Genomic DNA, 56508 nt, shown 5'->3' with positions numbered 1-56508 from the left:
TCGGCGGGGCCCGCCGGTTCGCCGGCCGCCACCGCGGCGGCCCGGACGGGCGCCGCGGCGGGCTCGGTGCCGCGCCCGAACGCCTTCTGCACGTACCCCAGCGCATGGTCGACCGCCGCGCCCGCGTCACCCAGGCCGTCCGAACGCAGCCAGGAGCGCAGCGCGTTGTTGTGCGCGGCGACCACCGCGGCCGCGACGACGTCGGCCCTCAGCGTGCCCTCGGGCCGCCCCGCGAACCGCCCGCGCAGGTACTCGGCGAGCGCGCGCTCGTAGCGCCACACCACCGACAGTTCGTAGGCGCGCAGGCCCGGCACCTGCTTGGTGAGGCGGTAGCGCTGCACGGAGAAGGTGGGGTTCTCCGCGTACATCCCGAGCACCAGGCGGGCCGCGTCGCACACCCGCCGCACCGGTTCGTGCTCCTCGCCGCCCGCGGCCAGGAAGGCGGTCATGTCGGCCAGACAGCGCTCGTGGTCGGGGAAGACCACGTCCTCCTTGGAGGGGAAGTAGCGGAAGAACGAACGCCGGCCGACCCCGGCGAGGGCCACGATGTCGTCCACGGTGGTCTGCTCGTACCCGCGTTCCAGGAAGAGCTGGAAGGCCGCCGCGACGAGGGCCTCCCGCATCGGCGGCTTCGCGGCCGGCGCCGCGCTGCTGGAGCTCATGGAGGGGAACGTAGCACCCGGACGAGCTGGGTGACACTGAGTGCAGCCTGAGTGGGCTTATGGGGGAACTGAGTGCTTTGGTGGCCGCCCCGGGGCGACCCGTCGGTGGGGGCCTCGCCCGCCTTCGCGCCGGGGAACGGTGGGCGGCGGGTCTCTGACACGGCAGCGGGGACCCCGCCCGATATCGCCGCGCGCTCTGAGACGTAACCTTTCTTCACCGTGCCGGGACCGGTCCGCGCCGGCAGGCGGCCCCGCCTCCCGGCCCCGGACGGCCGGCCGCCCCGACACCGGCGCACCGCCCGAGGAGACGCCCCATGCCCGCCGCCCGCCCCCGCCTGCTCTACGTCACCGACCTGGCGTACGAGGCCCGCGGGCGCCGCTACTGCGACGAGGACATCTTCCTCACCTCCCGGCTGCGCGACCGCTTCGACCTCGCCCTGTGCCATCCGCGGGACGCCGTGGCGCTGCTGGACGGGTTCGACGCCGTGGTCGTCCGCAACAGCGGCCCCGTCCTCGGCCACCAGAGCGCGTACGACGCCTTCCGCACGCGGGCGCTCGGCACCGGCACGCGCGTGTACAACCCGCTCACCGGCAAGGCGGACATGGCCGGCAAGCAGTACCTGCTCGATCTGAGCGCCGCCGGCTTCCCCGTCATCCCGACGGTCGGCCGCGCCGAGGACCTGCACCTGCTGCCGGCCGCCGAGCGGTACGTCGTCAAGCCGATGCTCGGCGCGGACTCCCTCGGCCTCCGGATCGTCCCCGCCGACCGGGTCGCCGCGCTCGCCACCGGGCAGGTGCTGATCCAGCCCTGCGTCGACTTCGTCCACGAGGTGTCCTTCTACTTCGTCGACGACGACTTCCAGTACGCCCTGTACGCCCCGGACCCGGAGCGCCGCTGGGAGCTCGAACCCTATGCGGCCACCGCCGCCGACCTGGAGTTCGCGCGCCGTTTCATCGACTGGAACGACCTCGGCACCGGCATCCAGCGCGTCGACGCCTGCCGCACCCGCGACGGCGGCCTCCTGCTGGTCGAACTGGAGGACCTGAACCCCTACTTGTCCCTCCAGGCCCTGCCGGAGGAGGCCAGGGAAGCCTTCGTCACCGCGTTCACGGCGTCTTTGAGCCGGTTCGTGCAGGGGGCGCTCAGCCCAGCCTGACGGTGACCCGCCGGTGGCCCGGCCGTACCCGTCGGGTCGCCGAAGGCCGACGAGCCGGCTCCTGAACGGGGCCGCCGTGCGGGCCGTATCTGAGCACGGGGAGCTCGTCAGTCCCGTCCGCACGGGACGGAAGGAGAGCCAGGTGCCGACACCGCCCGATCCTCGACGGCCGCACCCCGGACCGGTCCTGGAACCCGTCCGGGTCCTGCGGACCCGCCGCTTCGACGGCCTCGCGGAGCTGATGCGCGAGATGGAGACAGCCCCGGCGCGGACAGCGCACACCGAGGAGGCGGAGACCCAGGAGCTGCCGCCCGTACCGCCCGCCACCGCCCCTCCTCGCGCCGTCGGCCCGCGCCGCGGGGTGCGCCCACCGGTCGTCGCCGGTGCCGTGGCCGCCGCCGCCCTCCTCGGCTTCGGCTGCGCCCTGCTGCTCCCCGCCGCCCAGGAGGCCGCCGCGACCGCGCGGCCGTCCCGGCCGGCGACCACCGCGGCACCGCCCGCCACCACGCCGGCGACGGCCCCCACCCCGTCCCTCGCGCCCACCGCCGCCGCCACCGCCGATCCGGACGGCCCCGGCACCCTACGCCAGGGCGACACCGGCCCCGAGGTCACCGACCTGCAGCAGCGCCTGCTGCGCGTCCCGGACGTCTACCGCGACGGCTCCACGAGCGGCACCTATGACGCCACCCTCACCGCGGCCGTGGCCCGCTTCCAGCTCTGGTACGGCATCAGCGGTGACGAGACCGGGGTCTATGGCGACGACACGCGCCGCGCGCTTGAGTCGCGCACCGGCTCCGGCGACGATGCGTGAGCGGCACGCGGGGAACACCGGGGAGGCGCGGGCCTCACCCGGGCCTCCCCGGGTGAGCCCAGCGGCGGGCAGGAGCGGCGGACGGGAGCGCGGTCGATGACGGACGTGGGCGGTACGGCGAGCGGCGGCAGGGCGGACGGCAGGGCGGACGCGGACGATGGCGCCGGCACGGTGAGCGGCGGTCCGAAGGACGGCGGGGCCGGTACGGCCGGCATGGACGGCTTCTTCAGCCGGCTGGACCCCGACATGTGCGTGGTCACCGCCATGGCCGACGGCGAGCGGGCGGGGTGCCTGGTCGGCTTCGCCTCGCAGTGCTCCATCCGGCCGCCCCGGTTCACCGTCTGGCTGTCCAAGGCCAACCACACCTACCGGGTCGCCCGGGCCGCACAGCACCTCGCCGTCCACCTGCTCACCCGTGACCAGCGGGACCTCGCGGAACTCTTCGGCGGCAGGACCGGCGACGAGACCGACAAGTTCGCGCACCTGGCCTGGGCCGAGGGGCACGGCGGCGCGGTGGTCCTGCGGGACGCGGCGGCCTGGTTCGTGGGCACCATCCTGCACCGCACCGACGGCGGCGACCATGTCGGCTTCGTCCTGGACCCGGTGGAATGGGGCCGGGGGCGGGAGGGGCCGCTGTTGCGGCTGTCCGACGCGGCCGGTATCGCCGCCGGTCACCCCGTGGACTGAGCGGATTCGAACGCCGGGCAACACTTCAGGAAAGTCACCTGCGGGCGCGGCGGGCCGGCCCCAGGCTGGTCAGCCCGCGGCCGACGGTCGCGTGCTCCGCCGCACCACGACCGAAGGCCAGCCCCATGACCGGCTCCCGCATCCCGGGCCTGCTCGTGCCCGCTGTCTTCCTGCTGGCCCTGGTCGTCGGCGTGTGCTGGTACTGGCGACACCGGGGCGAGGACGAGGACGACGACTGACGCCGGCTCCGCCGCCCCGGCACGGGCACCGGACCGCCGCGCCGGCAGGCCCCGCGCCTACGCGTCCGTCGCGTCCGCCACGCCCTCCAACGGCATCCTGATGTCCACCACGCACACGTCGTCCCGCCGCTCGTCCGCGAGCATCGTGGCGAGCAGCGTCTCCAGGGAGTCCGATGCGCCGCAGCCATGGGTGCGCACCGCCTCGGCCAGCCGGCCCAGGCCCGCATCGAGACTCTCGCCGGGGCGTTCGACCAGGCCGTCGGTGTACAGCAGCAGCCGGTCCCCGGGTTCCAGACGGAGTTCCGCCGACTCGTAGGCGGGGGCCGCGGTCGCGCCGAGCAGGATGCCGGCGGGCCGGTCGAGGTAGCGCACCTCGCCCCGGCGCACGAGCAGCGGCGGCAGATGGCCGGCCTGCGCCCAGGCGAGGACGTGCCGGCCGGGGTCGTAGCGGGCGAGCACCAGGGTGGCGGTGTTCTGGTTGTCGCGGGAGTGCAGCAGCAGGTAGTTGAGCCGTGCCAGCGCCCCGGTCAGTGAGGAGCCGGTGGTGACCATGCCCTTGGCGGTGAACCGGAGCTGGGCCATCGTGGCCACGGCGTCGATGCCATGGCCCGCCACGTCCCCGACCACGAACAACGCGTCGTCGTCGGGCAGTTCGATGGCGCTGAACCAGTCGCCGCCGACGTGTATGCCGGACTGCGCCGGCAGGTAGGCGACCTCGACGCGCAGCCCGGCCAGCCGTACCGGCTTGACCGGCAGCGGCAGCAGGGCGTGCTGCAGCCGGGCGGCCAGAGCCCGCTCGGCCTGCAGGATTCCGCGTTGCAGCAGCATCGCCCGCTCGCTCTCGACGAGCGCCAGTTCCGCGCTGCGCTGCGGGGTGAGGTCCTGGACGAAGCCGTGCACCTCGACGGCGGTGCCGTCCGGCGCGGTGACGGCCTCCGCGACGAGCCGCAGGTGCCGGACACCCGCGGGCGTGTCGATACGGAACGGCACGTCGAACGGCCGGGCGTGGCGGACCAGTTCGGCGATCGCGTGGGCGAGCGGCCCCGCGTCCTCGGGCAGGGCCAGCTCCGGCAGCCGTTCGAGGCCGAGCGGCTGCTGCCCGCCGGACCGGCCGAGCACGGAGTACGCCTGCTCGGACCAGGAGATCTCCTGGGTGAGCAGGTTCCAGTTGGCCCAGCCGAGGTTGCCGAGCCGCTGTACGTCGGACAGGCACTGCTCCTGCCGGTCCGCGATGTCGTGCCGCAGCCAGGTCACCAGCAGTCCGTCGCCCAGCGGCGCGGCCCGCACCGAGTAGGTGGCGGCCAGGGGCACCTCGCCGACGGCGTCCTGGTGGACGAACGGCTCGCTCTCGAACGGCACGCCCGTGTGCAGGGCCTGGAGATAGCCGTGCCACACCGGCTCGCCGGCGACGGACGGATAGCTCTCCAGGACCTGTCTGCCGACCATCTCCCGGCCGGTGCGGCCGAACACGTCGACCGCCTCCGAGGTGGCGGCCTCGATCCGGTAGTCCTCCACCTCGCCCGAGGCGGCGCGCAGCGGAGTCAGCAGGATCGCCGCGCCCGGCAGCGCGTCGAACACAGCCTGCACGGTCTGGGCGACGCCGTCACCAGCGTGTTCCTGGGAGGTGTCGAAGGCGCGCAGCCGGCCCGTGCACAGCCGGGCCACGGCCCGCAGCAGCTCGCGTTGCCGCGGTGCGAACGGCCCGCCGCGCCGGCGCAGCACACCGAGGGCGACACGTGCCTCGTCCCCGGCAGGCACGGGCAGCCAGGCCCGGCTGGGCCAGCGTTCCGGGGCCTGCCCGAGCAGCAGGAACCGGTCGCTCCCCGCTTCGAGGTCCTCCAGCCACCGTGGCTCGCCGGACCGCAGGGCGTCGAGCGGGACCAATCCGCTCACGGGGGGCACGAACCGCCACTGTGCGGCGAGGGTCGCGTCGATGCCCGCGTGCCCGATCAGTTTCAGCCCGTCCTCGGGCAGCCGCTCGTACAGCATCACGGCGTCGGCGTCCGTCTCGGGCGCGAGGTGGTCGAGCAGGCACTGGGCCAGCTCGTGCGGTGTGCCGACCCGGACCAGGTCCCGGCCGATGTGCGCGAGTATCTTCGCCAGTTCCACCGTGCCGGTGGGCGCGACGTCCCAGGATCCGGCGGAGCGCGCTCCGGTGGGGGCCGTCGGTGTGGCGGGGGGCTGTCCTTTCGGCGGCAGCAGGGCGCCGAGGGTGAGCCAGCACTGTTCGAGGAGCGTGCGGTTGCCGTCCTGGGCGCGCTGCAGCAGCTCGTCGTGCGCGGCTTCCGGGGTGCACCCGGCGACGGCCATCAGCACGCCCTTGGCCCGCTCCAGGACCGCCGAGGTGGCGGCAAGGTCCCGAAGCCGTTCCATCTCCGCACGCTGCCGGGCGACGACCTTGGCCAACGCCGCAAGATCTGCGCCGGCCGGGTCCAGCGGGTGCACGGGCTCGCTCGTCACGCGACGAGCATGGCACATTCGGAGCCGTTCGATCACTCGTCTGCCGGGTCGGGATTCATATGAGCTCTGCACGAACTCCTTGCAAGGGGTTCACACCGGCCCGTGCCCGGGGCGCCGGGCGGCACCGCGGACCGTTCGCGCCCGAGGGGAGTGCCGGCCGAGCCGTCGACCGGCGGGATCGCCGGGAGCCGGGCCGGCGGATCAGCGGCCCGCGCCCCGTGCGGCCAGGGCCTCGCTGACCGCGCGGACGCTGCGCGCGATGTGCTGGAGCTGCAGGACCTCGGCGGCGTACAGCTTGATCGTGTGCTCGATGACCGACTCGGGCAGTCCGAGCATCGGCAGCTCGGCCCGTGCGGTCTGCAGCGCGGTCCGGGCCACCCGGATCTCCTGCTGGACCTGCAGCTGCGCGTGCCGGGCGAGCAGGACGGGGTGGCGGATGAGCGCCGGATAGCTGGCGTAGCGCGCGGGGATCAGCTCGCGCAGCCACTTGGCCGCCGAGCGCTCCCAGTCGTACGAGCCCGGCGTCTTGACCTGGCAGGGCCAGTCGGAGCTGATACGGATGCTGGTCAGAGTCATGATCATCGCTTCCGGTGGGCGGCGTCGTGAGGGTGGTCCGACGGGTGCGGGGCGGCCCCGGTCTAGGGGATGACCGGGGCCGCCACGGGCGCGTCGTGCAGACGAAGCGCCCCGGCGCACCCCCGGCGCCGACGTGGGTAGGGGACGGCGGCTGGGGGTGTCCGTGCGGGGGCCCCGGGCGTCGGGATCCCGCGCTGCGTGGGGACGTGCGTACGCATGGGCGGTCCGTCGGCTTTCTCGGGGCGGTGTGCGAGCGGTGAGTCCGCGGGTGCGGACCGTCCCCGGAGCGGGCCGGGCGCGATCCGTGAGCAGTATTTATATATGCCGACTGCTTTGCAAGACGTATGAAAACATTCATGCGTGATTTGTCGTGGATGATCCCTGTCCTGGGCAGCGAAGACCGCAGGATTTTCACGAACGCGGTGTGTGGACGCGCGAACCTGCCGGAATCAGTCCTTCATGAAGAACTGATGCTGCTCGGACAGCTGCTCGTACTTCTCCAGACGGGCCTGGGTGCGCTCCGGATCGGCGTCGGTCATGGCCTGCAGCAGTGCGGCGGCCAACACGCCCGGCGCGGCGTAGGAGTCGAACACCAGCCGTGAGCCGGTACCAGTGGCGAAGGTGACGTCGGCCTCGTCGGCCAGCGGCCCCAGCGCCAGGTCCGTCACCAGGGCGACCTTCAGCCCGGCCCCGCGCGCCACCCGGACCGCCTGCAGCGTCTCCCCGGAGTGCCGGGGCATGGCGAACGCGAGCACCCAGGTGCCGCCGGCCTCGCGGCACTGCAGCAGCGCGTCGTAGGCCACGCTGCCGCCCCGGGTGACCAGGCGGACGTCGGGGTGGATCCGGCGGGCGGCGTAGCCGAAGTACTCGGCCAGCGACTCCGAGATGCGCAGGCCCAGTACGGTCAGCGGAGTGGACCGGGACAGCGCCCGGCCGACCTGGATCACCCGGTCGGGGTCGGCGAAGTCGCGCCGCAGGTTCTCCAGGTTCTCGATCTCGGCGTCGACGGCCGCCTGCAGTTCGTTGGCCCGGTTCTCCTCGCCCGGGCCGCCGGCCAGGGTGCTCAGCGCGATCGACTGGAGCCTCTCGCGCAGCGCGGGATAGCCGCTGAAGCCGACGGCGGCGGCGAAGCGGGTGACGGAGGGCTGGCTGACCCCGACCCGGTCGGCCAGTTCGGTGATGGACAGGAACGCGGCCTCGGTGATGTGCTCGATCAGGTACTGGGCGATGCGCCGCTGTCCCGGCGACAGGCGCGGGCCGTCGAAGAGTTCCCTGAGCCGGGAGGTCGGTGCGGCCTCGGTCTCGGGCACGGCCTTGCCCGAGGTGATCGCTGACGCCTGCGCGCGGGCCTGCTGCGGCGAGGGCACCGGTCCGTCTCCTTTGTCTGCCACAAGCACTCAACATAGCTCACAGACCGTGCTGAACAGGGGCTGAGCAGGAGGTTTCAGCGCCGGAAGAGGCTGATCGAACGGCCCACCGCACCGGCCGGGCGGCTGCTCGCGACCAACTCGGCGAGCCGTCCGCGCGCCTTGGCGAGCGCGGAGTCCGACACCACCAGCAGCCCGTGCACCCGCTCCGGCGGCACCGTACGCGGATCGGCCGCCTGGATGCCGTAGTACGACGGCACACCGCTGCCCTTGTACACCAGCCACACCCGCTCGCCCGGATACCGCTGCCGGAGCCGGTCGGCGAGCCGGCCCAGGTCCTGGCCCCAGTCCACGTTGGAGTCGTGCAGCAGCCGATGGGTGTTCGCCGGGCCGCCGAACGCCTCGTTGGAGTACGGCAGGTAGTACGGGAACGTCCGCGCCGAGCTCACGGCCGTGAACAGCACCAGCACGGCCGCGGCCGCCGCCGTCCACCGCCGGCCGGGCCGTGGCGCACAGGCCGCCGCCACCGCGAGGAACATCGGCACGAACAGCGCGTACCTCGTCCCGAAGTCCCGCGACCCGGTCATGGCCGCCGCGAGCAGTACCCCGGGCGGCAGCAGCAGGTGGGGCGCGGCGGGCCGCAGCCGCCGCAGCGCCACGACCGTCACGGCACCGGCCGCGCCCAGCGCCAGCAGCCCGAGGGGTGTCTTCACCAGCAGGGCGGCCGGCAGGTAGTACCAGAGCGCGCCGGTGTACAGATGCCCGAACAGAAAGCCCTGCCACGGCTGGTCCTCCAGTCCGAACTGCACGCGCATTCCGGCCCGGTACGCGTCCGGCACCGGCAGCAGGTCCACCAGGCGCCCGCGCAGCCCGTGCAGGGCCGGCACCGGCTCGGCGGGGGTGAACCGCAGACGCGGATCGACGGCCAGGTACACGGCCCACACGACACCGACGGCCACCAGCGCCACGACGCCCGCCCCGGCGATCGCCGACAGCGGTTTCCGGTACCGGTCGCCGACGAGCGCGGACAACGCTTTCCGACGCCGCCCGCCGACCGGCCCGGCGAGCAGACGCAGGACGCCGTGCGGGCGAGCGCCCATCGCCCCCGCGAGGAAGGGCAGGGGGGTGCGGCGGCGCGGGGCGGCCGGGGCCGCGAGGGCGATGGGTGCGTCCGGTGTGCCCGGCCGGACCTCTCGCTCCCGGCCCGTGCCGGCGTCCGGCGCGTCCGCCGGTGAGACCGGCCGTCGCCCGCCCGTGCTCGCGGCGGGCCCGCCCCTCGCCGAGCCCTTCGGGCCCCGGTCCCCGGCGAGGACGGACAGGGCGGCGAGGCCCATCAGCACCGGTACCGCCGGCAGGGCGCTCATCTTGGTGGCCACGGCTGCGCCGAGACAGGCGCCCGCGAGGGGCAGATACCGCAGGGGCCGGCGCCGGGCCCGCCACACCAGCCAGGCCGACGTCAGCACGAACCCGGCCATCGGCACGTCCAGCGTCGCCAGCGAACCGTGCGCGATCAGGTCGGGCGAGAAGGCGTACAGCGCCAGCGCCACCAGACCGCCCGCCGTGCCCGCGAGATCACGGGCGAACGCGAACGCGACCAGCCCGAACAGCAGCGTCAGCGCGATCACCGGCAGCCGCGCCCACAGCATCACACGCCAGGGGTCGTTGCCCGACGCGTACAGCAGATGCCGGCCCACGTCCCCCTGGGTGCCGGTGTACGACGGGTCGTAGTGCGGGCGGGCCACCGCCACACCGGCCGCGATCAGCAGCTTGCCGAGCGGCGGGTGCTCGGGGTTGTAGCGGATCCGGTGCTCGTGCAGATAGTCCGTGGCCGTCGCCACGTACACCGGCTCGTCGATGGTCGGGGTCTGCTCGACGGCCGTGGTGACCATCGCCGCGGCCATCTGCGCGAGCAGCAGCGCGGCCAGCAGGGGCACCAGCCACCGCCGGTGGCGGCGCAGCCGGACGTACCGGCGGCCGGGGGCCGGCCGTGGCGGCCCCTCGGCGGGGGTCGTCCGGGTGAGCACCGGGTACTGTGCGCGCGCCATCATCCGCCCCGCGGTGGCACCGGCCGAGAGGCGGCGGGAACGTGCGCGGGCCGGATCATGGCCCTACTGTCGCACCGCTCCCGCCACCGGAGGCGTCACCGCTTCACGAGTCGTACCGACAGACCTTCTGCCGTGTACACGGGTACGGCCCGCAGCCGGTCGGGGTTCACCTCGATCCGGCTGAACCGCCCGCGCAGCCGGGGCACGCCGGCACCGGCAGGACGCCGCCCTCCGCCGGCGGCCGCTCGGCGTCGAGCCGCAGCGACAGCACCGCCGAGGCGCCCGGCACGGCCAGGTGCCGGCAGTGGCGCCTTGCCGCCCGCGCGCAGGCCGAGCCGGAGCGGGGCCGCGTCCTGGGCGTACGCGCCGCGCACCCGCAGCCGCTCGGCCACCCGCAGCGTGCCGCCGCAGACCCGCACGTCCCCGTGCCCGAGGGCGTCCTCGCCGCCCGCGACCGACGTGCCCTCGGCCGGCACCGTCCCGCCCGTGTACCGGTTGCGGCCGGTCAGCGTCAGGGCGCCGGACCGCCGCGCCCGCCGATGTCATCGCGCCAGGCGTCGGCGGCCGAGAAGCCGCCCGCCGCCGCGTCCAGCGTGACGCCGACGCCGGAGCCGAAGGCGCCGTAGCCGTCCGCCGCGGCGAACAGGTCCAGCCGCCCCCACGGCTCGAAGCCGTCCAGGAGCACGTACCCGCAGGGCAGCCCGGTGGTGCGCAGCACCTCGCGGCGCTGCTCCGCGCACAGATACGGCAGCCGGGCCTCCAAGGTCGCGGGGCCACCTCGGCAGGCGGTCTGCGCCTCACCCACCCCGCGGGCGGCGGGCCCGACCACTTCGACGCCCGCGCGGAACTCACCCAGGAACAGGCCGCGTTCGCGCTCGCCGCCGACGCGCGCGGCTACGGCGACCCCGACGAGGGCTGGGGGCACCTGGTCTCCTCCACCGCCCTGGAGGCCGGCCCGGCCCCGGGTGCACCGGAGGGGTTGCACGTGTTCGCCGTGCGCCACGGACCCGGCGGTGCCTTCACACCCGCCTTCGATCACGACCGACAGGGCCTGACGGTGCGCACCGAGGCGTTCGTCGCGGTGGGGGGAGACCCGGGAGGCGAGGCGAGGCCCGACTGCGGCTGCACGGCTGAGGCCCCTGGGTGCCGCGACGGGAGGTGCCGCGCGGTGCCGTCCGCGGGTCCGGCGCGGCGGGTCGCGCCCGCGCGGCACAGCCGCGTGCCGCCACCGCCCCGCGCGCCTAGAGGGGCGCCCAGGGGGCGGACACCACCAGGTCCGCCCGGCCCCTGGTCGTCGCGACCAGGTCGGCGTTGCGCTGGTCCGTGCCCAGCACCCAGGCCACGGCCGCCGCGTGGTCCTTGCCGAACTCCTCGTGCCGGGCGACCAGCCGGCGGACCCGCTCGTCCTCGTCCGACTCGCAGAACCACACCTCGTCCAGACAGGTCCGCACCCGCGCCCACGAACCCTCCGCCAGCAGCAGGTAGTTGCCCTCGGTCACCACCAGCCGGGCCGCCGGCGGCACCGGGATCGCGCCCGCGACCGGCTGCTCCAGCACCCGCTCGAACCCGGGCGCGTACACCACCTCGTCGGGGTCCTCGCGCAACCGCCGCAACAGCGCGGCGTACCCCGCCGCGTCGAACGTGTCCGGCGCCCCCTTGCGGTCCCGGCGGCCGAGCCGGTCGAGTTCGGCGTCGGCGAGGTGGAAGCCGTCCATCGGGACGTGCGCCGCCCAGGGCGGCCCGTCGGCGTTCAGGGCACGCACCAGATGTTCGGCGAGGGTCGTCTTGCCGGCCCCGGGGCTGCCCGCGATGCCGAGCACGGCGCGCCGGCCGTCCCGGGGGAGTGCGCGGGCGCGGTCGAGGAGGTCGTCGAAGGTCAGCGGCACACAGCAGAGTGTGTCACCAGGAGTTCGCGCGATGTGTGGCGTGCGCCACTCACTGGACGGTGCCCCACGGGGAACAGTGCAGGGTATGACTCAGCTCGGTCTTCCCGACGGAATCCAGGCCTGTCTGTTCGACCTCGACGGTGTCGTCACCAGGACGGCCGTCGTGCACGCGGCCGCCTGGAAGGAGACGTTCGACGCGTTCCTGCGGAACTACGCGGGGGAGCAGGGCCGGCCCTTCGATCCGGTCGCCGACTACGACGAGTACGTCGACGGCCGTCCCCGCGCCGACGGCGTACGCGCCTTCCTCGACTCGCGCGGCATCCGGCTGCCCGAGGGCGGTCCCGACGACCCACCGGACGCCCGCACCGTGCACGGCCTCGGCAACCGCAAGAACACCCTGCTGCTGGAGAAGATCCGCACCGGTGGCGTCGAGGCCTACGAGGGCACCCTGCGTTATCTGGAGGCGGTCCGCGCCGAGGGGCTGCGCACGGCGATCGTCTCCTCCAGCGCCAACTGCCAGGACGTGCTGCGCTCCGTCGGCGCCGAGCACTTCTTCGACGTACGGATCGACGGCGTGGTCGCCGCGGAACGCCGGCTGCCGGGCAAGCCGCACCCCGACACCTTCCTCGCCGCCGCCCGTGACCTCGGCGTCGAGCCGCCGCGGGCCGCCGTCTTCGAGGACGCGCTGGCCGGCATGGACGCGGGCCGCGCGGGCGGCTTCGGGTACGTCGTCGGGGTGGACCGGGTGGGGCAGACCGACGCGCTGTACGCCCACGGCGCGAGCGTCGTGGTGAAGGATCTCGCCGAGCTGGGAGGCAAGCAGTGATCACCGACCGGTCGTACGCCGTCGAGCCGTGGGCCGTCCGGGAGACCGCCCTCGACCTCGACGTCCTCGCCCAGAGCGAGTCGGTGTTCGCGCTGTCCAACGGCCATGTCGGCTGGCGCGGCAACCTGGACGAGGGCGAACCGCACGGCCTGCCCGGCAGCTACCTCAACGGCGTGCACGAGGTGCATCCGCTGCCGTACGCGGAGGCCGGCTACGGCTACCCGGAGTCGGGTCAGACGGTCATCAACGTCACCAACGGCAAGATCGTCCGGCTGCTCGTGGACGACGAGCCGTTCGACCTGCGCTACGGCCGGCTCGTCGCCCACGAGCGGGTCCTGGACCTGCGCCGCGGGGTGCTGGAGCGGAACTGCGAGTGGACCTCCCCGGCGGGCTCCACCATCCGGGTGCGCTCGACCCGGCTGGTGTCGCTGACCCAGCGCGCGGTGGCCGCGATCGCCTACGAGGTGGAGGCCGTCGACGGCCGCAGCCGGGTGGTGATCCAGTCCGAACTGGTCGCGGGCGAGAGCCTGCCGGAGTCGAACGGCGACCCGCGCGCGGCCATGGCACTGCAGTCGCCGCTGGAACCGGAGGACCACTTCGCCTCCGGCAGCCGGCTGCGGCTGGTGCACCGCACCCGGCGCAGCGGCCTGAGGGTGGCCGTGGCCGCCGACCACGTCGTCAGCGGCCCGGAGCGCACCACCACCCGCAGCGAGAGCGGCGCCGACGTGGCCCGGCTGACGGTCACCTCCGTACTGGAGCCCGGACAGACGCTGCGGGTGGAGAAGCTGGTCGCCCACGGCTGGTCCGGCACCCGCTCGCTGCCCGCGATGGCCGACCAGGTGGACGCCGCGCTCGCCGCCGCCGCACACGACGGCTGGCAGGGCCTTTTGGCGGACCAGCAAGCCTGCCTGGACGACTTCTGGGCCCGAGCCGACGTCGAGGTGGGGGGTGACGAGGAGGTCCAGCAGGCGGTCCGCTTCGCCCTGTTCCACGTTCTGCAGGCGGGCAGCCGCGCCGAGCAGCGCGCCATCCCGGCCAAGGGCCTGACCGGTTCCGGCTACGACGGGCACGCCTTCTGGGACACCGAGATGTTCGTGCTGCCCGTCCTCACCCACACCGCTCCGGTGGCCGTCGCCGAGGCCCTGCGCTGGCGGTACAACACCTTGGACGAGGCCCGCGAGCGCGCCGCCCAGCTCGGGCTCGGCGGGGCGGCCTTCCCCTGGCGGACCATCGCCGGACCGGAGGGCTCGGCGTACTGGCCGGCCGGCACCGCCGCCTTCCATGTGAACGCCGGCGTGGCCGACGCGGTGATCCGGTACGTCGAGGCCACCGGCGACGCCGTGTTCGAGCGCGAGGTGGGCGTGGAGCTGCTGGTGGAGACGGCCCGGCTGTGGCGTTCACTGGGTCATCACGACGGGCACGGCGCCTTCCACATCGACGGCGTCACCGGCCCCGACGAGTACAGCGCGGTCGCCGACGACAACACCTACACCAACCTCATGGCCCGGCAGAACCTGCTCGCCGCGGCCGACGCCGCCGAACGCCACCCGCGCGAGGCGGCCCGGCTCGGCGTGGACGAGGAGGAGACCGCCTCCTGGCGGGACGCCGCCGAGGCGATGCACTTCCCGTACAACGACGAACTGCGTGTGCACGAGCAGCACGCCGGGTTCACCCGCTACCAGCGCTGGGACTTCGCCGGCACGCGCGCCGACCAGTACCCGCTGCTGCTGCACTTCCCCTACTTCGACCTCTACCGCAAGCAGGTCGTCAAGCAGGCCGACCTGGTGCTGGCCATGTACACCTGCGGCGACTTCTTCGAGAAGGGGGACGGCGGGGCGGGCGCCGACGGCGCGGACCAGGTCGCCCGCAACTTCGCCTACTACGAGCCGCTCACCGTCCGGGACTCCTCCCTGTCGGCCTGCTGCCAGGCCGTCATCGCCGCCCAGACGGGCCATCTCGACCTCGCCTACGCCTACACCACCGAGGCGGCCCTGATGGATCTGCAGGACTTGGAGCACAACACCCGCGACGGGCTGCACATCGCCTCGCTGGCCGGTACCTGGATGGCGCTGGTGGCGGGCTTCGGCGGGATGCGCCGCGACGGCGAGCGGCTGCGGTTCGCGCCGCGCCTGCCCGAGCGGCTGAACCGGCTCGCCTTCAACGTCGAGTTCCGCGGCCGACGGCTGCGCGTGGACATCGGCGCTGACAAGGCGACGTACGCGCTGCTGGACGGGCCGCCGCTGACCCTGCGACACCATGGTGAGCCGCTCACGGTGTCGGCCGACGAGCCGGCCGTGCGGGCCGTGCCGCCGGCCCGCCGCCGACCGGCTCCGGAGCAGCCGCCGCATCGCGCCCCGAACGGGGGCTAGGGCTGTGGCCGGAAAGGTTCGCCGGAAAGCTCGCGGCGTCCGGTGCTGGGGCACCTCCCACGCCTTTCGGGCCGTGGGGGAGCATCGCCCGCGTACTGGATGTACTCGGGTGGTGCGACAACGCGCCGAGCTGCCGTGCCGGGCATCGCGATCCGGTGAACCTTTCCGGCCGCAGCACCAGGCGCTCCTCTGTGCGGGCCGGGACATGCCGGCAGGCGTCCGCGGCACCACGGGCGACTTGGTCCCCGCGTGCCGATACCGTCCCGCGCTTCTCGCGGGTGCTCTCAGCTGAGCACGCCCGACAGCTGTCGCACCAGGTCGCTCGTGGCGTCGGCGGCGAGCAGCGCCGCCAGCGTGCCCAGCAGGAGGACGGCGAGCGCGAGGGGCCACAGGCGTGGGGGAGGGCTCGTCTGCAGGGCCGCGATGCGCCGGGTGACCGCCCGGTCGGTGAAGTGCAGCGCGCACGGCCTGGCTCCGCCCGCGGTGAGCGCGGCCCGGGCCAGTGCCCGGGCGGTGGTCCGCCGGTCGCCGACCGCGGCCGCCGCCTGCTCGTCGGCCCACCGCTCCACGAGGAAGCCGACGGCCGTACGCACCGGGCCGAGCAGCGGATCGGCGGCCGCCGCGAGCGTCGCCGCCGTGACCAGCGGGCCGTGCCGGTGGGCGAGATGGGCCCGCTCGTGCGCGAGGAGCACCCGCCGTTCGGCGGGCCGGAGGGCGCTCAGCATGGCCGAGGTGACGAGGATCCGGCCCGGCCGGCCCGGGATCGCGAAGGCCTGCGGCGTCGCGGAGGCGGCGACGATCAGCTCGGTGTCCGCCGGATGCCCCGCACACAGCCGGCGCAGGGCCCGCCGGGTACGGAACTCCGCGCGCACGGCACGCCGCACCCGCAGGGCGATCACGACCAGCGCCAGACACGCGGCGTACCCGATCGCCCCGGGCACCGGATCGGCGACCGGGTGCCCGTCCTCGCGGGCCTCGCGGATCACCGGCGGCACGTCCCCGAGGAGCGCGGCGGCCAGCAGGACCAGCGACCAGGCGGTGGCCACGGCGGTCAGCACCGCCGCCGAGGTCAGCACACGCGCGGCGAGGGCGGGAGCGACCCGCCGGGCGATCACCGGCCCGGCCGCCGACAGCAGCAGCGACAGCACGAGCGGGCTGTACACGTCGAACCTCATGCGCGGCCTCCGGCGAGCAACTCGCGCAGCGCCCGCTCCTCCTCGGGACGGAGGCCGGTCACGAACTGCTGGAGCGCGGCGATCGGGTCCGGGCCCCGGTCCAGGGCCTCGTGCATCGCCTCGGCGGTCAGCTCGGCCGCGTTCTTCGCCGGCCGGTACGCGCCGCGCCGCCCGTCGGCGTCCCGCAGCACCAGGCCTTTGTCGTAGAGGCGTTTGAGGATCGTGTGCACGGTGTTGTAGGCGAGGGCGCCGTCGATCTCGGCCTGGATCTCCGCCGGGGTCAGCGGCCGCTCGGTCGCCCAGAGAGCGGCCAGCACTTCGCTCTCCAGCGCACCGGCGCTGCGCCGCTCCGCCCTGCCGCGGGACCCTGTGCCAGCCATGCTCCAACCTTACAGCGCGTAGTGCCGGCGGCCGGCTGGCCCCGTCCACCCGGCACAGAGCGGGGAATCGGGTTAGTTTGTCGGTGTTTTCCCGTGGGTCGGCGATGTCCTCATGTCGCCGTGTGCGCCGCCCCCCGTGCCCCTACAGACTGTAGGGTGACAGTGATCCGCACGCCGAGGGGCAGAGGGGGGACGATGACGGGGAGCCCGCACGCCACACTCGCGGGGCTGCGGCGCGAGCGTCCGCACCGTACGCCGGACGGGGCCCGGCGGACCCGGTCCACGATCACGCTCGCGGCCGTGGCAGCCGCCTTCACCCTGGCCCAGCTGCTCCTCGTCCGGCCCGGCATGGGCCTGGGCTGGGACGAGACGGTCTACGTCAGCCAGGTCAGCGCACACGCCCCCGCCGCCTTCTTCAGCGCGCCCCGCGCCCGGGGCGTCTCCCTGCTCGTCGCGCCCGTCGCCTCCTGGTCGTCCTCCACGGCGCTGCTGAGGATCTACCTCGCTGTCCTGTCCGGCCTCGCCCTGTTCCTGGCCCTGCGCGCCTGGCGCGGCCTGTTCCCGGCCCGTGTCCTCGGCCTCGGCGGCGCCCTGTTCGCGTCCCTGTGGGTGACCCTCTTCTACGGCCCGCAGGCCATGCCCAACTACTGGGTCGCCGTGGGCGCCCTGGCCGCCGTCGGCTGCTTCCTGCGCTCCCGCACCGGCCCCGGGCGTTCCCCGTACCGGGGCCTGGCGGCCAGTGCCGCGCTCATGGCCTGGATGCGGCCCATGGACGCGGTCTGGGCGGTGCTGCCGCTGCTCGTCCTCGCCCTCGCCCGGCGCCAGGGGCGGCCGCTCGCGGTGCTGCTCGCCGGACTCGCGGCCGGCGCCGCCGAGTGGATCGCCGAGGCCTACGTCCGCTACGGCGGCCCGGTGCGCCGCCTGGCCGACGGCTCGGCGATCCAGGGCGGCCTCGGCCGGCACTTCGCCGTCGTCGACCAGCTGCGCAGCCTCGGCGGCCGGACCCTGTGCCGCCCGTGCACCGGCGAGCTGCCCCCTTCGGTGGTCCTCGTGTGGTGGTTCGTGCTGCCGCTGCTCGCCGTGCTCGGGCTCACCGTCGCCGCCCGCGCCGGGCGTACGGTGCCCACGCTGCTGCCGTTCGCCTGTGCGGCGGCCACCGCCTTCCCCTACCTGTTCCTGATCGACTACGCGGCCCCGCGTTTCCTGCTGCCTGCCTACGCCCTGCTCGCCCTCCCGGCCGCCGACGCACTGGTGCACCTGGTCACCGCACCGCGCAGGCGCAGGCGCCCGGCCGCCATCGCGCTTCTGGGCCTGGGACTCGCCGCCCACCTGGGCGTTCAACTGGCCGTCCTGACCCACACGGTGGACGCCACCACCGCGCAACACGGCAGCTGGTCCCGCACGGCCGCCACCCTCCACCGGCTCGGCGTCCGCCCGCCCTGCCTGCTCACCGGGGACGAGGCCATCCCGATCGCCTTCTACACCGGCTGTGCCTCGGCCGCGACGAGCGGACACAACGCCAACAGCACCGAGCACGCCATCGCCGGCACCGCCCGGCGGATCCCCGTCGCGGTCCTGGTACCCGCCGGGTCACGGCCGCCCGGATACGCCCGCGACTGGCCGGCCGATCCCTTCGACGGCGGGCGGCTGTACCACACCGTGCCGGGGAGCGGCCGATGACGGCACCGGCGCAGCTCACCGTCTCCCTCGGCCGGCGCCGCGCCTGCTGGCACGCCGGCGTCCTGCTCGCCGTCCTGCTCGGCGGGCTGTACCTGGCCCGCCGGCACTGGCCCGCGGTCGAGCACGGGGCCTGGCGGCTGGCCGGCGCCGACCCGGGCTGGCTGCTGGCCGCCGCGGCGGCGGCCGTGTGCACCTGGGCCGCCTCGGCGCTCGCCCAACAGGGCGCGGTCGTGCGACCGCTGCCCGGACCGCGGCTGGTCGCCGCTCAGTTCGCGGCCTCCGCCGCGGGCCACCTGCTGCCCGCGGGGCTCGGTGCGGGGGCGGTGAACCTGCGGTTCCTGATGCGCTGCGGCCTGCCGGCGGGCCGCGCGGCCAGCGCCGTCGCCGTCAAGGCCACCGCCGGTGCCACCGCGCGGCTGGCGTTGATCGCCGTGCTCGCCCCCGGCTGCCCGGGCCTGCTGCGCCTGCCGTCTCTCAGCCCCACGGCCCTCGCCGTCGCCCTCGGCGGCCTCCTCCTGCTCGCGGCCCTGCCGGCGAGCCCCTGGTGGGACCCCTGCCGGCGAGCCCTGTCCGCCGTCCTGGCCGACATCCGCGCCCTGCACCTGCGCCCTGTGCGAGCCGCGGCCCTGTGGGGCGGCTCGCTGGCCTTCGCCGCACTGCACTGCCTGGTCCTCGTCGCCGTCGTCCGGGCGGTCGCACTGCCGTTGCCGCCGCCGCAGGTGGCCCTGCTGTACCTCGCCGCGAGCAGCGCCGCCGCGCTGCTGCCGACCCCGGGCGGCCTGGGCTCCCTGGACGCGGCGCTCGCCCTCGCCCTGACCGTCGCCGGTGCCCCCGGGGCGGCCGCCGCCTCGGCCGTGCTCGGTTACCGGCTGCTGACCGTGTGGCTGCCGCTGCTTCCGGGACTGCTGGTCCTCGCGGTGCTGGTGCGGCGCAAGGCGCTGTGAGGGACGCGGAGTTTCCGGCCCGCCCGCCGCAGGTAGGACTCGGATGTCACGTGCCGCCACACAAGGGGGAGAGCCATGCCGGGCAACGACACCGCGGGGCTGCCGAGCGAGGCGTTCTTCACGCCGGGGACGTCGTCCTTCACGGAGTTCCTGGCCGCGCACCGGCCCGGGCTGCTGCCCACCGCCCGCTCGCTGCCCGACGGCGTACGGACGCCCCCCGACCGGTTCCCGCACGGCACCACCGTGCTCGCCCTGACCTACCGCGACGGCGTGCTCATAGCCGGCGACCGCCGGGCCACCATGGGCAACCTCATCGCCCAGCGCGACCTGGAGAAGGTTCACCCCGCCGACGACCACACGGCGGTCGCCTTCGCCGGCACCGTCGGCCTCGCCGTCGACATGGTCCGGCTCTACCAGGTCGAACTCACGCACTTCGAGAAGGTCGAGGGCACCCCGATGACCCTGGCCGGCAAGGCGACGCGCCTCGCGGCCATGATCCGGCAGAACCTCGCCCAGGCCATGCAGGGCCTCGCCGTCGTCCCGCTGCTCGCCGGATACGACCTCTCGGCGCCCGGCGGCGGCCGCGGCCGCATCTTCGGCTTCGACGCGGCCGGCGGTCTCTACGAGAAGCAGGACTTCTACGCCGAGGGCTCCGGCTCCCCGTACGCCCGGGGCGCCCTGAAGAAGCTGTACCGGCCCGGTCTGACCCGCCGCGAGGCGGCCCTCGCCGCGCTCCAGGCGCTGTACGACGCGGCGGACGACGACTCGGCCACCGGCGGCCCCGACCTGAACCGCCGTATCTTCCCTGTCGTCTGTGTCATCACCGCGGACGGCTTCGAGCGGCTGCCGGAGCCGGAGACCGGGGAACTCAGCCGGGAGATGGTCGAAGCGCGCACCACCCGCCCGGACGGACCGCACGCCCTGCTCTGACCCCGCCCCGCGCTCTTGGCAGCGTCGGCACCATGACCTCAGACAGCGGTCATCCGGCGGGCAGTGTGACCACGAACCGCGCCCCGGGCCCGTGCCCGGGGTCGTGGAACACCTCGCCGCCGGCCGAGCGGGCCAGGCGGCGGGCCAGGGGAAGCCCCAGGCCGGCGCCGCCGTGCCCGTCGCCGGGATCGGCCCGTCTGCCGGGCTGGAAGAGCACCTCCGTGAAGTCCCCGGGCACCCCCGGACCGTCGTCCGTCACCTCGACCCGTACGCCGCCGTCCACCGGGCTCGCCGTGAGCGTGACCGTCGTACGGGCATAGCGCACCGCGTTGGCCAGCAGCGGGCTGACGATCCGTTCGAGCAGCGCGGGCCGCACCCCGGCCGTCAGCGCTCCGGCAGCGCCCCCGACGGTGATCCGCACCGCGTCCGGGGCGGCCACGGCCGCGGACAACCGGTGCAGCACCGCCGGCACATCGGCGGTGCCGGGTGCCGTCGGCACCCCCGCGCGGGCTTCGTCGAGCAGGGTGTCGCACACGGTGCGCATCGACTGCGCGGCCTCGGCCAGCACTTCGTGGGAGGCGCGGGTCTCGGCGGCGGAGCGCGGCCGGGAGCGCCACCAGTCCAGCTCGGCGACGATCCGGCTGAGCGGGGTGCGCAGCTCGTGCGACAGCTCGCCGGTCAGCTGCCGCTCGTGCCGCAGCACCGCCCGGATCCGGTCCAGCAGGGCGTCCAACGAGGCGCCGAGCGCGGCCAGTTCGGCAGGCCGGCCCCGGCCCGTGAACCGCTCCTCGGAGCCCACGGCACTCCACTGCGTCGCCTGCTCCGTCATCGCGCGCACCGGGCGCAGCGCCCGCCCCACCGCCAGCCGGGTCAGCGCATAGGTGCAGGCGAGCATCACCGCGTCCAGCGCGAACGAGCCCAGCAGCAGCGTCTCGGCCGAGTTCCGGTACGGCGCGAGGTCCAGGGCCGTGACCACGGTGGCCCGCGCGCCGACGCCGGGCACCGGCTCCGCGCACAGCCGTACCGTGTCGGGGCCGTGCACCACGGCACAGCCCCGCCGGCCGCGGGCGGCCAGGGCGCCGGCGGCGCGGGTGAGCGCGCCGGCCCCGGACGGAGGCTGCTCCAGCAGCCGGCCGCCCGCGTAGATCCACGCGTTGGTGTCCAGCAGCCGGTCACCGGAGGTCTCCAGCACCCGCACGCGGCCGTGCCGGGTGTCGACCGTCGTGGCGACGGCCGCGGCGCGGGTGCGCAGCTCGTCGTCCGCCTCCTGCTGGAGACGGTGGCGGACCACCGTGTTGAACACCACGGTGAGGATCACCATCAGCAGCGCGGCCGTGGTCAGCGCGACCAGGGAGAGCCGGCCGCGCAGCGTGCGGGGCGCGAGACGGGCGGTGGCACGGGCGCCGACACGGGCCAGGGACCAGGGCGTACGGGTGCCCGACGGGCCGGCACCGCGGGGCAGCGGCGGCCTTCCGCTCGCGGGCAGCGGTCGGGTGCGGGTGCGGAACGGCCGGATGCGGGCGAGCAGCGGTCGGGTGTGGCCGGTGGGGGCCGGCCGGACGCGGGAGAGCAGGGGGCGGCTGCGGTCGGTGGGGGTCATGTGAGGCGGTGGCCGATCCCGCGTGCCGTGGCGATCGTCCGTTCGCTTCCCGCGGTGCGCAGCTTGCGGCGCAGCCGGGTCAGGTACTGGTCCAGCGTGTTGTCGCTGACCTGCGCCCCCTCCGGCCAGCCCGCGCGCAGCAGATCGCGGCGCCGCACCAGCTCCCCGCCGGCCGCGGTGAGCACCGCCAGCAGCCGGAACTCCGTCGGGGTGAGGTCGAGGCGCCTGCCGTGCACGGTGGCGCTGTGCCGGACGGCGTCCAGGAGCAGTCCGCCCGCGGGGGTGGAGGCGGGCGGGGGCGCGGTCCGGCGCAGGGCGGCGCGCAGCCGCGCGGCCAGCTCGGCGAGATGGAAGGGCTTGGGCAGGTAGTCGTCGCCGCCCGCCGAGAAGCCCGACAGCCGGTCGGTGAGCCCCTGCCGTGCGGTCAGGAAGACGACCGGGGCGAGGAAGCCGTTGGCGCGCATCGCCTGGCAGACGTCGCGGCCGTCGGCGTCGGGCAGCCCGACGTCCAGCACGACGGCGGACACGTCCGGTGCCGCCAGGCGCAGGGCGGTGGCGCCGTCGCCGGCGCAGACCGTGTCGAAGTCCTCGTCGTGCAGTCCACGGCGCAGCACGTCACGCAGGGCGTGATCGTCCTCGACGATGAGGATCCTGGGGCGCATCTCTCTCCACCGGCCCGTCGGCCGTGTCGCTGGGATGGGACGTGCCCGGTTCGGGGGCACGCGGGGCGTGGGGCCCGGGCAGCCACCGGGCCGCGGCGCAGAGGAGGACCCCGAGCCAGCCGACGGCGAACAGCCAGCCGCCGACCACGTCGGTGAACCAGTGCACGCCGAGGTAGACCCGGGTCAGCCCGACACCCGCTCCCCAGCAGGCGGCCAGCGCGCACAGCACGGTCCGGCCGCGCGGGGCGCGCAGGCACAGGGCGAGGATCAGCAGGCCGGCCGTCAGGGCGCCGGTGGTGGTGTGGCCGGAGGGGAACGACCAGCCGGAGGCGTGGGTCCGCCACTCCCAGCGCGGCGGCCGGGCCCTTGCGACCAGGTCGAGCACGCCGTACCGCAGCGCCTGGCCCGCGGCGAGGCAGAGGGCGCCGAGCGCCACGGCCACCAGCCGCTGCCGCACGGTGCGTCCCGCGATCAGCCCGGCCAGGGCCACCAGGACGTACGGCACGACCCCGGTGCCCGTGGCGGTCAGTGCGCGGGCCACCGTCACCGCCACCCGCGGGCGGTGTCCCACGGACCAGGACAGCAGGGCCTGGTCGGGATAGAGCGGGCCGCCCCGATGGCTCACCACCAGCGCGGTCAGCGCCGCGAACGCCATCCAGGCGCCCAGCGCCGCCGTGCCGCCGGCGTCCGCGAGCCTGCCGGGCCTCATGCGGGTCCCGACACCAGCAGCGGACGCAGCCAGGTGCCCGACAGCCGGTCCGCGAGAGCCTTCGGCCGGCGCCGCAGGACGAGCATCGCGAGGTGACCCACCAGCCCGCCGAGCGCCGCCCCCGCGACGACGTCGTGCGGATAGTGCACCCCGACCCACACCCGGGAGGCCGCCATGGCGAGGGCGCACACCGAGGCGACCGCGCCGAGGCGCCGGGAGACGGAGAACAGGGCGACCGCGGCGGCGAAGGCGACCGCGGTGTGGTTGCTCGGGAACGACCAGTCACCCCGCGCGGGACACGCCTCCAGGGTGCGGAAGACCAGCCGGCGGCACGGCCGGTCCTCGGCAACCAGCGGCTTCACGGCGCTGTTCACCCCGAACGCGACCACCACCGCCACCGGCACGGCGAACGCCGTCAGCGCCGCGTTCGCCCCGTCCCGGCGGGCCCGCCACCAGCCCACGACCATCAGCAGCGCGAACACCGCCAGCCCGTACGCCGACCAGTCGGCTATCAGGTCGTCCAGCCAGGCGGGGGACCGGTGGGCGAGGTCCACCACGCCGGTGTAGAGCGGCCCGTCCACCGACGAGCCCGACAGGGCGTACGTCATCCGCGGGCCTCCTCCTTGGCCGCCCTGCGGGAGCGCAGTACCTCGGCGACGAGCGGGAGCAGGGACACGACGACGATCAGGGCGATCACCGGCAGCAGGTACCGGTCGACGTTCGGGATCGAGGAGCCCAGCGCGTATCCGGCGAGGGTCAGGCCGAGGCTCCAGACGAGCCCGCCCGCCACCTGCCAGAGGGTGAAGGTCCGCGCCGGGACGCCGAGGGCGCCCGCCATGGGGTTCAGCACCGTGCGCACCACCGGCACGAACCGCGCCAGCACGATCGCCTTCGCGTGGCCGTACCGCTCCAGCAGCTCCTCCGCGCGCCGCGCGCCCTCGCGCAGCTTCGCCGACCGGCTGCGGGCCAGCAGCGCGCCGCCCGCCTTGCGGCCCAGCAGGAACCCGCACTGCGAGCCGGCCAGGGCGCCGACGGCCGCCGTGACGAGCAGCGGCCCGAGCGAGAGGTGCACCGAGCGGTCGGACGCGCCCGTGCACAGCAGCCCCGCCGTGAACAGCAGGGAGTCCCCGGGCAGGAAGAACCCGATCAGCAGGCCCGTCTCCGCGAAGAGCACCACGCCGACGCCGAGCACACCGAAGGCGGCGAGCAGGGAGTGTGCGTCGAGCACGTTGACCGCGAGCTGCGACGCCAGGTGTGGGGGAGTGGCCATCGCCGTACGCCCTTTCCTTCGACTTGCTCCGACAAGATCCGACTACATATTTGTAGACGGTCTACCGACCTGTAGACGAACGGAGGGTGTCCAACGTTCCGGGACTTTGCCCGGCCATTGCCGCTTTATGACTGACCGACTACATGGCCGTAGTCATGATGGTCCGCGAAGGTAAGGCATGCCTTCACTAACCAGGGAGGGCTGCAGGGCATGTGGGACGACGCGTTTCCGAGTTTCCTGATCGGACTCAGGGAGGGACTCGAAGCCGGACTGATCGTCTCCATCCTGGTCGCCACCCTGGTGCGGGCCGGGGCGCGCTCCCGCCTGCCCCAGGTGTGGACCGGGGTGCTGGCCGCCGTCGCCGTGGCGATGAGCTTCGGCGCGGTGCTCACCTTCACCGCCGCTTCCATGCCGCAGACCGCCCAGGAGGCGTTCGGCGGCACCCTCAGCGTGATCGCCGTGGCGTTCGTCACCGCCATGGTGTTCTGGATGCGCCGCTCGGCCCGCAGCCTCTCCGGCGAGCTGAAGGAGAAGGTGACCGGCGCCCTCGCCATGGGCTCCGGAGTGCTGATCCTCACCTCGTTCCTCGCGGTCGGCCGGGAGGGCCTGGAGACGGCCCTGTTCCTGTGGACCACCGCCCAGGCGGCCGGCGAGTCGGCCGGCCCGCTCACCGGCGCCGGCATCGGCCTGGTCCTCGCGGCCGGCCTGTGCTGGGGCCTGTACCGGCGGGTCCTGAAGATCAACCTGACGCGGTTCTTCACCTACACCGGCGCCGTCCTGATCGTCATCGCCGCCGGCGTCCTCGGCTACGGCCTGCGCGACCTGCAGGAGGGCGGCGTCCTGCCCGGCCGGTCCGCCTACGCGGTGGACCTCGCCGGCAGTGTGGACGCGGGCTCCTGGTACAGCACCCTGATCCAGGGCGTCTTCAACCTCACCCCGGCCATGACCTGGCTCCAGGTGGTGGCTTACGCCGCCTACCTCGCCGTCGTGATGACCCTGTTCGTGCGCGGCGTGCGGACGAAGGCCCCGAAGCCGGCGCAGGAGCGCCCCGCGCCTGAGCCGAAGGCCGCCCGGTCCGAGCGGCGCCGCCCGGTCTGGGTGGTGCCGGCCGCCGTGGTCGCCGTACCGGCCCTGCTCGCCGGACTCGTCGTCGCCCTCTCCCGGCCCAAGCCCGCCGGCGACCAGACCGTCGCCGTCTCCGAGACCGAGTGCGGCAAGGGCTTCAGCGCGCCCAAGCCGGGCCGGCAGACCTTCCAGATGCGCAACACCGGCGGCAAGACCTCCGAGGTGTACCTCATCGACCCGTCGACCAGCGCGGTCTACGGCGAGATCGAGGGCCTGGCCCCGGGCACCACCCGCGACCTCGTCGCCACCGTCGCGGGCGGCACCTACGCCTGGCGCTGCGTCCCCACCGGCGGCAGGGCCGTCACCTCCAGGACGGTGACCGTGAGCGGCGGCGGCGCGGCCAAGCCGGTCGTCCCCGTCTCCGAGCAGGACCTCGCCGCACCGCTGAAGGCGTACAAGACGTACGTCGGGCAGGGCCTGGACACCCTCGTCACCCAGACCCGCGCCCTCGACGACGACATCGAGCACGGCCACCTGGACAAGGCCCGCACCGACTGGCTCACCGCCCACCGCACCTACGCCTCCCTCGGCGCCGCCTACGGCACCTTCGAGGACTACGACCAGAAGATCGACGGCCGCGCCGACGGACTGCCGGACGGCGAGCGGGACAAGGACTTCACCGGCTTCCTGCGGATCGAGTACGGCCTGTGGCACGGCCAGGGCGCGGACGACCTGCGGGCCCCCGCCCGGCAGCTCGCCGCCGACGCCGCCGGACTGCGCACGGCGTTCCCGGCCCAGGACTTCGACCCCGGCGACCTCCCGCTGCGCGCCCACGAGATCCTGGAGAACACCCTCCAGTTCGAGCTGACCGGCGACACCGACGAGGGCAGCGGCACGAACCTGGCCACCGCCGACGCCAACCTCGCCGGCACCCGCGAACTGCTCACCGTCCTCAAGCCGCTGCTCACCACCCGCGCACCCCGGCTGCTCCCGACGGTCGACGCCGACGTCGCCCGTGTGCAGAAGCTCCTGGACGCCGCCCACCACGGCGCCGACTGGACCCCCGTCGACAGGCTCGCCGACGCCGACAAGCAGCGCCTCGACGGCGCCACCGGCCAGCTGCTGGAAGACCTCGCCCCCGTCCCGGACCTCCTCGAGATCCGGAAGTCCGCCTGATGACCACCGCGCACCCGCACCGCCAGCACCTCGAAGGGAACCCGCCGATGCCGACCGCCGACACGCCGACCTGCCCCGCCGGCCCCGCCCGCCGCTCCTTCGTGCGGACCGCCCTGGGCGCCGGCGCCGCCGGAGCGGTCCTGGCCGGCGGCGGCTTCGCCCTCGGCGAGAGCGGCGGTACGGCCGAGGCGGGGACCACCGGTCCGGACGGCGGGGCCGCGGTCCCCTTCCACGGCGCCCACCAGGCCGGCATCATCACCCCGGCACCGGCCTCTGCGACCTTCGTCTCCCTCGACGTCATCGCCGACGACCGCAAGGGTCTGACCGACCTGCTGAGGACCATCACCGAGCGGGCCCGCTTCCTCACCTCCGGGGGCACCCCCACCGACCTCGGCGTCGGCGCGCCGCCCTCCGACAGCGGCATCCTCGGCCCCGAGGTCCCCTCCGACGGCCTCACCGTCACCGTCGGCGTCGGCGCCTCCCTCTTCGACGACCGCTACGGCCTCGCCAAGGCCCGGCCCGCCCGGCTCACCCCCATGCGGACCTTCCCCAACGACAACCTGAACGCCGCCGAGTGCCACGGCGACCTGTCCCTGCAGATCTGCGCCCAGAGTCAGGACACCGTGCTGCACGCGCTGCGCGACATCGCCCGGCACACCCGGGGTGCCCTGCAGATCAAGTGGCGCATCGACGGCTTCCAGAACGCCCCGCGCCCCGCCGGCGCCCAGCGCAACCTGCTCGGCTTCAAGGACGGCATCGCCAACCCCGACGTCACCTCCGCCCGGGAGACGGACAAGCTGATCTGGGTCGGCGCCGGCCAGGGCGAACCCGCCTGGACCGAGGGCGGCAGCTACCAGGTCATCCGGATCATCCGGATGCTGGTGGAGTTCTGGGACCGGGTCTCGCTCACCGAGCAGGAGAAGATGTTCGGCCGCCGCAAGGACACCGGCGCCCCGCTCGACGGGGCCAAGGAGACCGACATCCCCCAGTACGCCAAGGACCCGCACGGCACCGCGATCCCGCTCGACTCGCACATCCGCCTCGCCAACCCGCGCAGGGCGGAGACGGACGGCTCCCGCATCCTGCGCCGCGGCTACAACTACGACCGGGGCGTGGACAACGTCGGCAACCTCGACATGGGCCTGGTGTTCTGCTGCTACAACCAGGACGTCAAGCGCCAGTTCGAGGCGGTGCAGACCCGGCTGATCGACGAGCCCCTGGTCGACTACATCTCCCCGACGGGCGGCGGCTACTTCTTCGCCCTGCCCGGCGTCCGGGACGCGAAGGACTGGCTCGGCCGGGGCATGCTCTCCGCCTGACCGGCCGCCGCTTCCCGGGCCCTCCCGCTCCTGTGCCGGCAGGCCTTTCCCTCCCCATGGGAAAGGCCTGCCGTCGCCTTTACTGCACATGGATTGCAAGTACGGAAGGATGGCACAAGGCTGTGCTGTGCAGCCGTACCCGCACCACCGAAGGATGACCCTCCCGATGACGGCCGCCCCTGGTTCCGCTCCGTCCCTCCCCGCCCAGGCCGACGGCAAGCGCTCGGCCTGGCACCGTGTCCGGGGCTCCATGACCCGGCAGGAGTGGATCAGGGTCGGCGGGATGGCCGGCTTCGTCCTCGCCCTGCACGTCATCGGCTGGGGCACACTGGTCGGCATCATCGCGCCGCAGCACTTCAGCGTCGGAACCCAGTCCTTCGGCGTCGGCATCGGCGTGACCGCGTACACCCTCGGCATGCGGCACGCCTTCGACGCCGACCACATCGCGGCGATCGACAACACCACCCGCAAGCTGATGGGCGAGGGACAGCGGCCGCTGTCGGTCGGCTTCTGGTTCTCCCTCGGCCACTCCAGCATCGTCTTCGGCCTCGCCCTGCTGCTCTCGCTCGGCATGAAGACCCTGGCCGGACCGGTCCGCGACGACCACTCGCACCTGCACGACGTCACCGGCCTGATCGGTACGACGGTCTCCGGCACCTTCCTGTACCTCATCGCCGGCATCAACCTCGTCATCCTGGCCGGCATCTGGAAGGTCTTCCGGCAGATGCGCTCCGGTGCCTACGACGAGGCCGCCCTGGAGACGCAGCTGAACAACCGCGGCTTCATGAACCGCCTGCTCGGCCGGGTCACCGGCTCGATCAGCAGGCCCTGGCAGATGTACCCGCTCGGCCTGCTCTTCGGCCTCGGCTTCGACACCGCGACGGAGATCGCCCTGCTCGTCCTCGCCGGCTCCGGCGCCGCCTCAGGCCTGCCCTGGTACGCCATCCTGACCCTCCCGGTCCTGTTCGCCGCGGGCATGTCGCTCCTCGACACCATCGACGGCTCGTTCATGAACTTCGCCTACGAGTGGGCGTTCTCCAAGCCGGTCCGCAAGGTCTACTACAACCTCACCATCACCGGCCTGTCCGTGGCCGTCGCCCTCGTCATCGGCACGGTGGAGCTCCTCGGCCTCCTCGCCGACCGGCTGGACCTCCACGGGCCGTTCTGGGACTGGATCTCCGGCCTCGACCTCAACACCGTCGGCTTCGTCATCGTCGGCCTCTTCGTCGCCACCTGGGCGATCGCCCTGCTGGTGTGGAAGACGGGCCGCATCGAGGAGAAGTGGACGGCGGGCCTGGCCGAACAGCCCGCCGACTGATCCGAGCGCGCGCCGACGGGGTTAACCGCCCGGCTGCGGGAAACGCGAACGAGGACCGCCCGCGAGCCGCGAAGGAGGCGACCATGAGCGACCAGCAGCCCGAGCAGACCCCGATGGCGGACGACGCCTACCAGCCCACCAGGTCCAACGAGGAACAGGAGGACGCCGGTCCCCTGGACCTCCAGGACGCGGTCGACGAGCGCACCTACGACGACATCCTCGACGAGGGCTACTCCCCGCCCGAACGCCCCCTCGGCGTCACCAAGAAGGGCACCACGGCCGCCGAGCAGCGCGCGGGGGAGACCCTGGACGAACGGCTCGGCCAGGAAGTCCCGGACGCGCAGCCCACGCCCGGCGACGCGATCGGAGACCTCCCCGGCGGCGAGGGCGAGCCGCTCGACCCCGAGGCCGGCGCGTCCCGCGCGGGCCGCCTGGTCGCCCCCGACGAGGGCGCCCACCCCGCCACCGTCAAGGAGGAGATCGCCCAGGACGTGGGCGTCGACGCGGGAGCGGCGGGCGCGGAAGAGGCGGCGGTACACGTGGTCGAGGAAGACACCTGAGCTTCTCGGCCACCTCTCGGCCACCCCGACGGCGCTAGCCCAACCGGTCCACCTGGCGCAGCCGGTTCGTCGCGTCCAGCGCGGCGACCTTGTACGACTCCGCGAGTGTCGGATAGTTGAACACCGCGTCCACGAGGTAGTCCACCGTCCTCCCGCACCCCATCACCGACTGCCCGATGTGGATCAGCTCGGTCGCCCCGGAACCGAAGCAGTGCACCCCGAGCAGCCTCCGGTCCACCGGGGAGACCAGCAGCTTCAGCATGCCGTGCGAGTCCCCGATGATCTGCCCCCGGGCCAGTTCCCGGTACCGGGCCACGCCCACCTCGAACGGCACCCGGTCCTCGGTCAGCCGGTCCTCGGTCCGCCCGACGAAGCTGATCTCCGGGATCGTGTAGATGCCGATGGGCTGCAGCTGGTGCATCCGCCCGGCCGGCTCCCCGCACGCGTGGTACGCCGCCGCGCGGCCCTGCTCCATCGAGGTCGCGGCGAGCGCGGGGAAGCCGATGACGTCACCGACGGCGTAGATGTGCGGCACCTCGGTGCGGTAGTGCGCGTCCACCGTGATCCGGCCGCGCGCGTCCGCCGCCAGCCCGGCCCTGTGCAGGTCCAGTTCGTCGGTCAGGCCCTGCCTGCCCGCCGAGTACATCACCGTGTCCGCCGGGATCTTCTTGCCGCTCTCCAGCACGGTGAGCGTGCCCCGCGGATGGCGTTCGACGGCGGCGACCGTCTCGCCGAAGCGGAAGGTGACGGCCAGGTCGCGCAGGTGGTACTTGAGCGACTCCACGATCTCGACGTCGCACAGGTCCAGCATCGCGGTGCGCTTCTCCACCACGGTCACCTTGCTGCCCAGCGCGGCGAACATCGAGGCGTACTCCATGCCGATGACACCCGCACCCACGATCACCATGGACCGCGGCACCCGCTCCAGCGAGAGCACGTTGTCGGAGTCCATGATCGTCCGCCCGTCGAACTCCACGCTCTCCGGACGGGCCGGCCGGGTGCCGGTGGCGATGACGACGTGCCCGGCGCTCAGCCGCCGTTCCCGTCCGGACAGCTCGGACAGGGCGATGGTGTGCGGGTCGGTGAAGCGGGCCGTGCCGGAGTGGACGGTCACGTGGTTGCGGGCGAGCTGGCTGCGGACGACGTCCACCTCGCGGGCGACGACATGACGGGTGCGCGCGGTCAGATCGGCGACGGTGATGTCGTCCTTCAGCCGGTAGCTCTGCCCGTACAGATCGCGCTGGGTGAGACCGGTCAGATACAGCACGGCCTCGCGCAGGGTCTTGGAGGGGATGGTTCCGGTGTGCAGGGAGACCCCGCCGAGCATGTCGGGGCGGTCGACGACGGCGACCCGGCGGCCGAGCTTGGCCGCGGCGATGGCGGCCTTCTGACCGCCGGGTCCGGATCCGATGACGAGCATGTCGAAGTCGAAGTCGGGCACCCTCGGGAGTCTGACAGCCCTCCGGCCCGCTCCGGAAGGGATCGCGGGCGCCGAAACACCCCGGGCCGCCGGGGAGTTGCCGTCGCCGTCCGCTCTCCTCGCCGCGCGGTCGCGCCGGGAGGACAATGACGCCATGGGCCAGCGACCCGGCGACCTGAGCGCTCCCGCCAGGCTGGCCGGCCCCGGCGAGGGGATCGGCGCCGACGAACTCGCGCTCGCCGCCCGCAACCACGCGCTGCCCCTGGAGGCCCTGCGCCACGACATCACGCCGCCCGGACTGCACTACGTCCTCACGCACTACGACATCCCGTACGTCCCGCACGCCGGTGCCTGGCGGCTGACCGTCGACGGCCGGGTGCGCACCCCGCTCGACCTGTCCCTCGCCGACCTGCTGTCGTTCCCGCAGGTCACCACCCGCGTGACCCTGGAGTGCGCGGGCAACGGCCGGGCCCTGCTCACCCCCCGGCCGGTCAGCCAGCCCTGGCTGGTGGAGGCGGTCGGCACCGCCGACTGGACCGGCGTACCGCTCAGGCTGCTGCTCGCCGAGGCGGGCGCGGACCCGGCGGCCGCTGACGTCGTCTTCACCGGCGCCGACCACGGGGTCGAGCGCGGTGTCGAGCAGGACTACCGGCGCGCCCTGCCCCTGGCCGTGGCCGACGGCGACGATCCCGAGGTGCTGGTCGCCACCGCCATGAACGGCGCGCCGCTGCCGCCGCAGCACGGCCGGCCGCTACGGCTGATCGTGCCCGGCTGGTACGGCATGGCCCAGGTGAAGTGGCTGCGCCGCGTGACCGTCAGCGACGTACCGTTCACGGGCTTCCAGCAGTCGGTCGCCTACCGGATCCGGCGCACCGCCGACGAGCAGGGCGAGCCGGTCACGCGGATCGCGCCGCGCGCGTTGTGCGTGCCGCCCGGGTTTCCCGACTTCATGTCCCGTACGCGGGTGGTGCGGCCTGGGCACGTGCGGCTGGAGGGGCGGGCCTGGTCCGGGCAGGGACCGGTGACGGCGGTGGAGGTGAGCACGGATCGCGGCGCGAGCTGGGAGCCGGCCGTCCTCGGCCCCGTGCCGCACGGGCACCGGTGGGCTTGGCGGGCCTGGCACCACGACTGGACCGCACGGCCCGGCGAGCATGCGGTGGGTGCGCGTGCGACGGATGCCACGGGTCGTACCCAGCCCCTTGACCAGCACTGGAACCGAGGCGGGTTCGGCAACAACGCGGTGTGCTGGGTACGGGTGGTCTGCGCCGGCGAGGCCGCGTCGCCGTAGGGGCGGGTGCGTAGAGCGGGGCGCGGGCCCTGCGTGGTTCCCGCGCCCCGTCCGGACGGCTGCTCCGCCCTCGTCTGACTTGTTCCCCTGGACTCCCCGGACCGCCCTACGGCAGCAGCCTCTCGATGGCTGTCGGGCCCTCCTTCTCCATCTTGCGGCGGGCCCAGTCGAGGTTCTTCGGTGTGACGTCCCTGCCCGCCGCCATCACCAGGTCCTCCAGGGTGACGTCCCGGGAGGGAGCGGAGTGGAGCAGGGCGTCCGGGGTGCAGTGGTCGTCGGACGACCGGGATTCGTCGGGTGTGGATGTCGACATGATGCCTCCTCCTCGGTCCGGATGACCGCATCCGTGCCGGTGCCGCCGAACGGGGCACCCTCTCACCATTGCCCGCATCCGCGCACCCTGCATCTTCAGGCGCCCGGGGAGCGGGTGAGGAGCGTCTTCCCAGCCCGCCGTGAAGCACTCGCTCCTAAGCTGGAAAACATCTCGCACACTCACCGGGAGGCCGCCGATGGCCGAGACCCCGTTTTCCGAGGACGCCCGCCACAGCCCCCGCTATCTGCCGATCGCCGAGCACGGACTCATCGGCGACCTGCGCAGTGTGGCCCTGGTCGGCACGAACGGCACGATCGACTGGTACTGCTGCCCGTCCTTCGACGCCCCCAGCGTCTTCGCGGCCATCCTCGACGCCGAGCGCGGCGGCTCCTTCGAACTGGCCGCCGCCGTGCCCGCGCGCACCAAGCAGTTCTACTTCCCCGACACCAACGTCCTGATCACCCGGTTCTTCACCGAGGACGGCGTCGGAGAGGTGCAGGACTTCATGCCGGTGACCTGCGACACCGCGGACGGCACGGGCGAGGCGGGGCGGCACCGGCTGATCCGGCGGGTGGTCTGCGTCCGCGGGACCGTGCCCTTCCGGGTGCTGGTCGCCCCCCGTTTCGGCTACGGCGCCGTGCCACACACCCTGCGCACCGTCGCCGGCACCGTCGTCTTCGAGTCCGCCGAGCAGTCCCTGGCGCTCACCTCCACGGTCGTCCTGGAGTGCGACGCCCGGGACGCGCGCGCCGACTTCAAGCTCGCCGAGGGCGAGACCGCGGTGTTCGCGCTCGACCAGCTCGGCGCCGCGGTGGCCCCCCGCGGCTGCGCGCACGCCGAGGCCGAGCACGAGTTCAACGTCACGGTCGCCTACTGGCGCCACTGGCTGCACCAGTCCCGCTACCGGGGCCGCTGGCGCGAGATGGTGCACCGCTCCGCCCTCACCCTGAAGCTGCTCACCTACGCCCCCACGGGCGCGATCGTCGCGGCCCCCACCACCAGCCTGCCCGAGCAGCTGGGCGGCGAGCGCAACTGGGACTACCGGTACGTGTGGGTCCGCGACGCCGCCTTCGCCGTCTACGCGCTGCTGCGGCTCGGCTTCACCGGCGAGGCCGAGGCCTTCATGCGGTTCCTCACCACCCACATCACGCCGTGCGACGGCGACGGACGCGCCCCGCTGCAGATCATGTACGGCATCGACGGCCGCACCGAGCTGCCCGAGTTCGTGCTCCCGCACCTGGAGGGCCATCTGGGCTCCGCCCCGGTCCGGGTAGGAAACGCCGCCGCCGGGCAGCTCCAGCTCGACATCTACGGCGCCCTGATCGACTCCATCTACCTGTACGACAAGTGGGCCCAGCCGATCTCCAGCGGCCAGTGGGACGACGTGTGCCATCTCGTCGACTGGGTGTGCGCCCACTGGGACCAGCCCGACGAAGGCGTGTGGGAGACCCGCGGCGGCCGCAAGAACTTCCTGTACTCGCGGCTGATGTGCTGGGTCGCCATCGAGCGGGCCATCCGCCTCGCCAACCGGCGCGGACTGCCCGCCGAGCTGCCCCGCTGGCGGCAGGCCCGCGACACGATCTACCGGCGGATCATGGACCGCGGCTGGTCCGGGCGGCGCGGCGCCTTCGTGCAGTCGGAGGGCGGCGACGTCCTGGACGCGTCGCTGCTGATGATGCCGCTCGCCAAGTTCGTCGCCCCCACCGACCCCAAGTGGCTGTCCACCCTGGACGCCCTCACCGAGGACCTGGTCTCCGACTCCCTGGTCTACCGCTACGACCCGCAGGCCAGCCCCGACGGACTGCGCGGCGACGAGGGCACCTTCTCCATCTGCTCGTTCTGGTACGTCGAGGCACTGGTGCGGGCCGGCCGGCTCGACGAGGCCCGGCTGGCCTTCGAGAAGATGCTCACCTACGCCAACCACCTCGGCCTGTACGCGGAGGAGATCGGCCGCACCGGCGAGCAACAGGGCAACTTCCCGCAGGCGTTCACCCACCTGTCCCTGATCAGCGCCGCCTTCAACCTCGACCGCGCCCTCGGCTGACCAACGGGGTGGTGTGTGCGCAGGTCGCACGGGTACCCGGGAGTCTCCGGAAGGAGAACGACGCAGGGTCCACAGAAGGAGGAGACCCGCATGACCAGCACCAGCGAGACCGGTCACGTCACCGGTACGCGCGACAAGAACTACGACCTGATCTGGTACGTGGAGGCGTGCCTGGACAACGCCCTGCGCCTGGAGACGTACATCCAGGACGCCGAACGCGAGCACGACAACGAGCTCATCGACCTGTTCCACAAGGCTCAGGCCGACAGCCGCAAGGGCGCCGAGATGGGGAAGCAGCTGCTGCGCTCGCGGCTCAGCGCCTGACCGCACTCCTCCGCTCAGGCGAACCGGGAACCCGGAACGGGCCCGGCGGACCGCACACGTGCCCGGTCTCCGCGCTGCCAGGTGCCCCTTACGGCCCTGGCGAACGCGGTGTACTCCGCGCCGTGGTCCTCCGGGCCCTTCGCCGTCTCCCGGGTCGGCGGCCGTATCGGCCGCGGTGACTCGGCGGCGATCTCCGCCTCCGGGCGGTCGTCCGCCGTGCCGCGCCTGGCGCCGCCGTCCGCACCCTGGCGCGGCTGCTCGCCCCCGGGGCAGGCCACCACCGACTGGTGCGGCAGCCGGGGATCATCACCCGCTATGCCCGCGGCTCACGGCAGCGGCTGCTCCGCCCAGATGATCTTGCCCTGCGAGGTGTACCGGGTACCCCAGCGCTCGGCGAGCTGCGCGACCAGGAACAGGCCCCGGCCGCCCTCGTCGGTGGTCGCCGCGTACCGCAGGTGCGGCGAGGTCGTGCTGCGGTCGGAGACCTCGCAGATCAGCGTGCGGTCGCGCAGCAGCCGGACGCCGATCGGGGCGCGCCCGTAGCGGATGGCGTTGGTGACCAGCTCGCTCAGGATCAGTTCCGTCGTGAAGTCCAGCTCCGCCAGGCCCCAGTCGGCGAGCCGCCGGGTCACCTCGGACCGTACCTCGGACACCGCCGCCGGGTCGGACGGCACCTGCCACTCGGCGACCCGGTCGGCGCCCAGCACCCGGGTACGGGCCACGATCAGCGCCACGTCGTCGCTCGGCCGGGCGGGCAGCCGGCCCAGCACCGCACGGCAGGTCTCCTCCGGCGAGGCGCCCGGCGCACCGCGCAGCGCGTCGCTCAGCATGTCGAGACCCACGTCGATGTCCCGCTCGCGGTCCTCCACCAGCCCGTCGGTGTACAGCACCAGCCGGCTGCCCTCCGCCAGCTCCAGCTCCGCCGTCTCGAACGGCAGCCCGCCAAGACCCAGCGGCGGCCCCGCGGGCACCTCGGGGAACTCCACCCGGCCGTCCGGGTGCACCAGCGCGGGCGGCGGATGGCCGGCCCGGGCCACCGTGCAGCGCCGCGCGACCGGGTCGTAGACCGCGTACAGACAGGTCGCGCCGGTGATCGCCGCGGTCCCGTCCGCGGCGCTCTCGTCCTGGTCGATCCGGCCGACCAACTCGTCCAGCAGCCCGAGAAGTTCGTCCGGCGGCAGGTCCAGCGAGGAGAAGTTGTGCACCGCCGTACGCAGCCGGCCCATGGTGGCCGCCGCGTGCAGCCCGTGCCCCACCACGTCCCCCACCACCAGCGCCACCCGCGCACCGGACAGCGGCAGCACGTCGAACCAGTCGCCGCCCACCCCGGCCTGCGCCGGCAGATAGCGGTAGGCGATCTCCAGCGCGCCCTGTTCGGGCAGACTGCGCGGCAGCAGACTGCGCTGCAGGGTGACCGCCATGCTGTGCTCGCGCGTGTACCGGCGGGCGTTGTCGATGGAGACCGCCGCCCGCGCGACCAGCTCCTCGGCGAGGGCCAGCTCCTCGGCGTCGAACGGCTGCGGCTTCTCCGCACGCCAGAAGTTCGCCACGCCCAGCACCAGACTGCCCGTCCTGAGCGGCACGGTGATCAGCGAGTGGATGCCGTACGCCAGCACCTGGTCGGTGCGCTCCAGGTCCTGTGCGCGCCAGCCGGGCGCCTCCCGCAGCCGGGGCACCAGGACCGACTGCCCGGTGGTCAGGCTGCGCGCCTGCGGCGACGTGGCCACGAACCGGATCCGCTCGCCGACCGGGTACAGCGGTTCGTCCTTGCGGATGCCGGCGCAGGCGGCGCGGCGCAGCGCCGTGCCCGGCCTCGGCTCCTCGCCGTGCAGCACCGCGTCGAACAGGTCGACGGTCGCGAAGTCCGCGAACCGGGGCACCGCCAGCCCGGCCAGCTCCTCCGCGGTACGGCCGACGTCCAGACTGGTGCCGATACCCACCCCGGCGTCGTACAGCATGTTCAGCCGCTCCCGCGCCACCTCCGCGCGGCCGGACAGGGCACGCAGCTCGGTGGAGTCGCGCAGCGTGGTGACGCTGCCGGCCGGACCGCCGCGCAGGTCGGTGGGGCGCTGGTTGATCGCCAGCAGCCGGTCCTTGACCAGGTGCACCTCGTCCGTGGCGACCCGCCCCGAGGCGAGCAGCGCCGCGGTCTCGTCGTCCAGCCCCAGCTCCAGCACGCTGCGCAGCTCGGCGTCCTCCGGCAGGTCCAGCAGGCGGTGGGCCTCGTCGTTCGCGAGCAGCAGCCGGCTGTCGGCGCCGACGATCAGCACACCTTCCCGGACGGCGTGCAGCACCGCGTCGTGGTGCTCGTACATCCGCGTCATCTCGGACGGTCCGAGGCCGTGCGTCTGGCGCAGCAGCCGTCTGCTGACCAGGGCCGTGCCCCCGGTGGCCAGCGCGAGCGCCGCCGCTGCCGCCGCGATCAGCAGGGGCAGCTGCTGGGCGGCCGCCCCTCCCACGTGCGCGGTGGTGATCCCGGCCGACACCAGGCCCACCACCTTGCCGCCCGCGTCCTTCACCGGCACCACGACCTGCACCAGCGGCCCTATCGTGCCGTTGACGTGCTCGGTGACCGTCCCCCCGGCCAGCGCCGGGCCGATCGTGCCGACGAACTTCTTGCCGATACGGTCGGGTCTGGGATGCGTGTAGCGGATGCCGTCGGTGTTCATCACGACGACGAAGTCCACGCCCGTCGCCTTGCGGGTCGCCTCCGCGCTCGGCTGCAGCACGGCCGTGGGATCGGGCGAGCGCAGCGCGGCGGCCGTACCGGGCGCGTTCGCGAACGTCTGGGCGACGGCGAGCGAACGGTTCTGCGCCTCCCGATCGGTGTCGTGCCGCACCTGCAGCACCTGAGCCACCACCGCCGAGACCACCAGCAGCAGCACGATCACCACCTGGAGCAGGAACACCTGCCCGGCGACGCTGCGCCCGGTCACCGCCGCCCGCAGCATCCCGGGCCGGCCGCCGTTCCCGCCCGGGCCCTGCGGCTGCCCGCCCTGTGAGGCGCGCGCGTCCCCGTCAGGACGGGGCGGCCGGGTCGCGGGCCGGCCGGGCAGTCGCACCATGTGCCCATGTCTACACTGCCCGGCCCGCTCCGGCGAGACCGTCGGCCGAGATGACGGTCGTCGATCGGCGCGGCGTGATCCGGTCACCGGTGACCCAAGGGGGGCGAACGGCGGGCGGCGAGCAGCAGCGCCACGTCGTCGGGGCGGTCGGCGGCGTGCCGCGCGGTGGCCGTGAGCCGGTCGGCGACCCCGGCCAGCGACCGTCCGCCCCGGCGTCCGGCGGCGGCCCCGGCCCTGTTCAGCGCGAGCCGCAGCGCCGTGATGCCGTCGTCGATGTCCGCGCCCGGCCGCTCCACCAGCCCGTCCGTGTACAGAGCCAGGATCGCGTCGGGCTCCAGCACCAGCTCCGTCACCGGGTACCGGGCCTGCGGGTCCACACCGAGGACGACACCGCCCGGGATGTCCAGCAGCCGGGTCGGTCCGCTCGGCGCGCGCAGCAGCGGCGGTGGATGCCCCGCCCGGGCGATCCGGGCGCGGCCGGTGGCGGGATCCAGCCGCAGATAGCAGCAACTGGCGAACTGACCGGGGTCGAGATCGATCAGCAGATGGTTGGTGCCGCTCATCACCTCGTCGGGCGGCCGGTCCCCGAGCGCGAACGCGCGTACCGCGCTGCGCAGCTGCCCCATGGTGGCCGCCGCCTGTACCCCGTGTCCCTGCACGTCACCGATCACCAGCGCGAGCCCGTCACCGGCCTCGACGACGTCGTACCAGTCGCCGCCCACGTCCATGCCCTGGGTGCCCGGCAGATACCGGCCCGCGGTCTCCACCAGCGGGTGCGCCGACAGCCGGCGGGGCAGCAGAGCCTGCTGCAGGCCGCGGGCGAGGGCCGCCTCGCTGTCGTAGCGCTGAGCCCGCTCCATGGCGTGCGCGATCAGCCCGGCGAGCGCGGTGAGCACCGTGCGCTCCTCGATGCTGAAGCTGCGGGCGCGGTCGAAACCGAGGATGCACGAGCCGACCGGCCGCCCGGAGGCGATCAGCGGCAGGAAGGCACGGGCGCCCTCGTCGGCATCCATCGGGATGCCCGGATAGGCGGTGGGCAACTGCTGCATCGACTCGAAGAACAGCGGCCGGCCCGTCGTCAGGCACTCCACGCCCGGCAGCCGCGCGTCGAGGCCCACGCCCTCGAACCGGTTGAGGAACCCCTGCGGGAAACCGCTCTCCCAGGCGAGATACAGATGCCGTTCCTGGAGCAGGTAGATGGCCAGACACCCACCGCCGAACGCCGGCAGCAGCTCCTGCACGACCACCGCCGACACCTGACGGGCGGTCACCGCGTCCGTCAGCGCGATGGCCAGGGCGATCGGCCGGTACAGCGGTGCCATCGCGTGGTCGGCGGCCGCAGCGTCCTCCGGCAGGTGCGCCTCGACGACCGGCTCGACCGGCGCGTCCATACGGCTGGCCGGGACGAGCGTGCAGGTCAGCAGGTCCTCCCCGGGATGCACCGACACGGCGAGCCAGTCGCCCGCCCCGGGCTCGGCGCGGTCGCCGGCCGGCCGGTGCACATGGAAGTGCACCGGCTCCGGGGTCAGCAGGGCGCCGCGCAGATGGTCGTCGTACGGCGGACCGGCCAGCCACGGCATCGCCTCCCACAGCGGCCGCCCGAGCAGCCACGCCCGCTCCCGGCCCGCGAGCCGGGCCGCGGCCTGGTTGACGTACACGACCAGCCCCAGCCGGTCCATGCAGAACACGCCCTGCGGCAGCAGGTCGGCCGCGGCCTCCGCGGAGGCGGCTGGACCGGGCTCGAACACCACCCCGCTGACCCGCTCCGCCCGCCCTTCCCCGGCGGCCGGCCACAGGTGCAGCAGCCGCGGTGTGCCGTCCCGCCCCCGCAGGCACAGGGGCGCGCCGAGCTGCTTCCCGGCGGCGGTGTCGCGCAGCGCGGCCAGGACCTGGTGCGCGTCGTGCGGGGCCACCGCGTCCGCGAGCGCCTCCACCGTCCCCGCGAAGTCCTCGCCGGGGCGCAGGCCGAGGAGGTCGTGCAACCGTTCGTCCGCGCGTATCTCGCAGCTCCGCGGATCCCAGTCGAACCGTGCCACGACGGCCTGCGCGGGCCGGCTCGCGGGCGGCCGTACGCACAGCGGCTCGCCGTCCCAGACGACCGCGCCGGCGTCCCCGTCGGCGAGTGCGAGCAACTCGGCGCCCAGGCCCTCGGCCAGTCGGGCGAGCAGTTCACCGTCCAGCAGCTCGTCCACCGTGTCCGCGACCGCCGGGCGCAGTACGGTGAGCACACCGAGCGGCTCGCTCCCGCCCGGCACCGGTACGTGCACCGAACCGAACGGGAAGGGCAGCCCAGCGGCGAACTGCGGGTACCGGCGCACTGTCTCGGTGGCGTTCGGCAGCACCACCTGTATGCCCAGGCGATAGGCGTCGGCGACGGGGAAGGGGCGGCCGACGTGCAGCCGCCACCAGGGCCGGAACAGCGGACCGGGCAGCCCCGCGAGCACCGCGAGACGCAGCAGGCCGGGAGTGCCGGAGCGCAGATACACACCCGCCACCCGGCCGCCGGCCGCGCCGAGCGCGCCGGTCGAGGCCTCGGCCAGCAGCGAGGCCAGCCGGGCCCGCGTGCGGACCACCTGCTCGCCATCGCTCCCAGCCATCGCCCCTGCCTCGTCCCGTGCCTCTTCGGGTGGATGACACAGCAAGAATGCGCCTGGAGGCCGGTGCGACGCACGTGGGAGGGGGCAACGAGTTGGGCGGGCCCGGGGGAGAGGGGCGCGGAGACGGGTGGGGGGAGCCGGGTGGGAGGTGCGGGGTCGGAGGGGGCAGGTGCAGTCGCCCGGACCGTACCGTCACCCGGGCGCCTCACACCGGTGCCCCGTCCAGGTGGCGGGTCCACCGGGCCGCTCCTAGTAATGGACTGCGTAATGCCGTGGCCGTGTGTTGGGGGCGCAGCCGCGGCCGCACCCTGCGACTGGAGCCGAGATGACGACACGCTCTCCCTCCCCCTGTCCCGACGACGCCCTCATATCCTCCGTGGCGGGCCCCGCGCACCTGTCCTCCGCGCCGGCCCCCACGCACCCCCGGCTCCTCACCTGGCCGGCGGTGTCCCCGAACCCGGTCCTGGAGGTCCCCGACGAGGGTTCTCCCGCGGGGCCTTGCGAACCGTCCGGCGGCACCCCTCAGGAGGACGCCGCGGGCCACGGCGATGTTCCGCACGGCGACCCGTTGCACGGCCTGGTCCGCGCGGCCGTCGCCGACCGCCCGCTGGAGGACGTCGTCCGGCTCATCACGCTGCTGGAGAACTCGCCCGAGTACTCCCGGGCCACGGCCGACGCGCTGCGCGCGGTCGGAGCCGACCGCTCCGTGGAGGACCTCGCCCGCCTGGTGGCCCTCCTGACCGAGCCGCCGCGGGACTCCGGCAGCGCCGACGAGGTGGTCCGCGCCGCGGCCGCGGGCCGGTCCCTGGACGACGTCGCCCGGCTCGTGCAGCTGCTGTACAGCACCTCCGGTGAACCTCACTGCGGGCGGGCCGCGGTGCAGGCGGCGGCCAACCGGCCCATCGAGGAACTCGCCGAGCTGATCGGCCGGCTCTCCGCGGACCGCCCCGACCCCGAGACGCTCCTGCTGGAGACCTCGCCGCAGGAGTCCGTGTCGTACGAGCCCGCACTGCCCGAGCCCGCGTCGCCCGAGCCCTCGACGCCCGGGGCCCCGCCGCCCGAGCCGTCGCACTCCGGTCCCGCCGCCGACGCCCCGGCAGAACCCCCCTCCGCGTCCGCCGAACCCGTCTGCGTGCCCCAGCCCGCCCCACCCGTTTCCGCGCCCGCCGAACCCGTTTCCGTGTCCGGGTCCGCCGAATCCGTGTCCACGCCCGACGACACGACCCGGGTGCGCACCGGCCGGCGGGGCAGGCCGGGGACGGACCGGCCGGCGAAGGGCAGACCCGCCGACGGCCGGCCGGTGAAGCCCGGCTCGGCGCAGGGCGGCGACCGGCCCGGCTGGAGGTCCACGGCTCCCGCCTGGGGCCTCCGCGGCGCCGCCGTGCTGGTCTTCCTGTGCGGGGTGGCCCACGCCCCGCGCTCCTGGACCGGGCCGGCCCACGGTGCCCTCACGGCCACCGTCCTCGCCTCGGCCCTGTGCGTCCTGCTGGCCGTCGTGCTGCCCGGCCGGTCGGTGCAGGCCCGGCTCGTCACCGGGACCGTCGCGCTCGGTGTCACGGCGGCGCTCACCGCACAACGGCAGCTCGGCCGGTGGTTCGGCCTGCCCGACCCGATCCGGCCCTGGCACACGACCCTGGCCCCGCCGTGGCTCGCCGCCACCGCGGCGGCGGTGGCCGCGATCGCGGTCCTCGCGGTGCTGCTGGGAACCCTGGTGGCGGGCACCGTCCGCGGTGGGCGTGCGGGCTGACTCACACCGCCGGGCGTGCCGGTCCCGTACGGACCGGCTCCCCGCTCAGGGCGTCCACCGGACGCAGCACCAGGTGACCGTCCACCCGGGCGGCCGCCATGGCGAACGGGAAGGTGTCCGCCTCCAGGCACATCGCCACGTCCTCGGGGTGGACACCGGCCCAGCCGCGCCGTACGCCGTCCGCGAGCCGTGCCGCGGCGTCGGAGCGCCCGGCCCGCTCCAGGTAGGGGGCCGGGTCGGCGCCGGCCGCGCGGACGCGGTCCGCGATGTACTCGGCACAGGCACGGTCCTCCTCGGCCCGGCCGCCGTCGCCGGTGACGACGAAGGTCACCGTCTCCGGCCGGGCCCGCCGCAGCACCTCGGCGGTCGCGCCGGCCACCACGAAACTCGCGCACAGCAGCAGTCCGGCGTCCGCCACGGCCAGTGCCCCCGCCGTCCCGGCGGTGGTCTTCTGCACGACCGTACGGCCCCGTACGTCCAGCGAACGCAGCCGGGCCGGGGAGTTGGCCAGGTCGAAGCCCGGCACCGGCGCGCCGTCCTGGAAGGCGAGCCAGCCCGGGTGACGGGCCTTCAGATCCAGGGCCTCTTCCTGTGTACCGGCGAAGACGATCCGCTCGGCCCCGCGCTGGAACGCCCAGGCGGCCACGGTGAACGCGCGCATGACATCGACGACCACGGCCACGTCCGGGGCCTTCGGTGTCCCGGGTATACCGGTGAACTCGGTCCGCATCGCTCCATGGTGGGGCCTGCGGCGGCGGTTCAGGGCTCGGTCGGACCAGGCGGCAGCGGCCGGGCGGCGCGCAGACTGCGCAGCGCCAGCAGCAGGACGGCGATGTCGTCCAGGTAGACGGGGTCCGGCAGCAGGTCGGTGGGGAGCAGCAGATAGGCGATGGCGCCCCAGAACACCCAGCGCGGCCCCGTCGGCAGCCCGGCCCGCCGCAGCGTGCGCCGGGCGCGCACCAGCCGTACCAGCAGCGCGAGGGCGACGACGAGCAGCACCCCGGCGACGACGGCGCCGATCACCAACAGGGTGGTGGAATCCATCGGACCTCCTTGCGGCCCCTCGCGGCCTCCTTCCGGCCTCCGACGAGACGGCCGAGCCGGCTCTCCGCTCCTGTGGGAAGGGGCTCCTACGGGAAGGGTTGCGCCGACCGGCGGGCTCAAACCAGGCGGTTACGCCGACCGGCGGTCCGACGGGGACGGCGACGCCGGCTCATGGGCTCGACGGTGACGGCTGCGCCGGCCTCCCGGCTTCACCGCGGCCGCGACGGCGCGACAGCTGGGCAGGCACGACGGCTGGGCAGGCGCGCGGGCTACGACGGCCGGTCCGTGCCGTCGGCGGTCCCCTTGCCGCCGCTCTCCGCCGCGGTTGCGGCCGACGCCGGCGTGTCCGGAGCCGGCGGCAGCATGTCCGGTGCCGAAGTCAGCGTGTCCGGTGCGCCGTTCGCCGGGTCCTCGGCCGCGCTCTGCGGGGCGGGCCCGGACGGGCGCCGTACCTTGGCCGCCAACCTGAGCCGCTCGAACGTCCGGGTCAGCGGTTGCAGCGCACCCGGCGTCCGGGACTCGGGCCGCTGCTGCGGGGGTGCGGGCGCCGGCACGTCGCGGTAGGCGGCGAGGGCCTCCAGGGCCTGCTCGGCGGCCTCCTTGTACAGGTCCCGGGACTTCGTCATCGCCTCCAGCGCCTCGGCGTACACGGTGACCAGCCGCCGTTCCCGCTCCAGCTCCTCCTGGAGGGTCAGCAGGGTCCAGTTCTCCCGCAGGTCGGTGAGGGACTCCTCGACCTCGCGCGGCAGCGGCCGGGGCAGGGCGGCGAAGTGCCGCAGGGCCGCGACGAGTTCGGCCGGCTCGGAGCCGTCCAGGAAGACGCTGCGCACACGGTGCTCGTGGCCGTCGTAACCCTCCGGAGCGGGATCCGGGGGCAGCAGTACGGCGCCGCCGCGCGGCACTTCGACGCCGAGGTCCTTCAGCGCCCAGTTGACGGCCCGGAACTGGTGCGGCGCGGCCCGGTGTTCCACCACGCGGTGCCTGAGCCCCGGCGGCAGCAGCCGGGCCAGCGGCAGCCGGCCCTGCTCGTCGGGGGTCATCGCCTCGTGGACGACGACATTGACGCACCACGCCTCGCGCGCGGCGTCCCGCAGCCTGCGCCGCATCTCCTTGTCGTCCGCGGGCAGAGCGTTGACCTGCCGGAAGCGCAGCCCTGAGACCGCGGCGTGGTGGTCCCAGGAGCCGTCCTCGCCGGCACCGTCCGCGGGCCAGAACAGCGTCGCCGGTGAGGGCCACGCCTCGTCCCACGGGCGCTCGGCCTCCGCGACGAGCCGCCACTCGTGGCCCTGCGGACGGCCCTCGCGCGCCACGAGGGTGAGCCGGGCCCGCACGGTGACCGTGCCGCCGGCCCGCCAGCGTGCCTCGAAGACCCGCCGGTCCGAGTCCTCGGGCACCGGGGGTTCGGCGAAGTCGTCGATGTCCCCGCTCCTTCTGTGCCGGTCCAGGGTGCGGCGGACGACCTCCTCGGGGGCGGGACCGGTGTGACGGCCGCGGGCCGCCCAGAGGGTCTGCGGGATGGTGGCGCGGTCGGTGGCGGAGTTCGACATGAGCCAATCTGCTGATGGGGGCGGGTGCGCCTCCCAGTATCACCGCTCGGCCCGGCGTTCCGTCGTCCGGGGGGGCAGGAGGTCGGCGTGTGGCGGCGACTGAGCGCCCCCGCGCACAGGACGCGCGCCTTTCACCCGGGGCGCGCGGGGCATGCGTCGGGAGGCCGTCCTTCACACGTGGTCGTGCCCTCGTACGCCGCCCACAATGGTCCGGCGAGCGGGGTCCGCCCGTCCATCCGCTCAGGGGCGGACCCCGTTCATCCGCTCAGGGGCGCACCCCCCCCGTTCATCCCCGGAACACGTCACCGAAGGTGCCGCCGCCCCGGCATCCTGCACTCGATATATATCGGCAGGCGATATATCCTGGCTCCATGACAGCGAAGAGCATGACCCGGGCGGCGTTCTTCGTCCTCACGGCGCTCGCCGACCAGCCCCGGCACGGCTACGGCATCCTGCGCGAGACGGAGGAACTGTCCGGCGGAGAGGTGCAGTTGCGGGTCGGCACGCTGTACGGGGTGCTGGACCGGCTCACCGCGGACGGCCTGATCGTGCTGGACCGGGAAGAGGTCCAGCAGGGCCGGCTGCGGCGCTACTACCGGCTCACCGACGACGGAGTCGCGGCCCTGGACGCGGAGGCCGAGCGGATGGCCGCCGGTGCCGGGGCGGCCAAGCGGCGCATCGCTGAGGGCCGCCGGGTCCGCCCCGCCGCCGAGGGCCCCGCCGGGCTCGAACCCCCCACCACACCCGGACTCGCGGGAGGTTACGCATGACCACGCTGCTGGAGACCCGCTACCGCGCGGTCCTGCGCCTGCTCCCCGCCTACTACCGGCGCGAACGGGAGGAGGAGATGGTCGAGACGTACGTGGGCGACCTCGACCGCGACACGCAGGACCAGAGCCGGCCGACGCTCGGCGAGGTGGCGAGCATCGCCGCCCTGGCGGTGCGCAGCCGCCTCGGCGCGGCCGGGGCACCCCGTCCCTACGTCCTGCTCGGATCGGGCGCCCGGCTCTTCGCACTGGCCGCCGTCCTGCTCCTGGCGGCCTCCGCCGTCGTCGAGCCGATCCTGCAGCTGACCTGGTCACTGACCCGGGGAGGTGCGCAACGCCGGCTGTTCCTCTCGGAGTTCACCGGCCACGGCCCCCTCGCGGACACGGGCGCCGTCGCCCAGTGGATCCTGCCGCTGGGCTGGACGGCCGCCTACTTCGGCCTGCTGTACGGCCGTCGCCGCCTCGCCCGGACCGGCGTCCTGGTGGCGGCGCTGCCCACCCTGTGGCCGCTGGTGTCCTCGCTGACCGGCGCGACGACCATCGTGGAGCCGGCGTTCGTCGTGACGCTGGCGCTGCTCGCGTGGCTCCCGGCCCTGGTGCTGTGCGCCGCCCATCACCGCGACGCGCCTGCGGCCCGGCTGCCGGCGGGGACCCCCGGTGTGGTCTTCATGGCGGCGTGCGTGGTCACCGGCGCGTCCCTGGTGCTGCTGCCCGCCGCCGCCGACCTGGTGTGGGGTCCCGCCAACTGTTTCGTCGTCGGTTCCCTGGGCTGGCTGCTGTGGAACGCCCGCCGCGGGGAGCCGGCCGCGCCCGGAGGCGCACTCGCCCTCGCCGTGCTCGGCCTGCTCCTGCTGGCCGTGCGCGTCGCCGCCGTCTACCCCTGGCTCGGGCTGCCGGAGGCGGCCGGGTACCTCGGCGGCGATCTCACCCAGGCGGCCGGGCTCGCCCTGCTGATCGTGGTCCTGGCGGTGGCCGGGCGCCGCGAGCTCGCGGCCCGCTGAGCCGGCTCCCCGCCGGACACGCAGGCGTCCGGGCCGAGTTGTCCACAGGCCCGGACGGAGTGTCGGACCCGGGCCGAACGGGGTGAGGGGCCGGCGCGCCGGCGCCGGCCCCTCACCATCCCCGCGGAATCCGGGGCCTACGCCCCGCTCTCCCGCAGCATGTCCTCACGCTCGACGATCTTCACGCGTTCGCGGCCCTGCGGCTCGCCCAGGGCCCGCTCGGCGGCGTCCAGCTTGTACCAGCCCTCCCAGCTGGTGAAGCGGACCTCGCGCTCGGCGAGGAAGGCGTCCACGGCCTCCGGTTCGGGCGAGGCGGGCGTCTGCAGCCGGCCGTTCGCGTAGTCGTCCAGCAGGTTCGCGACGGTCTCGTTGGCGTCACCCTTGGTGTGGCCGATCAGGCCGACGGGGCCGCGCCGGATCCACCCGGTGACGTAGGCGGACTGGAGCGGGGTGCCGCCCTCCTCGATGACCCGGCCGCCCTCGTCCGGGATGGTGCCCGAGTCGATGTCCCAGGGCAGCTTGGGCAGCTTCTCGGAGAGGTAGCCGACCGCGCGGTAGACCGCCGTGACGTCCCAGTCCTTGAACTCGCCGGTGCCCTTGACGTTGCCGGTGCCGTCCAGCGCGGTGCGCTCGGTGCGCAGGCCGACGACCTCGCCGTCCTCGCCGAGGATCTCCGTCGGGGACTCGAAGAAGTGCAGGAACAGCTTGTGCGGCCGGTCGCCCACGTCGCGGATCGCCCAGTTCTCCAGCGTCTTGGCGACCATGTCGGCCTGCTTGTTGCCGCGCCGGGTCTCGATCGAGCCCTCGTCGTAGTCGATGTCCTCGGGGTCGACGATGACCTCGATGTTCGGCGAGTGGTCCAGCTCGCGCAGCTCCATCGGGCTGAACTTCGCCTGGGCGGGGCCGCGGCGGCCGAAGACGTGGATCTCCAGGGCCTTGTTGGCCTTCAGACCCTCGTAGACGTTCGGCGGGATCTCGGTCGGCAGCAGCTCGTCGGCCGTCTTGGCGAGGATGCGGGCCACGTCGAGGGCGACGTTGCCGACACCTAGGACGGCGACCTTCTCGGCCTCCAGCGGCCAGGTGCGCGGGACGTCCGGGTGGCCGTCGTACCAGGAGACGAAGTCCGCCGCGCCGTAGGAGCCGGCCAGGTCGATGCCGGGTATGGACAGCTCGCGGTCGGCCATCGCGCCGGTGGAGAAGATCACCGCGTCGTAGAAGGCGCGCAGGTCGTCCAGGCTGATGTCGGACGGGTAGTCGACGTTGCCGAACAGCCGGATCTGCGGCTTGTCGAGCACCTGGTGCAGGGCGGTGATGATGCCCTTGATGCGCGGGTGGTCGGGCGCGACGCCGTACCGGATCAGGCCGAACGGGGCGGGCATCCGCTCGAAGAGGTCGATGGACACACCGGGGCCGGCGGCCACCTCGGACTTGAGCAGGGCGTCGGCGGCGTAGATCCCGGCGGGGCCGGCTCCGACGATGGCTACCCGCAGGGGGCGCGGCATGATCAGGTTCCCTTCGAGCGTGAATGGGCGACTCGATCGGGAAGCCTAAACTAAGGCACACCTAAGTAGGTACGCGGGTCCGGTCTATGACCTCATAAGGGGATCTTATGAGGTCTCCAGCGGCTTCTTATGGGGGTGGTGACGCGCCGACGCCCGGGGCCGGTCAGGCGGGCCGCACGATCCGGTGGATCGCCGACTCCCCGGCGCCGTAGACCGACTCCTCGCGTATCGACGATCCCGGGCCCGGGGCGTGCACCATCATGCCGCCGCCCACGTGCAGGCCCACGTGCCGGTCGTCGTCGAAGAACAGGACCAGATCACCCGGCTCGATCCCGGCGAGGGTGACCGGGGCGCCGGCGAGCGCCTGCTCGTGCGCGGACCGGGGCAGCGTGACCCCGGCGGCCCTCCAGGCGGCCTGGGTGAGACTGGAGCAGTCGTAGGAGTCCGGCCCCGTCGCACCCCACACACACGGCTTCCCGATCTGCGCCCGGGCGAACGCGATGGCCTTGGCGGCCCGCGTGGTCTGCGGCGACTCGGCAAGAGGTGCCAGGGAACCGGTGTCGGTCACGGAGGCCACGGTGGGGGAGGACCACGGGTCCCCGGCCGGTATCGCGGTCGCCGTCATGTCGGGTGACGCCCACGGCGCCTGCTGCCACTGGCCCGTTCCGGGGTCCGGGGGGAGCTGCGCGAGGGGTGGCGGTGGTGCGGCCATGACGGGCCCCTGCGGCACGGAGGCGGCCGGGGCGGCCGCGACGGGCCCGGCCGCCATGGGGGCTGGTGGCGTGGGCGAAACGTAGGCGGGCGGCTGGGTCGCGAGAAGGGGCGTGGACGGTGCGGCCGTCATCGGCGTGAGCGGTGCCGTTTCGACGGGAGCGGCCGGTGCGGGAGTGAGGGGCGCGGGAGGCGCGGCCGAGGGGGCAGCCGGCGGCGCGGGGGCGATGGCCGCGGGCGGCAGGGCCGTGGCGGGAACGGCCGCGGCGGAGACCAGTTGGGCGGCGTACCGGGAGATCACATCACTCGCGGCGGCGAGTTTGCGCTGGTTGTCGGCCTTGGACGCGGCGAGGGACGGGCGGCCCGACGTGCGCGGGCCGGGGAGCGCTCCCGGTTCCAGGGCCGGGGTGCCCCAGGGCGCGGACGGCCCGGCCGTCGGGAGGACGGCCGTCTCGACGGGTCCCGGGCCGGCCGGTTCCGCCGGAAGCCCGGGGCCGGGAAGTCCCGGAGCCGCTCGCGGTGCTTCGAGGCCGGCCGGTACGCCCACCAGGGCCGAGGGGCCCGGCAGTGCCGGTTCCGCCGCGCTCCCGCCGAGCGCACCCGCTCCGGCCGTGTCGGCCGGCTCGGGCGCCCGGCCCGCGAGTTCAGGGCGACGAGGACCGGGCAGCGCCGCGCGGGCGCTCTCGCGTGCGGCCAGGGCCAGTTGCTCCGGGTCCGGTGCCGGGCCGGCCGTCAGCTCGGCCACCGCGCGGCCGGCGGCCCGCTCCAGCGCCTCGGGGCGCCGGGCCGACAGGCCCGTTCCCGGCCCGTCCGGTGTGCCGCCCGCGAGTCCGCCTTCCCGCCACTCCCGGGAGCGTCCGGGTGCCGCCGGGCGGTCGGGCAGCCGGTCGGCGGGCAGTACGGCCGGGACGGTCGGACCGAGTTTGGCCCGCGCCCCCTCGAACCACGGCCGGGCGACCTCGTCGAGAGCGGGGTCCGGCCGCCGGCCGGGCCGCTTGGCCAGCGGAACGCCCCGCGAGCGCGTCACCGCCGCCATGGCCCGGGTCGCGTTGTAGTTCCCGGTCGCGTTCTCGGCCTGGTCGTAGAGGGCGTTGACCCGCTGTCGGACCTCGTCCCGCTGCGGACCCTCGTCGCGGCTCTCCGGCGCCATGGAAGACAGGCTCCTTCCTTGCCCCGCAGGGCAGTTGGGCCGACTCGTCCGGCTCGGTCGAGCGCCGGGCGGCCTCGCGTCAACCTAACCAACATGTGTACCTCGTGTGAAGGTTGAGGCGTGGAATGTCCGATACGTATTTGTGATGTTCGCGGTGACGTTCGAAGGGGAAAGGGGCGGACTCGCGTTTTCCTGTGAGGTTCCGGTGAATTCGCGAGAGCGTTGAACACATCGCCGCCGTCCTCCGTATGGGGCCGGGGAGCTCCATGCCCGACCGTCGCACACATCACACAGGGGACGACCTTGGCACGCAACAACCGCAGACGCCCGACCGGCGTACGACGCGCGACCTTCGCAGCGGTCGCCCTGATGCTCGGCGGGGGCGGCCTCGTCGCGGCGAACGTCTACGCCTCGGCGACCGAGAGCTGGGGCGGCGGGTCCGGCGCGAACGGGACCGGCCACGTCCTGTCCACGGGCATGGCGACGATCGACTGCCCCGACGTCGGCAGCCGGCTCACCGCCGTACCGGACGCCGCCCGGTCCGACGTGGACCGCGAACTCGCCCTGCTGGACCGTCAGACGGCGGCGGCGTACCGGCAGCTGCAGCAGTCGGGTCAGGCCACGGGTCAGGCCTCCGGCTCCGTCGACGCCACGATCATGAACCCTCTGAAGGAGCAGCGGGCCGCGGCGATCGGGCGGATCGCCGACGCCGTCGACCGGGTGGGGGAGCGTCCGCAGGGTCTGGACGACCTGGCCGCCTGCACCCTGCGCCCCGGCGACGGCGCGGGTGCCGGTGCTCAGGCCACCGCCGCCCCGACCGGCGGTGCCCAGCAGACCGGCGCCGGCCAGGGCGGCAACGGGCCGGTCGTCTCCGACTACGCGGACATCACCTCCGTACAGCCCGGCCTGCCGGCACCGGCCCAGCAGGCCGACGCCTCCCGCGGCACGTTCAGCTCCTCCTGCGGGGTCAACGCGAACGGCCTGTTCAACTCCGACAACGTGATCGTCGCGCCCGGCGTCTCCAACGGCGCCCACCACTTCCACGACTACGTCGGCAACCAGGGCAACAACGCCTTCGCGAGCGACGACGACCTCGCCCGGGCCGGGACGAGCTGCGCCGACCAGGGCGACAGGTCCACCTACTACTGGCCGGTGCTGCGCCTGCAGAACGGCACGCAGGAACGGGACGCCGGGTCCCCGGGCGGCGGCACGGAGGGCAACGCGGGTCAGATCGTCACGCCCAAGCAGGTGACGCTGACGTTCGTGGGCAACCCGCGCGACAAGGTCACCGCCATGCCGCGGTTCCTGCGCATCATCACCGGCGACGCCAAGGCCTTCGTCAACGGGCCCGGCAACGCCAACGCGTCCTGGAGCTGCACCGGTTACGAGGACCGGCAGCTGAAGGACAAGTATCCGCTGTGCCCGCCGGGCAGCGACGTGGTGCGCAGCTTCCGGTTCCAGAGCTGCTGGGACGGCCGCAACATCGACAGCGCCAACCACCGTACCCATGTGGCCTTCACCGCCCCCGACGGCTCCTGTCCGGCCGGCTTCCGCGCCATTCCGCAGCTCGTGCAGCGCATCGTCTACGACGTCAAGGCGCCGAGTCTCCAGGACGGCGGCCGTACGGTTCCGCTCTTCGCGGTCGACTCCTTCCCCGAGCAGCTGCACAAGCCCGTCACCGACCACGGCGACTTCATCAACGTCTTCGACGAGGACCTGATGCGCGAGATGGTCGACTGCATCAACTCCGGCCGCACCTGCGGCGCCGGCGGTGACGGCTCCGGTACGACCCCGGCGCCCACGGCGAGTTCCGGCACCGGCACGACGACCGCCCCGGGCGGCGGTACGACGCAGCAGCCCGGCGGCACGGCGACCTCCGCGCCGGCACCCACGGCGTCCGGGCCCACGGAGTCCGGGCCCACCGAGATTCCGAGGACCGACGCGACGATCACTCCGCACCACACCACCCGCCAGGATCAGCCCACCCGGCACGACCAGCCCACCCCGCAGGACCACCCCACCCGGCAGGGCCGGCCCGCTGAGCAGCACAAGCCCACGGACCAGGGCTCGCCCGCCCGGCAGGACCGGTCCACCAGCCCGGCACCGTCCACCCGGCACCACGGCACCGGCAAGCAGAGCGGCTCGACCGGACCGGCCCCGTCCGCGCCCGTCCAGTCCCCGCCCGCCCCGTCCGCGCCCGTCCAGTCCCAGCCCGTCCCGTCCGCACCCGCACAGGCCACCGCCGCCGGACATGTCCCGCCGGCGACCGCGCAGCCCGAACCGCAGGGCGGGCAGGGCGCACTCGCTCAGACCGGGGCGCATCTGTGGCCCGCGGCCCTCGGCGTCCTGCTCGCCCTGTCGGGTCTGATCATGCTGCTCCGGGCCAGGCGTCTGCGGTACTGACCGCCGCCCGCGCCGGCCGAAGGGTGTGCGGCGGCCCACTCCACGCAGTGGGCCGCCGCACACCGTGCACGGAGCAGCCCCCACGGCCGTGGGCCGAGCGCTGCCCGGCGGCCGCGCTCAGCCCACCTTGAGCGTCTGCTTCGCCAGTTCGTACGCCGGCCGCATGGCGTCGTGCTCCTCGCTGTCCATGCCGCCCAGGTGCAGCACGACCGGGCCGTCGGGTGTGCTGACCGCGAGGGCGGTCTCCTTCTTGGTCTCCTCCAGGAGCTTGCTGGTGTAGAGGTACTCCACCTCCACGCCGCGCAGTCCGCCGCCCGTCCGGACGGAGCGGTACCTCTCCTTGCTGACGTTGTCCTCCGCGGCGACGAACCGGCGCAGCACAGCGCCCGCGTCGGCGTCCTCCGGCTTGCCGGTCCACACCCGCAGGAACCCGATGTGGCCCGCCGGCTTCGCGTCGATCTCACAGGCCGTGGTGACCGGCCCCTGGCGCAGGAACGCGTCGGCGAACGCCCCGCTCAGGCCGCCGTCGGAGCCCTTCGAGGCCTTCGACAGCTCCTTCTCGGCGTCGACCGCCTCGGCCTTCCAGCCCTTGGCGATGTCGAAACGGACGGGCAGCTCGCAGCGGGAACCGGCCGCGCCGATCGAACCCCCGCTCGCCGTCGCCGTCCCCCCGGCCCCTTCGCCGCCGGCGCTCGCCGAGGCGCCGGAAGCGCTCCTCGCGTCACCGTCCGCCGGCTTCGCGCATCCTCCCAGCACCGCCGCCAGCGCCACCGCCAGGACCAGTCTGCCCCGCACGGACCCCACCCCGACCTGCACTTCCCTCTCCCCTCCTGTTCAGGAGGCGCCACTGTAGCCGAGGGCACCGACAGGGCCGCGCGCACCGGCGCGCGCCGCCCGGACCGGGTCAGCCGGTGACGAGTGCCCTGCAGTAGACCGTGGAGCTGTGCCGGACGCTCATGCCCAGGCGCTGGTAGAGCGGGAGCGCGCCGGCACCGGAATGCGTCCACAGGGTGCAGCCCGGTCTGCCCCGGCGGTGGAAGGTGCGGAACGCCTCCCACAGCAGCGTGCGGGCGATGCCCCGGCCGCGGTGGTCGCGCCGTACCGCGACCCGCTCGACGTATCCCTCGTCGTGGCCCGGCACGTCCAGGGACAGCACCGCCCCGACCATCTGGCCGTCGGCGAGGGCCACCGGTGAGGCCGCCGGCAGGAACGTGGCCCGTTCGACGGTGTGCCGGGCCCACTCCGCGTAGCTCTTCCGCCGCGGCTGCCACTCGTCGAACGCGTCCTCGGTGAGCTGGTAGGCGGCCGGTTCGTCGCCGGGCCGGAACGGCCGTACGGTGATGCCCGCCGGCGGGCCGGGCACCGCCGGTTCCCGCGGCAGCGCGATCTCCAGCAGCCATTCGGTGACCAGCCGGGAGTACCCGCCGGCCCGCAGCAGCGCGGTCGCGGCGCCGTCGCTGTCGGAGACCGTCTGCGCGAGCCGGTCGCCGCCCAGCTCCCGGGCCCGGGTCTCGGCCCAGGCGAGCAGCCCGCTGCCGAGGCCCCGCCCCTGGTGCGCGGGGTGCACATGGACCCTGGCCCGATGCCCCCTGACCCAGCCGTACCCGGCCGGCCCGCCCGCGCGGTCGCACACGAGCAGGGTGTCCTCCCGCGGACGCAGACCGGGCAGTGTCAGTTCGGCGCTGATCCGGTCGGCACCGGTCAGGGCGCGGCCCTCCAGCGCCCGCTCGCACGCGACGACCAGCCCGTGGACCGCGGCCGCGTCGGCCGTCGTCACCGGCCGGCACCGGTAGCCGGCCGGCAGCCACCGCGGTCGAAGGCCGGACCCGAGTGCACCCGTGCCGGTCACGGCAGTCCCTCCCGTCCATCCCGTGCACAGGCTCTACCCCGCCGTGCCCGCTGCCACGCCCGCCGTTTGCGGGGCGCCGCGGGCGCACGGCAGGGTGCGGGTGTGCCTACCTTGCTGATCGTCCATCACACCCCGTCACCCAACTGCCAGGCGCTGTTCGAGGCCGTCGTCTCCGGCGCCACGACACCGGAGATCGAGGGCGTCCGCGTGATCCGGCGGGCGGCCCTGTCCGCGACCGCCGCCGACGTCCTCGAAGCCGACGGCTATCTGCTCGGCACACCGGCGAACCTCGGCTACATGTCCGGTGCGCTGAAGCACTTCTTCGACCAGATCTACTACCCCTGCCTCGACGAGACCCGGGGCCGTCCCTTCGGCTACTACGTCCACGGCGGCAACGACGTCACCGGCGCCGTCCGCGCCATCGAGGCCGTCACCACCGGCCTCGGCTGGCGCCGCGCGGCCGACGCGGTGACCGTCACCGGCGAGCCGGGCAAGGCCGGGACCCAGGCGTGCTGGGAGCTGGGGGCCACGGTCGCGGCGGGGCTGATGCCCGGCACGTGAGGGACGGACCGGGCCGCCCGGGCCAGGGCTCCCCTGCGGCCACCGGAGTGACCGTCGCACCGTCACGCCCGGTGATGCGCGCGGGCCGGGGCCCGACGGCACCACCGGCGACCGAGGGCCCGCACACCGGTGGTGAGCGCCCGTCAGCACCAGCCCGGGAGCGACGGCGATGCCCGGGCGCACCGGCCGCCTGGACGGATGAAGGTGCGGGCCCGCTGTCCCTGGCCGACGATGGGACCGGGGCCGCGCCCCGCCGGCGTGGCCGAAGCCCGTCGTATGTCGTCGTACGTCGTCGAGCCAGGGAGCGTCGGATGCGAGCGGACGGCCACGCACCCGGACGGTCCGCGCCGGACGGCCAGGACGCCGGCGAGCTGCTGCGCCGGTGCGCTCGGGACATGGCCGACGTCGCCGAGGACATCCGCGCGGTGTCGGCCCGCACCGGCAGCGCGCTGCGAGCGGCACCCCTGAGGGCCTCCGCACGCCGCCGGCCCCGGACCGCTCTCGCCGCCCGGTGGGCGCTGCTACGGGCCCTGACGCACAGGCAGGGCCTCGGCGGCTCGGCGATCACCGTGCCGAAGGGCGTCGCCAGGGCGTTCGGCGCGGGCGGTGCGCCGCCCGGCCGCGAGAGCCTGGCCGTGCTGGTCGGCCTCGCCTCCCTGCGTCTGCGGATCGCGGCCCTGCTGCTCGACCACCCCGAGCTGGCGCGCGACCCGGGCATGCGCCGGCTGAGGGAGGCCGTCGACCGAGGCCGCGACCCGGACGCCGTACGGGCCCTGCGCGCGCTGTTCCGGGACCGGGGCGCCCAGCGCGCCCTGTCGGGGCTCGGCCCGCTGACGGCCGCGCTGCTCGACCTGCGGGCCCTGCTGGAGGAGGACCCGGGGGCCGGCCGGACCGGCCGGGCGTTCGTGGCGCGGCGCGGGCCGGCCGCCGCGCCGCCCGACGGCATCGGGGCCGCTCGCCTCGTGGCCGTGCCCAGGAGCGAGGGTGCCGCCGAGCCCGTCGACCTCACCGACCAGGAGAAGCAGTTCATCGCCACCGAGGGCTCCTTCCTCGGGTTCCTGCGCAACATCGAGGTGCTGTCCAGCAACGGGCGGATCCTCGTACAGAACGTTCGCGGCCCCGACGGGGTCGTCCGCTACGTCGTCCAGGCGCCCGGCACGGCTCCGGGCCGCCCGCGCAACGACTCCCCGCCGGACTACGTCGGTGCCTGGCGCGAGCTGTTCACGACCGACTCCTCCTGCACCCGCTCGCTCCTGGCCGCCCTGAAGGACTACGGCATCCCGCGCGGCGCCGAACTCGCGT

General features: G+C 74.4%; 47 protein-coding genes and 1 pseudogene (2 of these 48 running past the window's edge). 22 read left to right on the top strand and 26 right to left on the bottom strand.

The window, feature by feature from the left end; genetic code table 11:
* Nucleotides 1-662, bottom strand: the 5' portion of a protein-coding gene (locus tag IO33_RS0128250; protein ID WP_031170038.1) for a TetR family transcriptional regulator. The gene continues 85 nt to the left of window position 1, outside the view; the window shows 662 of its 747 coding nt (coding positions 1-662); its start codon is at nucleotides 660-662; its stop codon lies off the left edge, out of view.
* 314 nt (nucleotides 663-976) lie between these two features.
* On the opposite strand from IO33_RS0128250, the gene IO33_RS0128245 reads away from it, so the two are divergent.
* The 3 genes from IO33_RS0128245 to IO33_RS0128235 all read left to right on the top strand — a co-directional run bounded on the left by IO33_RS0128245 (nucleotide 977) and on the right by IO33_RS0128235 (nucleotide 3317).
* Nucleotides 977-1819, top strand: coding sequence for an ATP-grasp domain-containing protein (locus tag IO33_RS0128245; protein ID WP_031170037.1), 843 nt, complete (start codon nucleotides 977-979; stop codon nucleotides 1817-1819).
* A gap of 142 nt (nucleotides 1820-1961) precedes the next feature.
* Nucleotides 1962-2630 carry a peptidoglycan-binding domain-containing protein gene (locus IO33_RS0128240; protein ID WP_031170035.1) on the top strand — a complete coding sequence of 223 codons (669 nt, stop codon included), beginning with the start codon at nucleotides 1962-1964 and terminating at the stop codon, nucleotides 2628-2630.
* A 213-nt stretch (nucleotides 2631-2843) separates the two neighbouring features.
* Nucleotides 2844-3317, top strand: a complete 474-nt coding sequence (locus IO33_RS0128235; RefSeq protein ID WP_031170033.1) for a flavin reductase family protein — start codon at nucleotides 2844-2846, stop codon at nucleotides 3315-3317.
* A gap of 296 nt (nucleotides 3318-3613) precedes the next feature.
* Here the strand turns inward: IO33_RS0128235 and IO33_RS0128225 are convergent, their stop codons facing one another.
* The 5 genes from IO33_RS0128225 to IO33_RS53825 all read right to left on the bottom strand — a co-directional run bounded on the left by IO33_RS0128225 (nucleotide 3614) and on the right by IO33_RS53825 (nucleotide 10480).
* Nucleotides 3614-6034, bottom strand: coding sequence for a SpoIIE family protein phosphatase (locus IO33_RS0128225; RefSeq protein ID WP_107069390.1), 2421 nt, complete (start codon nucleotides 6032-6034; stop codon nucleotides 3614-3616).
* 183 nt (nucleotides 6035-6217) lie between these two features.
* Nucleotides 6218-6598: a hypothetical protein gene (locus tag IO33_RS0128220; protein WP_031170029.1), complete on the bottom strand. Its 381-nt coding sequence runs from the start codon at nucleotides 6596-6598 to the stop codon at nucleotides 6218-6220.
* Nucleotides 6599-7041: 443 nt separating this feature from the next.
* A complete protein-coding gene (locus IO33_RS0128215) occupies nucleotides 7042-7959 on the bottom strand; it encodes a MurR/RpiR family transcriptional regulator (protein ID WP_031170028.1) in 918 nt (305 codons plus the stop codon).
* Nucleotides 7960-8036: 77 nt separating this feature from the next.
* Nucleotides 8037-10007: a phospholipid carrier-dependent glycosyltransferase gene (locus tag IO33_RS52755; protein WP_037686148.1), complete on the bottom strand. Its 1971-nt coding sequence runs from the start codon at nucleotides 10005-10007 to the stop codon at nucleotides 8037-8039.
* 92 nt (nucleotides 10008-10099) lie between these two features.
* A complete protein-coding gene (locus tag IO33_RS53825) occupies nucleotides 10100-10480 on the bottom strand; it encodes a hypothetical protein (protein ID WP_031170024.1) in 381 nt (126 codons plus the stop codon).
* A 299-nt stretch (nucleotides 10481-10779) separates the two neighbouring features.
* Here IO33_RS53825 and IO33_RS52745 point away from each other — a divergent pair.
* A pseudogene (locus tag IO33_RS52745) lies at nucleotides 10780-11121 on the top strand (hypothetical protein); the annotation flags it as partial.
* A gap of 124 nt (nucleotides 11122-11245) precedes the next feature.
* Here the strand turns inward: IO33_RS52745 and IO33_RS0128195 are convergent.
* On the bottom strand, nucleotides 11246-11890 hold the full coding sequence (locus tag IO33_RS0128195) for a nucleoside/nucleotide kinase family protein (protein WP_031170020.1): 645 nt from the start codon (nucleotides 11888-11890) through the stop codon (nucleotides 11246-11248).
* Between the two features lie 85 nt (nucleotides 11891-11975).
* On the opposite strand from IO33_RS0128195, the gene IO33_RS0128190 reads away from it, so the two are divergent.
* Nucleotides 11976-12716, top strand: a complete 741-nt coding sequence (locus IO33_RS0128190; RefSeq protein ID WP_031170018.1) for an HAD family hydrolase — start codon at nucleotides 11976-11978, stop codon at nucleotides 12714-12716.
* The gene (locus IO33_RS0128185) at nucleotides 12713-15085 is read left to right on the top strand and encodes a glycoside hydrolase family 65 protein (RefSeq protein WP_031170016.1); all 2373 of its coding nucleotides are present in this window, start codon (nucleotides 12713-12715) and stop codon (nucleotides 15083-15085) included. The genes IO33_RS0128190 and IO33_RS0128185 overlap by 4 nt, the downstream gene beginning before the upstream one ends.
* 284 nt (nucleotides 15086-15369) lie before the next feature.
* Here IO33_RS0128185 and IO33_RS0128180 read toward each other — a convergent pair whose 3' ends face one another.
* Both IO33_RS0128180 and IO33_RS0128175 read right to left on the bottom strand, forming a co-directional pair.
* On the bottom strand, nucleotides 15370-16260 hold the full coding sequence (locus IO33_RS0128180) for a M56 family metallopeptidase (protein WP_031170014.1): 891 nt from the start codon (nucleotides 16258-16260) through the stop codon (nucleotides 15370-15372).
* Entirely contained in the window at nucleotides 16257-16640 is a 384-nt protein-coding gene (locus IO33_RS0128175) for a BlaI/MecI/CopY family transcriptional regulator (protein ID WP_031170011.1), read from the bottom strand. Before IO33_RS0128175 ends, IO33_RS0128180 begins: the two co-directional genes overlap by 4 nt.
* A gap of 195 nt (nucleotides 16641-16835) precedes the next feature.
* Between IO33_RS0128175 and IO33_RS0128170 the strand changes: the two genes are divergently transcribed.
* The 3 genes from IO33_RS0128170 (at nucleotide 16836) to prcB (ending at nucleotide 20194) form a co-directional block, all read left to right on the top strand.
* Nucleotides 16836-18320, top strand: coding sequence for a hypothetical protein (locus tag IO33_RS0128170; RefSeq protein WP_031170009.1), 1485 nt, complete (start codon nucleotides 16836-16838; stop codon nucleotides 18318-18320).
* Nucleotides 18317-19264 carry a lysylphosphatidylglycerol synthase domain-containing protein gene (locus IO33_RS0128165; protein WP_031170007.1) on the top strand — a complete coding sequence of 316 codons (948 nt, stop codon included), beginning with the start codon at nucleotides 18317-18319 and terminating at the stop codon, nucleotides 19262-19264. The genes IO33_RS0128170 and IO33_RS0128165 overlap by 4 nt, the downstream gene beginning before the upstream one ends.
* A gap of 75 nt (nucleotides 19265-19339) precedes the next feature.
* Nucleotides 19340-20194 (top strand): proteasome subunit beta, encoded by an 855-nt coding sequence (prcB, locus tag IO33_RS0128160; RefSeq protein ID WP_031170005.1) that lies wholly within the window; start codon nucleotides 19340-19342, stop codon nucleotides 20192-20194.
* A gap of 49 nt (nucleotides 20195-20243) precedes the next feature.
* On the opposite strand, the gene IO33_RS0128155 is transcribed toward prcB, so the two are convergent.
* Genes IO33_RS0128155 through IO33_RS0128135 form a run of 5 tightly spaced genes read right to left on the bottom strand, consistent with a single transcriptional unit; the run spans nucleotide 20244 to nucleotide 24435 of the window.
* On the bottom strand, nucleotides 20244-21794 hold the full coding sequence (locus tag IO33_RS0128155; RefSeq protein ID WP_078963929.1) for a sensor histidine kinase: 1551 nt from the start codon (nucleotides 21792-21794) through the stop codon (nucleotides 20244-20246).
* Nucleotides 21791-22456 carry a response regulator transcription factor gene (locus tag IO33_RS0128150; RefSeq protein WP_031170001.1) on the bottom strand — a complete coding sequence of 222 codons (666 nt, stop codon included), beginning with the start codon at nucleotides 22454-22456 and terminating at the stop codon, nucleotides 21791-21793. Before IO33_RS0128150 ends, IO33_RS0128155 begins: the two co-directional genes overlap by 4 nt.
* Nucleotides 22410-23165, bottom strand: a complete 756-nt coding sequence (locus IO33_RS0128145) for a phosphatase PAP2 family protein (RefSeq protein ID WP_031169999.1) — start codon at nucleotides 23163-23165, stop codon at nucleotides 22410-22412. The genes IO33_RS0128150 and IO33_RS0128145 overlap by 47 nt, the downstream gene beginning before the upstream one ends.
* The gene (locus tag IO33_RS0128140; RefSeq protein WP_031169997.1) at nucleotides 23162-23773 is read right to left on the bottom strand and encodes a phosphatase PAP2 family protein; all 612 of its coding nucleotides are present in this window, start codon (nucleotides 23771-23773) and stop codon (nucleotides 23162-23164) included. Before IO33_RS0128140 ends, IO33_RS0128145 begins: the two co-directional genes overlap by 4 nt.
* Nucleotides 23770-24435 (bottom strand): DedA family protein, encoded by a 666-nt coding sequence (locus IO33_RS0128135; RefSeq protein ID WP_031169996.1) that lies wholly within the window; start codon nucleotides 24433-24435, stop codon nucleotides 23770-23772. The genes IO33_RS0128140 and IO33_RS0128135 overlap by 4 nt, the downstream gene beginning before the upstream one ends.
* Nucleotides 24436-24645: 210 nt before the next feature.
* On the opposite strand from IO33_RS0128135, the gene efeU reads away from it, so the two are divergent.
* The 4 genes from efeU (at nucleotide 24646) to IO33_RS0128115 (ending at nucleotide 29873) form a co-directional block, all read left to right on the top strand.
* Nucleotides 24646-26676 carry an iron uptake transporter permease EfeU gene (efeU, locus tag IO33_RS0128130; protein WP_031169994.1) on the top strand — a complete coding sequence of 677 codons (2031 nt, stop codon included), beginning with the start codon at nucleotides 24646-24648 and terminating at the stop codon, nucleotides 26674-26676.
* 47 nt (nucleotides 26677-26723) lie between these two features.
* Nucleotides 26724-27995 carry an iron uptake transporter deferrochelatase/peroxidase subunit gene (gene efeB, locus IO33_RS0128125; protein ID WP_031169992.1) on the top strand — a complete coding sequence of 424 codons (1272 nt, stop codon included), beginning with the start codon at nucleotides 26724-26726 and terminating at the stop codon, nucleotides 27993-27995.
* A 166-nt stretch (nucleotides 27996-28161) separates the two neighbouring features.
* Complete coding sequence (gene nicT, locus IO33_RS0128120) at nucleotides 28162-29313, top strand: Nickel transporter NicT (RefSeq protein ID WP_031169990.1); 1152 nt, start codon at nucleotides 28162-28164, stop codon at nucleotides 29311-29313.
* An 83-nt stretch (nucleotides 29314-29396) separates the two neighbouring features.
* Entirely contained in the window at nucleotides 29397-29873 is a 477-nt protein-coding gene (locus IO33_RS0128115) for a DUF5709 domain-containing protein (RefSeq protein WP_031169988.1), read from the top strand.
* A 34-nt stretch (nucleotides 29874-29907) separates the two neighbouring features.
* Here IO33_RS0128115 and sthA read toward each other — a convergent pair whose 3' ends face one another.
* Nucleotides 29908-31293 carry a Si-specific NAD(P)(+) transhydrogenase gene (gene sthA / locus IO33_RS0128110; protein WP_425347980.1) on the bottom strand — a complete coding sequence of 462 codons (1386 nt, stop codon included), beginning with the start codon at nucleotides 31291-31293 and terminating at the stop codon, nucleotides 29908-29910.
* 154 nt (nucleotides 31294-31447) lie between these two features.
* Between sthA and IO33_RS0128105 the strand changes: the two genes are divergently transcribed.
* Nucleotides 31448-32581 (top strand): molybdopterin-dependent oxidoreductase, encoded by a 1134-nt coding sequence (locus tag IO33_RS0128105; protein WP_031169982.1) that lies wholly within the window; start codon nucleotides 31448-31450, stop codon nucleotides 32579-32581.
* 106 nt (nucleotides 32582-32687) lie between these two features.
* Here IO33_RS0128105 and IO33_RS0128100 read toward each other — a convergent pair whose 3' ends face one another.
* Nucleotides 32688-32894 (bottom strand): hypothetical protein, encoded by a 207-nt coding sequence (locus IO33_RS0128100; protein WP_031169980.1) that lies wholly within the window; start codon nucleotides 32892-32894, stop codon nucleotides 32688-32690.
* A gap of 196 nt (nucleotides 32895-33090) precedes the next feature.
* Here IO33_RS0128100 and IO33_RS0128095 point away from each other — a divergent pair, with 196 nt between their 5' ends.
* Nucleotides 33091-34938, top strand: coding sequence for a glycoside hydrolase family 15 protein (locus tag IO33_RS0128095; protein ID WP_031169978.1), 1848 nt, complete (start codon nucleotides 33091-33093; stop codon nucleotides 34936-34938).
* Between the two features lie 90 nt (nucleotides 34939-35028).
* On the top strand, nucleotides 35029-35262 hold the full coding sequence (locus tag IO33_RS0128090; RefSeq protein ID WP_031169976.1) for a hypothetical protein: 234 nt from the start codon (nucleotides 35029-35031) through the stop codon (nucleotides 35260-35262).
* A 14-nt stretch (nucleotides 35263-35276) separates the two neighbouring features.
* Here the strand turns inward: IO33_RS0128090 and IO33_RS0128085 are convergent, their stop codons facing one another.
* From IO33_RS0128085 to IO33_RS0128075, 3 genes are all read right to left on the bottom strand, one after another.
* A complete protein-coding gene (locus tag IO33_RS0128085) occupies nucleotides 35277-35540 on the bottom strand; it encodes a hypothetical protein (RefSeq protein WP_031169974.1) in 264 nt (87 codons plus the stop codon).
* A 48-nt stretch (nucleotides 35541-35588) separates the two neighbouring features.
* On the bottom strand, nucleotides 35589-38327 hold the full coding sequence (locus IO33_RS0128080) for a SpoIIE family protein phosphatase (protein ID WP_209438928.1): 2739 nt from the start codon (nucleotides 38325-38327) through the stop codon (nucleotides 35589-35591).
* Nucleotides 38328-38410: 83 nt separating this feature from the next.
* Nucleotides 38411-40924: a SpoIIE family protein phosphatase gene (locus IO33_RS0128075; RefSeq protein WP_031169970.1), complete on the bottom strand. Its 2514-nt coding sequence runs from the start codon at nucleotides 40922-40924 to the stop codon at nucleotides 38411-38413.
* Nucleotides 40925-41249: 325 nt separating this feature from the next.
* On the opposite strand from IO33_RS0128075, the gene IO33_RS0128070 reads away from it, so the two are divergent.
* Entirely contained in the window at nucleotides 41250-42671 is a 1422-nt protein-coding gene (locus IO33_RS0128070) for a hypothetical protein (RefSeq protein WP_245235905.1), read from the top strand.
* Between the two features lies 1 nt (nucleotide 42672).
* On the opposite strand, the gene IO33_RS0128065 is transcribed toward IO33_RS0128070, so the two are convergent.
* The 3 genes from IO33_RS0128065 to IO33_RS0128055 form a co-directional block, all read right to left on the bottom strand.
* Nucleotides 42673-43401 (bottom strand): 2-phosphosulfolactate phosphatase, encoded by a 729-nt coding sequence (locus IO33_RS0128065; protein WP_051927003.1) that lies wholly within the window; start codon nucleotides 43399-43401, stop codon nucleotides 42673-42675.
* Nucleotides 43402-43430: 29 nt separating this feature from the next.
* Nucleotides 43431-43715, bottom strand: a complete 285-nt coding sequence (locus tag IO33_RS0128060; RefSeq protein ID WP_031169965.1) for a DUF1232 domain-containing protein — start codon at nucleotides 43713-43715, stop codon at nucleotides 43431-43433.
* 269 nt (nucleotides 43716-43984) lie between these two features.
* Complete coding sequence (locus IO33_RS0128055) at nucleotides 43985-45262, bottom strand: hypothetical protein (RefSeq protein WP_245235904.1); 1278 nt, start codon at nucleotides 45260-45262, stop codon at nucleotides 43985-43987.
* Nucleotides 45263-45648: 386 nt separating this feature from the next.
* Here IO33_RS0128055 and IO33_RS0128050 point away from each other — a divergent pair, with 386 nt between their 5' ends.
* Both IO33_RS0128050 and IO33_RS0128045 read left to right on the top strand, forming a co-directional pair.
* Complete coding sequence (locus IO33_RS0128050) at nucleotides 45649-46032, top strand: PadR family transcriptional regulator (RefSeq protein ID WP_031169961.1); 384 nt, start codon at nucleotides 45649-45651, stop codon at nucleotides 46030-46032.
* Nucleotides 46029-47030, top strand: coding sequence for a hypothetical protein (locus tag IO33_RS0128045; RefSeq protein ID WP_031169959.1), 1002 nt, complete (start codon nucleotides 46029-46031; stop codon nucleotides 47028-47030). Before IO33_RS0128050 ends, IO33_RS0128045 begins: the two co-directional genes overlap by 4 nt.
* 137 nt (nucleotides 47031-47167) lie before the next feature.
* On the opposite strand, the gene IO33_RS0128040 is transcribed toward IO33_RS0128045, so the two are convergent.
* Together IO33_RS0128040 and IO33_RS52740 are read right to left on the bottom strand one after the other, a co-directional pair.
* Nucleotides 47168-48532, bottom strand: a complete 1365-nt coding sequence (locus IO33_RS0128040) for an FAD-dependent oxidoreductase (protein ID WP_031169956.1) — start codon at nucleotides 48530-48532, stop codon at nucleotides 47168-47170.
* Between the two features lie 163 nt (nucleotides 48533-48695).
* Complete coding sequence (locus IO33_RS52740) at nucleotides 48696-50393, bottom strand: NlpC/P60 family protein (protein ID WP_051927002.1); 1698 nt, start codon at nucleotides 50391-50393, stop codon at nucleotides 48696-48698.
* Nucleotides 50394-50762: 369 nt separating this feature from the next.
* Here IO33_RS52740 and IO33_RS0128030 point away from each other — a divergent pair, with 369 nt between their 5' ends.
* Nucleotides 50763-52796: a DUF1996 domain-containing protein gene (locus IO33_RS0128030; protein ID WP_031169952.1), complete on the top strand. Its 2034-nt coding sequence runs from the start codon at nucleotides 50763-50765 to the stop codon at nucleotides 52794-52796.
* 117 nt (nucleotides 52797-52913) lie between these two features.
* On the opposite strand, the gene IO33_RS0128025 is transcribed toward IO33_RS0128030, so the two are convergent.
* The gene (locus IO33_RS0128025) at nucleotides 52914-53612 is read right to left on the bottom strand and encodes a lipoprotein (protein WP_031169950.1); all 699 of its coding nucleotides are present in this window, start codon (nucleotides 53610-53612) and stop codon (nucleotides 52914-52916) included.
* Between the two features lie 88 nt (nucleotides 53613-53700).
* A complete protein-coding gene (locus tag IO33_RS0128020) occupies nucleotides 53701-54573 on the bottom strand; it encodes a GNAT family N-acetyltransferase (RefSeq protein WP_245235903.1) in 873 nt (290 codons plus the stop codon).
* A gap of 174 nt (nucleotides 54574-54747) precedes the next feature.
* On the opposite strand from IO33_RS0128020, the gene IO33_RS0128015 reads away from it, so the two are divergent.
* Both IO33_RS0128015 and IO33_RS0128010 read left to right on the top strand, forming a co-directional pair.
* The gene (locus tag IO33_RS0128015; RefSeq protein WP_031169946.1) at nucleotides 54748-55206 is read left to right on the top strand and encodes an NAD(P)H-dependent oxidoreductase; all 459 of its coding nucleotides are present in this window, start codon (nucleotides 54748-54750) and stop codon (nucleotides 55204-55206) included.
* Between the two features lie 311 nt (nucleotides 55207-55517).
* A protein-coding gene (locus IO33_RS0128010) for an acetoacetate decarboxylase family protein (RefSeq protein ID WP_051927001.1) crosses the window boundary here: on the top strand, nucleotides 55518-56508 show its beginning. Its footprint extends 1178 nt past the window's final position; 991 of the gene's 2169 nt are visible here — the first part of the coding sequence; the start codon lies at nucleotides 55518-55520; its stop codon lies beyond the right edge, outside the window.

Origin of the sequence: Streptomyces durhamensis (assembly GCF_000725475.1) — a bacterium.
Lineage (GTDB): Bacteria > Actinomycetota > Actinomycetes > Streptomycetales > Streptomycetaceae > Streptomyces > Streptomyces filipinensis.
This window is presented reverse-complemented; position numbering and strand designations above follow the sequence as displayed.

What these genes read in the sequence shown, in the direction of transcription:
- IO33_RS0128245 (WP_031170037.1), top strand. Translation starts at nt 977, where the DNA reads ATGCCCGCCGCCCGCCCCCGCCTGCTCTACGTCACCGACCTGGCGTAC.
- IO33_RS0128235 (WP_031170033.1), top strand. Translation starts at nt 2,844, where the DNA reads ATGGACGGCTTCTTCAGCCGGCTGGACCCCGACATGTGCGTGGTCACC.
- IO33_RS0128225 (WP_107069390.1), bottom strand. Translation starts at nt 6,034, where the DNA reads ATGTGCCATGCTCGTCGCGTGACGAGCGAGCCCGTGCACCCGCTGGAC.
- IO33_RS0128220 (WP_031170029.1), bottom strand. Translation starts at nt 6,598, where the DNA reads ATGATCATGACTCTGACCAGCATCCGTATCAGCTCCGACTGGCCCTGC.
- IO33_RS52755 (WP_037686148.1), bottom strand. Translation starts at nt 10,007, where the DNA reads ATGATGGCGCGCGCACAGTACCCGGTGCTCACCCGGACGACCCCCGCC.
- IO33_RS0128190 (WP_031170018.1), top strand. Translation starts at nt 11,976, where the DNA reads ATGACTCAGCTCGGTCTTCCCGACGGAATCCAGGCCTGTCTGTTCGAC.
- IO33_RS0128180 (WP_031170014.1), bottom strand. Translation starts at nt 16,260, where the DNA reads ATGAGGTTCGACGTGTACAGCCCGCTCGTGCTGTCGCTGCTGCTGTCG.
- IO33_RS0128175 (WP_031170011.1), bottom strand. Translation starts at nt 16,640, where the DNA reads ATGGCTGGCACAGGGTCCCGCGGCAGGGCGGAGCGGCGCAGCGCCGGT.
- IO33_RS0128170 (WP_031170009.1), top strand. Translation starts at nt 16,836, where the DNA reads ATGACGGGGAGCCCGCACGCCACACTCGCGGGGCTGCGGCGCGAGCGT.
- IO33_RS0128165 (WP_031170007.1), top strand. Translation starts at nt 18,317, where the DNA reads ATGACGGCACCGGCGCAGCTCACCGTCTCCCTCGGCCGGCGCCGCGCC.
- prcB (WP_031170005.1), top strand. Translation starts at nt 19,340, where the DNA reads ATGCCGGGCAACGACACCGCGGGGCTGCCGAGCGAGGCGTTCTTCACG.
- IO33_RS0128155 (WP_078963929.1), bottom strand. Translation starts at nt 21,794, where the DNA reads ATGACCCCCACCGACCGCAGCCGCCCCCTGCTCTCCCGCGTCCGGCCG.
- IO33_RS0128150 (WP_031170001.1), bottom strand. Translation starts at nt 22,456, where the DNA reads ATGCGCCCCAGGATCCTCATCGTCGAGGACGATCACGCCCTGCGTGAC.
- IO33_RS0128145 (WP_031169999.1), bottom strand. Translation starts at nt 23,165, where the DNA reads ATGAGGCCCGGCAGGCTCGCGGACGCCGGCGGCACGGCGGCGCTGGGC.
- IO33_RS0128140 (WP_031169997.1), bottom strand. Translation starts at nt 23,773, where the DNA reads ATGACGTACGCCCTGTCGGGCTCGTCGGTGGACGGGCCGCTCTACACC.
- IO33_RS0128135 (WP_031169996.1), bottom strand. Translation starts at nt 24,435, where the DNA reads ATGGCCACTCCCCCACACCTGGCGTCGCAGCTCGCGGTCAACGTGCTC.
- efeU (WP_031169994.1), top strand. Translation starts at nt 24,646, where the DNA reads ATGTGGGACGACGCGTTTCCGAGTTTCCTGATCGGACTCAGGGAGGGA.
- efeB (WP_031169992.1), top strand. Translation starts at nt 26,724, where the DNA reads ATGCCGACCGCCGACACGCCGACCTGCCCCGCCGGCCCCGCCCGCCGC.
- nicT (WP_031169990.1), top strand. Translation starts at nt 28,162, where the DNA reads ATGACGGCCGCCCCTGGTTCCGCTCCGTCCCTCCCCGCCCAGGCCGAC.
- IO33_RS0128115 (WP_031169988.1), top strand. Translation starts at nt 29,397, where the DNA reads ATGAGCGACCAGCAGCCCGAGCAGACCCCGATGGCGGACGACGCCTAC.
- sthA (WP_425347980.1), bottom strand. Translation starts at nt 31,293, where the DNA reads ATGCTCGTCATCGGATCCGGACCCGGCGGTCAGAAGGCCGCCATCGCC.
- IO33_RS0128105 (WP_031169982.1), top strand. Translation starts at nt 31,448, where the DNA reads ATGGGCCAGCGACCCGGCGACCTGAGCGCTCCCGCCAGGCTGGCCGGC.
- IO33_RS0128100 (WP_031169980.1), bottom strand. Translation starts at nt 32,894, where the DNA reads ATGTCGACATCCACACCCGACGAATCCCGGTCGTCCGACGACCACTGC.
- IO33_RS0128095 (WP_031169978.1), top strand. Translation starts at nt 33,091, where the DNA reads ATGGCCGAGACCCCGTTTTCCGAGGACGCCCGCCACAGCCCCCGCTAT.
- IO33_RS0128090 (WP_031169976.1), top strand. Translation starts at nt 35,029, where the DNA reads ATGACCAGCACCAGCGAGACCGGTCACGTCACCGGTACGCGCGACAAG.
- IO33_RS0128080 (WP_209438928.1), bottom strand. Translation starts at nt 38,327, where the DNA reads ATGGTGCGACTGCCCGGCCGGCCCGCGACCCGGCCGCCCCGTCCTGAC.
- IO33_RS0128075 (WP_031169970.1), bottom strand. Translation starts at nt 40,924, where the DNA reads ATGGCTGGGAGCGATGGCGAGCAGGTGGTCCGCACGCGGGCCCGGCTG.
- IO33_RS0128070 (WP_245235905.1), top strand. Translation starts at nt 41,250, where the DNA reads ATGACGACACGCTCTCCCTCCCCCTGTCCCGACGACGCCCTCATATCC.
- IO33_RS0128065 (WP_051927003.1), bottom strand. Translation starts at nt 43,401, where the DNA reads ATGCGGACCGAGTTCACCGGTATACCCGGGACACCGAAGGCCCCGGAC.
- IO33_RS0128060 (WP_031169965.1), bottom strand. Translation starts at nt 43,715, where the DNA reads ATGGATTCCACCACCCTGTTGGTGATCGGCGCCGTCGTCGCCGGGGTG.
- IO33_RS0128055 (WP_245235904.1), bottom strand. Translation starts at nt 45,262, where the DNA reads ATGTCGAACTCCGCCACCGACCGCGCCACCATCCCGCAGACCCTCTGG.
- IO33_RS0128050 (WP_031169961.1), top strand. Translation starts at nt 45,649, where the DNA reads ATGACCCGGGCGGCGTTCTTCGTCCTCACGGCGCTCGCCGACCAGCCC.
- IO33_RS0128045 (WP_031169959.1), top strand. Translation starts at nt 46,029, where the DNA reads ATGACCACGCTGCTGGAGACCCGCTACCGCGCGGTCCTGCGCCTGCTC.
- IO33_RS0128040 (WP_031169956.1), bottom strand. Translation starts at nt 48,532, where the DNA reads ATGCCGCGCCCCCTGCGGGTAGCCATCGTCGGAGCCGGCCCCGCCGGG.
- IO33_RS52740 (WP_051927002.1), bottom strand. Translation starts at nt 50,393, where the DNA reads ATGGCGCCGGAGAGCCGCGACGAGGGTCCGCAGCGGGACGAGGTCCGA.
- IO33_RS0128030 (WP_031169952.1), top strand. Translation starts at nt 50,763, where the DNA reads ATGCTCGGCGGGGGCGGCCTCGTCGCGGCGAACGTCTACGCCTCGGCG.